Below are 55753 nucleotides of genomic sequence, written 5' to 3' on the forward strand. Positions count from 1 at the left end.
GTCCTGCCCCGGCTGCGCATCTTCACCTCCGAGGCAAGCCACTTCAGCGTCAAGAAGTCGGCCGCCATGCTCGGGCTCGGCTACGAGGCCGTCATCGCCGTCCCGGTCGACCGCAACCGCCGCATGGACACCTCCGTGCTCGCCCTGGAGCTGGAGAGCTGCATCCGCGAGGGCCTGTTCCCGATGGCCGTCGTCGCCACCGCCGGTACCACCGACTTCGGGTCCATCGACCCGCTCCCCGAGATCTCCCGCCTGGCCGCCGAGCACTCCGCCTGGATGCACGTGGACGCCGCCTACGGCTGCGGACTGCTGGTCTCCCCGACCCGCCGGCACCTCCTCGACGGCATCGAGCACGCCGACTCCGTCACCGTCGACTACCACAAGTCGTTCTTCCAGCCGGTCAGTTCCAGCGCCATGCTGGTGCGCGACCGCGACACCCTCAAGCACGCCACGTACCACGCGGACTACCTCAACCCCCGCCGCATGGCGCAGGAGCGGATCCCGAACCAGGTCGACAAGTCCATCCAGACCACCCGCCGCTTCGACGCGCTCAAGCTCTGGATGACCCTGCGCACCATGGGCGCCGACGGCCTCGGCTCGCTCTTCGACGAGGTCATCGACCTGGCCGCCGCCGGCTGGGAGATCATCGAGGCCGATCCGCGCTTCGAGGTCGTCGTCCGCCCGCAGATCTCCACCCTGGTCTTCCGGTACGTGCCCGGGGGCGAGGTCCGCAAGGACCTCGTCGACGAGGCCAACCTGCACGCCCGCAAGGCGCTGTTCGCCTCCGGCGAGGCCGTCGTCGCCGGCACCAGGGTGGACGGCGACCACTACCTGAAGTTCACGCTCCTCAACCCGCAGACCACGACGGCCGACATCGCGGCCGTCCTCGACCTCCTCGCGTCCCACGCCGAGCAGTACCTGGGAGAATCCCTTGTCCACGCCTCGTGAGCCCCGCCGCCCCTTCGACTTCATCGGTATCGGCCTCGGTCCCTTCAACCTGGGACTCGCCTGCCTGACCGCACCGATCGGCGAGCTGGACGGCCTCTTCATCGAGACGAAGCCGCACTTCGAGTGGCACGCCGGGATGTTCCTGGACGGCGCGCACCTGCAGACGCCGTTCATGTCGGACCTGGTCACCCTGGCCGACCCGACCTCGCCCTTCTCCTTCCTGAACTACCTGAAGGACAGGGACCGGCTGTACTCCTTCTACATCCGGGAGAACTTCTACCCGCTGCGGACGGAGTACAACGACTACTGCCGCTGGGCCGCCGACCGCCTCGACAACGTGCAGTACTCCACCTCGGTTACGGAGGTCACGTACGACGAGCGAGCCGGGCTGTACGAGGTCCACACCGACCGCGGCGAGACCCACCTGGCCCGCCGGCTGGTCCTGGGCACCGGCACCCCGCCGTTCGTCCCGCAGGCCTGCGCCGGACTGGGCGGCGACTTCACGCACAACTCCGCGTACGTGCAGAACAGGGCGGAGCTCCGGCAGAAGAAGTCGATCACGCTCATCGGCTCCGGCCAGAGCGCCGCGGAGATCTACTACGACCTGCTGTCCGAGATCGACGTCCACGGCTACCAGCTCAACTGGGTCACCCGCTCCCCGCGGTTCTTCCCGCTGGAGTACACGAAGCTGACGCTGGAGATGACCTCCCCGGAGTACGTGGACTACTTCCACGCCCTCCCCGAGGAGACCCGCTACCGGCTGGAGACCCAGCAGAAGAACCTCTTCAAGGGCATCGACGGCGAGCTCATCAACGCCATCTTCGACCTGCTGTACCAGAAGAAGGTCAGCTCACCGGGCCCGGTCCCCACCACCCTGCTGACCAACACCTCACTGAACTCGGCCGCGTACGACACCACCACGGGCGTCTACACCCTGGGGCTGCGCCAGGAGGAGCAGGAGCGGGACTTCTCGCTCTCCACCGAGGGCCTGGTCCTCGCGACGGGGTACAAGTACACGCTGCCGGAGTTCCTGAACCCGGTGCGCGACCGCCTCGTCTTCGACGGCCACGGCCGCCCCGACGCGGCCCGCAACTACAGCATCGACGTCACCGGCCGCGGGGTGTTCCTCCAGAACGGCACGGTGCACAACCACTCCATCACCTCGCCCGACCTGGGCATGGCCGCGTACCGCAACGCGTACATCGTCGGCGAGCTCCTCGGCCGCGAGTACTACAAGGTCGAGAAGTCCATCGCGTTCCAGCAGTTCGCGGCCCCGGAAGGCATGCACGCATGAGCACCACCACCGAAACCCTCTACACGCGCAGCGACGCCGTCCTCGGCACCTTCGCGATCCGCCCGCTGGACCCCTTCGCCGACGCGGAGCTGCTCCACGGCTGGGTCACGCACCCCAAGGCCTCCTTCTGGATGATGCAGGACGCCTCGCTGCCGGACGTCGAGCGCGAGTACATGAGGATCGCCGCGGCCGAGCACCACGACGCCTTCATCGGCCTCCACGAGGGCCGCCCGGCCTTCCTGATGGAGAAGTACGACCCGAGCAGGCTGGAGCTGGTCGGCCTGTACGAGGCGCAGCCCGGCGATGTCGGCATGCACTTCCTCGTCGCGCCGACCGAACGGCCCCTGCACGGGTTCACCCGCGCCGTGATCACCACGGTGATGGCCGCGCTGTTCGCCGACCCGCAGACCGCGCGGGTGGTGGTGGAGCCGGACGTGGAGAACACGGCGGTGCACGCCCTGAACGAGGCCGTCGGCTTCGTCGCCGACGGCCCGGTGCACAAGCCCGAGAAGACGGCCCTGCTGAGCTTCTGCACCCGTGCGCGGTTCGAGGCCGCCACCGGCCTGACGGGAGGGTCGATATGAGCCTCACCGACGCGATCTCGCACCTCTCCCCCGAGCTGTGGGCCCGGGCGAACCGGGCGCTGGTCCGCAAGGCCCTGGCCGAGTTCTCGCACGAGCGCCTGCTGACCCCGAAGCCGCTGGGCGACGCGGCGTACTCGGTGTCGAGCGACGACGGCTCGGTCGAGTACCGCTTCACGGCCGCCCGCCACGCCCTGGACCACTGGGCGGTGGACGAGGCCTCGGTCACCCGCCTCAAGGACGGCGTCGAGCTGCCCCTGGACGCCCTCGACTTCCACATCGAGATGCGCGAGGCCCTGGGCCTGAGCGCCGAGGTCCTGCCGGTCTACCTGGAGGAGATCTCCTCGACCCTGGCGGGCTCGGGCTTCAAGTACACGAAGCCGCAGGTCCCGGCGGCGGTCCTGGCGAAGTCCTCGTTCCAGGACATCGAGACGGGCATGACCGAGGGGCACCCCTGCTTCGTGGCCAACAACGGCCGGCTGGGCTTCGGCGTGCACGAGTACCTCTCGTACGCCCCGGAGACGGCGAGCCCCGTCCACCTGGTGTGGGTCGCGGCCCGCAAGGACGTCTCCACCTTCACTGCCGGCGCGGGCCTGGACCACGACGCGTTCATGCGCGCCGAGCTGGGCGAGGAGGCGATCGCGGGGTTCGAGGCCAGGCTGTCCGCCCTGGCCCTGGACCCGGCGGACTACCACTTCCTGCCGGTCCACCCCTGGCAGTGGTGGAACAAGACCACGGTCACCTTCGCGGCCGAGATCGCGAACCGCCGCCTGGTCCTGCTGGGCGAAGGCTCGGACGCGTACCTCGCGCAGCAGTCCATCCGTACGTTCTTCAACACCAGCGCCCCGGGGAAGCACTACGTCAAGACGGCGATCTCGGTGCTCAACATGGGCTTCATGCGCGGGCTGTCCGCCGCGTACATGGAGGCCACCCCGGCGATCAACGACTGGCTGCACCAGCTGATCGAGGGCGACGAGGTCCTGCGGTCGGTGGACTTCTCGATCATCCGCGAGCGTGCGGCGATCGGCTACCACCACCGCCAGTACGAGCGCGCCACCGACCGCTACTCGCCCTACCGCAAGATGCTGGCCGCCCTGTGGCGCGAGTCGCCGGTGCAGTCGCTGAAGGAGGGCGAGCGCCTGGCGACCATGGCCTCGCTGCTGCACGTGGACGCCGAGGGCCGGTCCTTCGTCGGCGCGCTCATCGAGGAGTCGGGACTGACCCCGGCGCAGTGGCTGCACCACTACCTGCGGGCGTACCTGGTCCCGCTGCTGCACTGCTTCTACCGGTACGACCTGGCGTACATGCCGCACGGCGAGAACACGATCCTCGTCATCGAGAACGGCGTGGTGAAGCGGGCGATCTTCAAGGACATCGCCGAGGAGATCGTTGTCATGGACCCGGACGCGGTCCTGCCGCCGGCGGTCGAGCGGATCAAGGCCGACATCCCGGAGGACATGAAGCTCCTGTCGGTCTTCACGGACGTGTTCGACTGCTTCTTCCGCTTCCTGGGCTCGATCCTGGCCACCGAGGGCATCTGTGAGGAGGACGTCTTCTGGAAGGCCGTCGCCGACTGCGGTCACGCCTACCAGGACTCCATGCCGGCCCTGGCAGAACGTTTCGCCCGCTATGACCTGTTCGCCGAGGAGTTCCAGCTGTCCTGCCTGAACCGGCTCCAGCTGCGCAACAACAAGCAGATGGTGGACCTCGCCGACCCGGCGGCCGCCCTCCAGCTGGTCGGCACCCTCAAGAACCCCGTCGCGCCGTACGCAGCGCGGCGGTGATCAAGGGGGCGGGTGCGCTGTCGAATACGGTCCCTCGACAGCGCACCCGCCCCTGCTCCTGCTGCCCGGGGCGCGTCCGCGAAGTCCTGACCGGCCCTCTTCGCGGACGCGCCCCGGGCCCTCCCGCTTCCCCTACTGCCAGGGGACGTCCGGGGCCCGGTAGTACGTGATGTCCTGGGCCTCCAGCCTGGGGGCCTGGGCCGCCAGCCGGGTGCGGTACTCCGTCCAGTCGCGGGGAGCCCGGCTCCATCCCAGTTCCGCGAGGCCCAGGACCCGGGGGAAGGCCATGAACTCCAGGTCGGTGCGGGTCGCGACGGTCTCCGTCCACAGCGGGGCCTCGACGCCGAGCACGGCGGATTCCGGGACCCCGGCGGCGGCCAGGTACGTTCCCGGGTCCCAGTCGTAGGCCCTGCGCACCGGGACGAAGCCCGCCCACGCCAGGCCCGGCTTCGTGGACGGGTCGTACTTCATGTCCAGGTACAGCCGGTCCGCGGGCGAGAGGACCAGCGGATGCCCCGCCTTCGCCGCCGCGGCCACCGCCGCCTTCTCGGTCGCCGCGGTCCTGTCGTGGCCCCAGTACTGGAGCACCGCCCCGGGCGCCGGACGGGCCGTCGCCAGCTGGTGCCAGGCCACCACCGTCTTGCCGTGGCGCCCCACGATCTCCTGGGCGCGGTCCATGAACGCCGCGTAGTCCGCCGCCGGAGTCGAGTGCGCCTCGTCGCCGCCGATGTGCAGGTAGCGGCCCGGCGTCAGTTCGGCCAGCTCGCCGAGCACGTCGTCGACGAACTCGTACGTCCGCTCCTCTCCGACGCACAGCGAGCTGAAGCCGACCTTGACGCCGGTGTAGCGCTCACGGGCCTTCCCGTCGCAGTTCAGTTCCGCGTACGAGGCCTGGGCCGCGTTCACGTGCCCCGGCATGTCGATCTCCGGGACCACGTCCACGTACCGCTCGCCCGCGTACGCCACCAGATCCCGGTACTGGTCCTTCGTCCAGTACCCGCCCGGCCCGCCGCCCACCTCGCTGCCGCCCCCGTACTCCGCCAGCCGCGGCCAGGAGTCGATCGCGATCCGCCAGCCCTGGTCGTCGCTCAGGTGCAGGTGCAGCGTGTTGACCTTGTACTGGGCGAGCTGGTCGACGTACCGCTTGACCTGCTCGGCCGTGAAGTGGTGCCGGGCGATGTCGAGCATCGCCCCCCGGTACGCGAAACGGGGCGCGTCGGTGATCTCGCCTCCGGGTACCGTGCCCGGGCCGGCCGGCGGCAGCAGCTGCCGCAGCGTCTGCCCCGCGTGGAACAGCCCCGACGGGGTGGCCGCGGTCAGCGTGACCCCGTCCGGGCCGGATTCCAGCCGGTACCCCTCGGAGCCGGTCCCTGCGGCCCCCTCGTCGAGGCGCAGCCGGATCCCGTCCCCGCCGGCCCCGCCGACCACCGGCAGCGGGAGCCCGCTGGGACCCCTGAGCTGCTGCGCGAGGAGCTCGCCGACCCGGCGGACCTCCTCGCCGCCGGTCGGGCCGGTACGGATGACCGTGCCCGCGCCCAGGGCGTACCCGGGGCCCCCGGCGCGGGCGGAGGCGGGCGCCGGCAGGAGCTGCGCGTAGGGGGCGAGGAGGGCGGGGCGCGCGTCGCCGGGTCTGGCGTCGCCGCCGGGGGACGCGGCGCAGGAGGCGGCCGCGCCGAGGACGAGGAGGGTGCCGAGCGTGCGTCGCAGGACTCTCATAGGGCAGGTATAGGCCAACTGGCCTGCCGGGGGCGGTGCGAGAATCGACGGATGGCGGAAATCATCCAGAAGGACGGCACATGGACCTTCGACGGCGACGCGGTGCGCATCGTGCCCGGCCGCGACAAGGGGGTGGGGCTGCTGCGCCAGACGCTGGGCGAAGTGGTCGTCCCGCTGCGCGCGCTCGCCGGCATCAGCCACGAACCGGGCCGCAGGAGCGGCCGGTTGAGGCTGAAGCTGCGTGAGGGGGCCGACCCGCTGCTCCAGGTGACGGGCGGGCGGCTGCCCGAGGCTTCCGATCCGTACCGGCTGACGGTGGACGCGGACCGCACCGGCGTGGCGGAGTACTTCGTGGACGAGGTGCGCAACGCGCTGCTGCTCGACCAGGTGGACGCCGGCCCGGCGGACGCGTACCTGCTGCCCGGGCCGCCCGTGCCGATCTCGGTGGCCGCCGGTGACGGGACCGTGGCCTTCGACGGGGACCGGGTGGCCCTGGACTGGAACTGGACGACGGAGGAGGCCAAGAGCTCCGGCGGCCCGCGCGAGTTCCGCGTCGCGGACCTGCGGACGGTGGAGTGGTCCCCGTCGAAGGGCCTGGACAACGGATGGATCCGGTTCACGCTGGCGGGCGCCCCGGCCGCTCCCGCGCCCAAGTACGACCCGTACACGGTGGAGCTGTTCGGCTTCAAGAAGGACCCGCTGATGGCGCTCGTCGCGGCGGCCGTGGCGGTACGGATGCCCCATCCCCGGGATGCCGCGTCCCCCGCCGAGGCCGTCCCGTCCCTGTCCCCGGCGCCGGTGCCGGAGCTCGCGGCCTCGGCTCCCGAGCCGACGGCCCCCGAGGACCACGACGCGCTGCTGCGCCGGCTGCGCGAGCTCGGCGAGCTGCACCAGGGCGGCATCCTCACGGCCGAGGAGTTCGCCGCGGCCAAGCAGGCCGTTTTGCGTCGTTTCTAACCGTTTACCCTCCTTCAGTGACCGGATTTACGCCTTCCACTGGTCTGGACCAGATGGATCCTGCCCGATTTCGGGCAGGATCTTTGCGTTCCCGGCCGTAGCCCGTCAATATCTACGAGTGCTCGACCGCCACCCGTCACATGACGATCTCGTCGACCACCTGGTGCGCAGCACCGCGCTGCAGCGCGGGGAGGCCGCCCGGGTGGTGCTCGACGTGCTCGCGTACTTCGACGAGACCACCGAGGAATTCGTGCGCCGCCGCCACCGTGAGCTCCAGTCCGGCGGCGCGGTCAACGCGGAGATCTTCGAGCGGATCGCGGCCGAGCTGCCGCACCGCGCCGTGGCGCCGCCGGAGCTCTCGCTCCGGCAGCTGCGCCGCATCGTCTACGGCTGAGCGACAGACCGGCCGACGGCAGGCGCGGCGACAAGAGCGGCAAGGGCAACCGAACTTCAGGAGGGGCAAGACTTTATGTGCGGAATCGTGGGTTACATCGGCAAGCGTGACGTGGCACCGCTGCTGCTGGAAGGCCTGCAGCGACTGGAGTACCGCGGGTACGACTCCGCGGGCATCGTCGTCAACAGCCCGAAGTCCCCCGCGCTCAAGGTGGTCAAGGCCAAGGGCCGTGTCCGCGAGCTGGAGTCCCGGGTGCCCAAGCGCTTCGCCGGCACCACCGGCATCGCCCACACCCGCTGGGCCACCCACGGCGCGCCGAGCGACATCAACTCGCACCCGCACCTGGACCCCGAGAGCAAGGTCGCGGTCGTCCACAACGGCATCGTCGACAACGCCGCCGAGCTCCGCGCCAAGCTGGAGTCCGAGGGCGTCGTGTTCGTCTCGGAGACCGACACCGAGGTGATCGTCCACCTGATCGCCCGCTCCCAGGCCGACACCCTCGAGGAGAAGGTCCGCGAGGCCGTCAAGGCGATCGAGGGCACGTACGGGATCGCCGTCATGCACGACGACTTCGCCGACCGCATCGTCGTGGCCCGCAACGGCTCGCCCGTCATCCTCGGCATCGGCGAGAAGGAGATGCTCGTCGCCTCCGACGTGGCCGCGCTGATCGCCCACACCCGCCAGGTCGTGACCCTGGGCGACGGCGAGATGGCCACCCTCAAGGCCGACGACTTCCGCACCTACACCACCAGCGGCACGAAGACCACCGCCACCCCGGAGACCGTGGAGTGGGAGGCCGCCTCGTACGACATGGGCGGCCACGACACCTACATGCACAAGGAGATCTCCGAGCAGCCCGACGCGGTCGACCGCGTGCTGCGCGGCCGGATCGACGACCGCTTCAACACCGTGCACCTGGGCGGCCTGAACCTGGACCCGCGCGAGGCGCGCGGCATCCGCCGCGTCAAGATCCTGGGCTGCGGCACCTCGTACCACGCGGGCATGATCGGCGCCGGCCTCATCGAGAGCATGGCCCGCATCCCCGCGGACGCCGAGCCGGCCTCCGAGTTCCGCTACCGCAACCCGGTCGTGGACCCCGACACCCTGTACATCGCCGTCTCCCAGTCCGGCGAGACGTACGACGTGCTGGCCGCCGTGCAGGAGCTCAAGCGCAAGGGCGCCCGCGTCCTCGGCGTCGTCAACGTGGTGGGCTCCGCCATCGCCCGCGAGGCCGACGGCGGCGTGTACGTGCACGCCGGTCCCGAGGTCTGCGTCGTCTCCACCAAGTGCTTCACCAACACGGTCGTGGCCTTCGCGCTGCTCGCCGTGCACCTCGGCCGGATCCGGGACCTGTCGGTCACCGACGGCAAGCGGATCATCGAGGGCCTGCGCAAGCTGCCGGCGCAGATCCAGGAGATCCTCGAGGGCGAAGAGGACATCAAGAAGCTGGCGGCCGAGTACGCGGAGGCCAAGTCGATGATGTTCATCGGCCGCGTCCGCGGCTACCCGGTGGCCCTGGAGGCCTCCCTCAAGCTGAAGGAGATCTCCTACATCCACGCCGAGGCCTACCCGGCCTCCGAGCTCAAGCACGGCCCGCTCGCGCTCATCGAGCCGGCGATGCCGACGGTCGCGATCGTCCCGGACGACGACCTGCTGGAGAAGAACCGCGCCGCGCTGGAGGAGATCAAGGCCCGCAGCGGCCGGATCCTGGCGGTCGCCCACCGTGAGCAGGAGAAGGCCGACCACACGATCGTCGTGCCCAAGAACGAGGACGAGCTCGACCCGATCCTGATGGGCATCCCGCTGCAGCTGCTGGCGTACCACACGGCCCTGGCCCTGGGCCGGGACATCGACAAGCCGCGCAACCTGGCGAAGTCCGTCACCGTCGAGTAGCCGACGGGGCGCGCCCGCTCGGCGCATGGAACGGCCCCCGGGATTCCCCCGGGGGCCGTTCCCGTACGCCGGCACGCCGACCCGGCCGGTCCGCGGCGCTCAGCCCGCGGCGACCGCGCCCCTGCGGGAGGCCTTGCCCAGTGCCATGGGCCAGTGGGCCAGCGCCGCCGTGGCGCCGTACCAGAACATCAGGCCGGAAACGGCGGCCGCCCAGCCTGCGGCCTTGGCGAGCCCGCCGCTGTCCGCGAAGGAGCCGACCGCGAGGAGCAGCAGGGAGAGGGTGAGCAGGGCGTACGCGCCCTGACCGAAGAGTCCGCTCGACGCGCTGACGGTGAGGGTCAGCGCCAGCAGGGCGAAGAGGACCAGGAACAGTCCGGCGGCGTGTGCCGAAACCTTTCCGTCCGCCCCCGAGGCCCAGGTGAACCAGAAGGCGCCGAGGCCCGCGAACGCCGTGCCGTTGAAGCCGTTGCCGCCGCGGAATTCCAGGACTCCGAGGACGAACAGGGCGAGACCGCCGACGTAGGTCGCGAGTGACACGGAGTTGGCAGCGGACACGCCGCTGACGATGGCGGTGTGGCCGATACCGAATGCGAGAAGGGTCAGACCCAGGGCTATGTTCCCGAGGGTCGAGGTCGAGGCCGTGCTTCCCGCAGAGACACCATTGTCCACGGCGGGCTCCCTTCGATCTGCAGTTGTTTGCTGCGTCCCAGCAGCACTTATCTACCCTTTACATGGGGGTTCACAACCGCACAATCGACATACAGGGGGTTACGGAATGACAACAACCGGTCGCTGTGCGCGCTTGGCCAGCCGGCCCGCCACGGACCCGAAGATCCGGCCGACGATCCCGTGGGTGGAGCCGACCACGATGGCGTCCGCCGAGTACTCCCGGCCGACCTCCTCCAGCTCGTGGCAGATGTCCCCGCCCCGCTCGACCAGGATCCACGGCACCTCGGTCAGGTAGTCCGCGCAGGCGAGCTCCAGCCCCAGCACCTCGGTGCGGTGGTCCGGGACGTCCACGAAGACGGGTGGCTCGCAGCCGGCCCACACGGTGGTGGGCAGCCGGTTGGCCACGTGCACGATGATCAGGCCGGATCCGGAGCGGCGGGCCATGCCGATCGCATAGGCCAGGGCTCGCTCACTGGACGTGGAGCCGTCGAAACCCACCACGACCCCGTGCCGGAAGGCCGGATCGCAGGGATGACGCGTCTGTTCCACCGCGCGCAGGTCGCTCGACGTGTGGTCGGCGAGCGGTTTGCGCTTGCGGTCCGCGGGTTCGTGGAATTCGTGACCGGCCATGGATGTCTCGGCGAAGAGGTCCTCGGGGGAAGGGACAAGGCGACGGGGCGACATTGGGCGGAAGTACCGATTGAAAAATGACGACTCAGGGTGACGGAGCTCTGTCCGGGAAGCATCTTCCCAAGCCCATACCCACCAGGGTACGGCGACACTCCTGTCCTGCACAGGGCATGCCGCCCTTGGAGAGCGTCCCAGGGAGCATGCCGGAGCGAGGGCTCCTTGGCAATGGCCGCTGTCCCCTACAGGCAGTGACGGGCCGCCGCGCGCGCCACCCGTGCGCGCAGTGACCGAGCCCCGCCGCGCGCCGTTGGACAGGCGTCCGACCGTCCAGGAAGAGCCCGCAGGGAGCACGCCGTGCCCGGCCATCCGGTTCACCCCGTCCAGCCCGCTCAGCCGACCGTTCACCCGTCCGTGCAGCCCGGCAGACGCCCCCACGACGACCCCGCGGGTGACGTGGTGCGCTGGGCCGCCTTCAGCTGCCTGCTCGTGCCGGTGGTGCTCGTCGTCTACGGAGCCTCCTTCGGCGGGGCCGCCGTCGCGACCCTCGGGCTGGTCGCGGTCACCGCGGCGTGCAGGGCGATGCTGCGCTACTCGGAGAAGGCGGAGCGGGCCGCCGCCCTGGTGCTCGTGGAGGAGCGGGTGCCGCCCGGCCCCGGGCGCCGCCGGCATTCGCGCACCGGGGCCGGCTCCGGACCCGGTCCGGGGAGCCGGGCGCGCCGCGGCTGCTACACGTCCGGTGGATTTTCCTCAGGGGACTGACTGATTCGCACACCCACACCCGCATGTTTTCAGCCAACTTCCCGGAACAGTGCCGGTCTTGCCGGAATGCCCCCTCAACCCCTCCACCACCAGCGACGACAGACCCAGGGGGGCCTGGAGACCCTACGGGTACTGGCCATGGCCGGAGGGCAAGCTTCCCACTTCGGTAGCGGAGTGGAAGGCTTCCTGATCGAATGCTTTTCGCCAAGTTGCCAAGTCGACATAGCGCTGCGTGCTGAACTTGTCACGCCGACACCACGGGACGCAGTAGATTCGATCATGTATTTACGGCGGGGGATCCACGTGCAAGGCCGAGGGGAAACGTGCAGGTGCGACCAGACCAAGGAGTCGCGACACCCAAGGGGGGCTTAGCCATGAGCCAGGATTCCACCGCCGTCATTGCGGACGCCGGCAGGAAACTCGCGGGGCGTCGCCGCAGGGAGATCGTCGCGGTGCTGCTGTTCAGCGGCGGCCCGATCTTCGAGAGCTCCATTCCACTTTCCGTGTTCGGCATCGACCGGCAGGACGCGGGAGTTCCACGCTATCGACTGCTCGTGTGCGCCGGGGAGGAAGGTCCGCTGCGGACCACCGGCGGACTCGAGCTCACCGCGCCGTACGGGTTGGAGGCGATCGCCCGGGCAGGCACGGTCGTCGTTCCCGCCTGGCGCTCGATCACTTCACCGCCGCCGCCGGAGGCGCTCGACGCACTGCGTCTGGCGCACGAGGAGGGCGCCCGGATCGTCGGACTGTGCACGGGGGCCTTCGTGCTCGCCGCCGCCGGTCTGCTGGACGGCCGGCCCGCGACGACGCACTGGATGTACGCGCCGACGCTGGCCAAGCGGTACCCGTCCGTCCATGTCGATCCGCGCGAGCTGTTCGTCGACGACGGCGACGTGCTCACGTCCGCGGGCACCGCGGCCGGAATCGACCTGTGCCTGCACATCGTGCGCACGGACCACGGCAGTGAGGCGGCCGGGGCACTGGCCCGCCGGCTCGTCGTCCCGCCGCGGCGCACGGGCGGCCAGGAGCGCTACCTCGACCGGTCGCTGCCGGAGGAGATCGGCGCCGACCCGCTCGCCGAGGTCGTCGCCTGGGCGCTGGAGCACCTCCACGAGCAGTTCGACGTGGAGACGCTCGCCGCCCGCGCGTACATGAGCCGGCGCACCTTCGACCGGCGGTTCCGCTCGCTCACCGGCAGCGCGCCGCTCCAGTGGCTGATCACCCAGCGGGTGCTCCAGGCCCAGCGGCTGCTGGAGACCTCCGACTACTCGGTCGACGAGGTCGCCGGGCGCTGCGGGTTCCGCTCGCCGGTCGCCCTGCGCGGACACTTCCGGCGGCAGCTGGGGTCCTCCCCGGCCGCCTACCGCTCGGCCTACCGGGCCCGCCGGCCGCAGGCCGACGTGTCCCAGGTGACCGAGATGCCGGGGAGCCCGCTCCCGCACCAGCGCACCCCGCAGCCCCAGCGGGCGGCGGCGGCGCTGGCCGCGGCCGGCCCGACGGTGACGGAGCTGTACGCCCCCAACCGGGTCCTGCGCGAGCACGCGTAGCCCCCGCCAGGGGCATTGCCCGACGAAGGTCCCCCGCATCGGTCCTCACCGAAGCGGGGGACCTTCCGCATAATCCGCATAAGCTGGGCCGCATGAACGATCGCATGGTGTGGATCGACTGCGAGATGACCGGGCTCTCGTTGACGGACGACGCACTTATCGAGGTGGCCGCACTGGTCACCGACTCGGAGCTCAACGTGCTCGGCGAAGGCGTGGACCTCGTGATCCGCCCGCCGGACAGGGCCCTGGAGACCATGCCCGACGTGGTGCGCGAGATGCACACCGCCTCCGGGCTGCTCGACCAGCTGGCCGACGGGATCACCCTCGCGGACGCCGAGGCCCAGGTCCTGGCGTATGTACGGGAACACGTCAAGGAACCCCGCAAGGCTCCGCTGTGCGGGAACTCGGTCGGCACCGACCGCGGTTTCCTGCTGCGTGACATGCCCGCGCTGGAGAGCCACCTGCACTACCGGATCGTGGACGTGTCCTCGGTGAAGGAGCTGGCGCGCCGCTGGTACCCGCGGGCCTACTTCAACAGTCCGCCGAAGAACGGCAACCACCGGGCGCTCGCGGACATCAGGGAGTCCATCGCCGAGCTGCGCTATTACCGGGAGGCGGTCTTCGTGCCCCAGCCGGGGCCCGACTCGGACACCGCCCGGGCGATCGCCGCCAAGCACACCCTGTCCGCCGAATAGGACCCGGCAGGACCCTCCGGAGGCGGGGCGGGGAAAAGGAGTGCGCGAGCACCCTCCCGGACCCTGTACCCTTTTCTTCGGCCGGTCGGTTTTCCGACCGGACATGGTGGGTGTAGCTCAGTTGGTAGAGCACCTGGTTGTGGTCCAGGTGGCCGCGGGTTCAAGTCCCGTCACTCACCCTGCGAGAGGGCCCCGGTACGCGAAAGCGGACCGGGGCCCTTTGCGTTGTCCGGCCCGGGCGCCTCCCCGGCGATCCGCGCCCCTGCCGGGCTAGCCCCGGAAGGCGTCCGCGTGGTCCCGGGCCCAGGTGTCGAAGCTGCGGGCCGGGTGCCCGGTGAGGTGCTCCACGGTGTCGGTGATCTGGACCGGGAGGCCGTCGCCGGCGGCCCAGTAGTCCAGGAGCGCGTCGGCATAGGGGCCGGGTATGTACCCGTCGACCTCGGACTTCCACTCCTGCGGGGTCACCGACTCGAAGGGCACCGGGGCTCCCAGGACCCCGCCGAGTATCGCGAGCTGCGTCGCGAACGTCAGCGACTGCGGGCCGGTCAGGTGGTAGGCGCGCCCGCCGAGGGCCGGGTCGCTGAGGACGGCGGACGCGGCCTCGGCGAGGTCGGCCTCATGGACCGGGTCACCGTGGGAACCCGGGTAGGGCAGACGGATCGGGCGGCCGGACTTCAGCGACCGGGCCCAGCCGAGGGCGTTGCGCGCGAACGCCCCGGGGCGCAGCAGGGTGGTGCGCAGCGGGGAGGCCTTCAGAGTCTCTTCCACGGCGAGATGAGCGGCGGCCAGCGGGCTGTCGGCGGCGCCGGGGCCCAGCACCGAGGAGGAGGACAGGAGCACGACGTGCTCGACTCCTGCGGAGACGGCCTCGTTGACGAAGGCTTCGATCGCGGAGGCCTCGGCGTAGAGGAAGACCGACCGGATTCCGGCCAGGGCGGCGGGGAAGGTCGAGGGATCGCCGAGGTCGCAGTGGACCGTGCCCGGTGTGTCCGGTGCCCGGGAGGCGAGGCGGTGAGGGATGTCGCGGGCGGCGAGGAGAGGGGCGAGGCCACGGGCGACGGCGCCGCGGGCGCCGGTGACGAGGATCGACATGGCGGGTTCCTGCTTCCTGTTCCGGAGCGTGTTTCACGCTAGGATATGAACGTGGCACAGATTCTGCACGACAAACATTCTGCGCCACACAGATAAATTTCAGGCAGGGAGACGCCGATGTCAACCGATTCCCCTCGTTCGAGTGAGACCCGCGAGCAGTGGAGCCGCGCCGAGCTGCTCGCGCGCATCGTCACCGAGAGCCAGCGGCACTACGCCGACTACTCGCTCTTCAACCAGGCGATGGCCGACCACGTCGGCCTGCACCCCACCGACATGCAGTGCGTCGCCCTCCTCGACATGGAGCCCGGCCCCGTCAGCACCGGCGACATCGCCCGCCTCACCGGCCTGACCTCGGGCTCCGCCACCCGCCTCGTCGACCGGCTGGTCAAGGCCGGCATCGTCGAGCGGCACGCCGACCCCCACGACCGGCGCCGCTCCCTCGTCTCCCTCGCCCCCGAGGCCCGACAGCGGATCGGCGCGGCCTGGGACACCCCCGGCCGGGCCTTCGGCGCCGTCCTGGAGAGCTACTCCGACTCCGAACTCGCCGTCATCGCCGACTACCTGCACCGGGCCGCCGAGGTCGGCCGATCCCAGGCCCAACGCCTGAACTCCGGCGGCTGAGCTCCCCCGACCGGACTCCCCCGGTCCGGGCCCGCGGGCACCCGGGGCCTACCGAAGCGCACGTTCCCCGGATACGGTCCCGCCCAACGGGCAACGCAGCGCGCCGGAGACACGGGAGGGTCGGCGTGCGGATGGAGGTTGCCCCGTGTCCGCATCCGGTTCCGGATCCACGTCCGCCGCTCCCGGCGGCTTCCGCGGAGTCTTCGCGCTCGGCGGGACCGCCCTGCCCGTCCACGCGCTCCTCGCGCGACTGCCCGCCGCGCTGTGCCCCATCGGGACGCTCCTGCTCGTCAACGAACGCGACGGCATCGGCGCCGCCGGGGCCGTCGCGGCCGCCCTCTGGCTCGGCCAGGCCCTCGGCGGCCCGGTCATCGGCCGGCTCGCCGACCGGCGCGGCCACCGCCCCGTCCTCCTCGCCGCCTGCGGTGCGAACGCCGTCGTCCTCGCCGCCCTCGTCGCGGCCGTCCTCGGCGGACTGCCGCTGTCCGCCCGGCTCGTGCTCGCCGTCGCCGCCGGACTCACCGTCCCCCAGGTCGGCCCGCTGGCCCGGGCCCGCTGGGTGCACCTGGCGCGGGGGGACGGGGCCCTGCTCGGCGCGGTCCTGTCCTTCGACACCACCCTCGACGAGATCGGGTTCATGCTCGGGCCCGCCCTCGCCGGGATCCTGGCCGTGACCGTGCACCCGGCCTCCGCGCTCGTGCTCGCAGCCGGGCTGATCCTGGTCTTCGGGACCCTGTTCGCCGTCCATCCGAGCGCGCCCGGCCCTCAGGCCGCCCCGCGCGCCGGTACGCGGGCCGACGTACGGCTGTGGTCGCCGGACCTCGCGCTGCTGTGCGCCATGGCCGTGCTGCAGGGCGCCGCGTGGAGCGCGGCCAACACCGGGGTCAACGCCCTGGCCGACTCACTGGGCACGCCGGGGGCCGCCGGGCTGGTGTGGGCGTCGATGGCCGTGACCAGCTCGATCGCCGGTTTCGTGACCGTCGCCCGGCCGGGGGCCGCGGACCTCTCCGTACGGCTGCGCCGGACCATCGCCGTGCAGGCGGCGCTGACCGTGCCGCTGCTCGCCGTGTCGGGGCTGCCCGGCGCGACGTGCGCCGTCGCCGGGATCGGGCTGGCCGTGGCCCCTCATCTGATCGCGCTGTTCGGGCTCGTCGAGCGGGCGGCTCCGCCCCAGCGGATGGGCGAGGCCATGACGATGGCGGGAAGCAGCCTGATCATGGGCCAGGCGCTGGCCGCCGCGGCCGCCGGGCCACTGGCCGGCGCGTACGGCCATCGGGCCGCGTTCGCCGTGGCGTGCGCGGCGGCGGCCGCCTCCGCGCTGCTCGCGTGGGCGGCCGCCGGCCGGGGGTCGCGTTCTCAGCCGGGTGAACCGGACATCCCCGCGAGCCCCTTCGCCAGTCCTGCCGCGTCCATCACCGGAGCCACCTCCACCTCCGCGTTCTGCTCGAACAGGTCCTCCAGCAGCGGCGGGAGGTCCGAACTGTCCTGAAGGTCGAAGACGATCCAGCAGGACCGGACGCCCTCGTGGAGACCGAAGTAGGCGGCTTCGGGCTTGACCGTGTCCATGAGCTTCTTCACGGCGTGCGGGAGGGCACCGGTCTTGACGGCCTCGTTGGTGGCGACCGTGTCCATGTGGGCCCTGAGCATGACCTTCATGCCTGACTCCTTCCGTCAGGGCCCACATTCGGCGCGGCCCCGGGGACCGGCAACATCTCGGCGTCCATCCGGGACGGACGGCGGCGGACGGGCCCTCAGCCGGTCTGCGGCGGCGCGCTCTGGATGTGGAAGTTGAAGTCCGTGTGGCCGAGGGCGCCCATCAGGCGCAGCCAGATGGGCAGGAGCATCTCGGTGCCGCGGGCCGTCTCGATGCCGCCGAGGTCGATCACGCTCGCCTCCGGCCAGCCGAAGGAGTACAGCAGTTCGCGTACGGACTTCTTGGCGTCGGCGTCGTCACCCGAAAGGAAGACGGTGTGCTCGCCAGGCACCCGGGCCGGATCGACCATGATCTGGCAGTTCATCGTGTTCAGCGTCTTGACCACCCGCAGCCGTGGGAACGTCCGCTGGAGCAGCTCGCCGAGGCTGTCGTCGTCGACCGGGTCGAGGGTGGGCGGGAACCCGTGCGAGAAGTCCAGCGGGTTGGCGATGTCGATCAGCACCTTGCCGTCGAGGTGTTCGGCGTCCGCCTCTTTCAGGGCGGTCACGCTGACCTGCCCGCCGGTGGCGTTGACCAGGACGTCGCCGTGGCGTGCGGCATCCGCGAAGGAGGCGAGGCCGACCTGCGGGTGGGCCCGCTGCCATTCGGCGTACTCGGTACGGGCGAGGGTCGCCCCGGTGTCCCGGGTGCCGATCACCACCTCGTGGCCGAGGGAGGCGAGGCGGGCGGCGACCGTGCGGCCGACGATCCCGGTGCCGAGGACTGCGTAGCGCATGACCGGTTCCATTCCGTTCGGGGGAAGGAGCGAAGAACAACCCAGCACCCCGTACGGTATGCCGCCCGGCGCCGCCGCACGGCCAAGGCCCGTGCGTCGGCCGGGAATTCACCACCGTGCCGGCCTGTCAGCCGCGGCGTTTGCGGCGGCCCCGGCGCGTCCGTACGCCGTCCGCCCCGCCCCGCGCCCGGCCGTCCAGGGCGATCCACACCCTGACCTCGGTCCCGCCCAGCATCGACCGGCCGATCCGGACGTCCCCGCCCGTCGACTCCGCGACGCGGCGCACGATGTCCAGGCCGAGGCCCGTCGAGCCGTCCCGCCCGCCGTCGTTGCCGCGCCGCAGCGCCGCGTCCGGGTCGGCGATCCCGGGGCCCGCGTCCGAGACGAGCACGATGACCGCGTCCCCCGCGTCGTGGACGTCCACGGCGAACGGGGTGCCCTCCGGGGTGTGCCGGAACACGTTGCCCAGCAGGGCGTCGAGGGCGGCCGCGAGCTCCGGACGGGCGACCGGGAGCCGTACCGTACGGTCCACCCCCGCGAGCCGCACCTCGCGGCCCTCGTCCTCCGCCAGCGCCGACCAGAACGCCATCCGGTCGCGGATCACCTCGGAGGCGTCGCAGCCCGCCCCGGCCCCGCCCGCGGCAGACGCGGGGGCGCGCTGTTCGCGGGCCGTACGGATGATCGTGTCGACCTCCCGTTCCAGCTGCTCGACCGCGGCCCGGGTCTGTTCCGCGGCCGGCCCGTCGCCGAGCGAGGCCGCGTTGAGCCGCAGCACCGTCAGCGGCGTCCGCAGCCGGTGCGAGAGGTCGGCGGCCAGCTCCCGCTCGTTGGCCAGGAGTTCCACCACCTGGTCCGCCATCGAGTTGAACGCGACGGCCGCCGAGCGGAGTTCCTTCGGCCCGGCCTCCTGCACGCGCGCCCCCAGCCGGCCCTCCCCCAGCTGGTGCGCGGCGTCCGCGAGCCGCTCCGCCGGCCGGACCAGCCGGGCGCCGAGCCGGTCGGCGACCGCCACCGAGCCCACGATCAGCGCCAGGCCCACGCCCGCGAGGACCACCCAGGCCGTCGCGACGCCGTTGCTGACCTCGCTCTCGGGTACGAAGATCTCCACGACGGCGATGTCCCCCGACCCGAGCGCGGTCGGCTGGAGCAGCGCCGAGCCCCCGCCGGCCAGCGGGGCCGTCATCGCCCGGCCCATCCTCCGGGTCTCCTCCACGGCGTGCGCCCCGGCCCGGCCGGTGCCGATGTCCACCGGCGCGTCGCCGCCGACCGCCGGGACGTGGACCGCCATCCGCCGGGCCGCGCCCGTCTGCGTGGACTCCACGGCCTTGCGCAGCTGTACCGGGTCGGTGGTGATGGACAGGGTCGGCCCGATGGTGGCGGCCTGCCGCTCGGCGTTGGAGAAGGCGCGGTCGCTGGCCATCTCCTGGACGACCAGCCCGAGCGGTACGGCAAAGGCCACGACCACCATGGCCGTGACCGCGAGGCACACCTTGACCAGCGCCCACCTCATCGCACGCTCACCGTGCCCGGCGCGCTCACAGCGGTGGCTCCAGCTTGACGCCGACCCCCCGGAGCGTGTGCAGGTAGCGGGGGTTGGCCGCCGTCTCACCCAGCTTGCGGCGAAGCCACGACAGGTGCACGTCGATGGTCTGGTCGTCCCCGTACGACTGCTGCCACACCTCGGCGAGCAGCTCGCGCCGGGCCACGACCACCCCGGGGCGTCCGGCGAGGAAGGCCAGCAGGTCGAACTCCCGCCGGGTCAGGTCCAGCGCGACGCCGTCCAGCTCGGCCTGCCGCCGCAGCGGGTCGATGGCGAGGCCGCCCACGCGCAGGACGCGCGAGGGCGGTTCGGCCCCGGCGGCCGCGCGGGCGCGGCGCAGGACGGCGGCCATCCGGGCGGAGAGGTGCTCCACGGAGAACGGCTTGGTCAGGTAGTCGTCGGCGCCGTCGTTGAGGAGCCGGACGATCTCGGCCTCGTCGTCGCGGGCGGTGGCGATGATCACCGGCACGTCGGTGATGCCGCGCAGCATCTTCAGGGCCTCCGACCCGTCGAGGTCGGGCAGCCCGAGGTCGAGGATGACCACGTCGAACCGGTGGTGGGCGACCTCGCGCAACGCCTCCAGGGCCGTACCGACGCTGCGCACGGTGTGCGAGGCCTCGGTCAGGTGCCGGATCAGGGCCGAACGTACGAACTGGTCGTCCTCGACCACGAGCACACTTGCCATGGGCGGCACCGTAGTCCATTCGGGGGACCCGGCGGGGTGTCGGTCCGCCTCCCGGACGGGTGGTGCAGTATGTGCCCTGATGCACCGAGGACTTGTTCATGCTCTCGCCTGGACGCTGGCGACCGGGGCGGCGGTGACGCTGTCCTGGTGGGGCGTGCACTCGGTCATGTCCGGAACCGCCTACGATCCGCCGCTGGCGGTGCCGTTGACGACGCGGCCGCTGTCCTCCTCGACGCACGGCGCGACGGCGTCGCCGGATCCGGCCTCGGCTTCCGCTTCGCCGTCCCCGTCCGACTCCCCGTCGGGTTCGCCGTCCGCCGCGGCCTCCCCGGCGAAGCCGTCGCCGAAGGCGGCCCCGCCGGGCCCGAGCCCGGACGGGCAGCGGGGCGACGGCGAGGATGCCGGCAGCGTGAAGGCCTACCCGGTCAACGGTGGCCGGGTGGTCTTCGACCTCGGGACGTCGTCGGCCGAGCTGGTGTCGGCGACGCCGGACGCCGGCTGGCAGATGCAGGTGTGGAAGCAGCCGTACTGGATCCGGGTCACCTTCACGAGGGCGGGCCGGGAGATGTCGGTCTTCTGCACCTGGAACGGCCACCCGCCGATGGTGGAGACGTACGAGGGCTAGGCCGTCGTCCGGAGCCGTCGTCCGGAGCCGTCGTCGGGATCAGGGCGGCCCCGCCCGGGGCGCTCACGGCGAGGCCTGCCCGCCTCCGCGGTGGTCGGAGCGCCAGGTCGTCCGAACGAGGGCGGGTCGCGGCGGGGCCCCGCGCTCAGCGGAAGACCGACGGCGGGGGCTCCGGCGAGGCCACCGCCGAGGCGTCCGCGACGGGGGCCGCGCCGCCCGCGAAATCGGCGAGGCCGCGGCCGTGCTCGACCCGGCCGGGGTGCGGGTCGCTCGCCACCCGGCGGGTGAACTCGGCGACGGGCAGCTCCCGGTCGGCGGCCACCAGCACCGCATTGCCGAATCGTTTCCCCCGCCACACCACCGGGTCGGCGGCCAGCGCCAGGTGCGCGAAGCGGGATGCGGCGGTCGCGATCTGGCCCTTCAGGTGCGCGAGCGGCGGGCCGTCCGCGAGGTTGGCCACGTACCACCCGCCGGGCGCGAGGGCCCGCCGTACGTCGTCCAGGAACTCGGCGCTGGTCAGGTGCGCCGGGGTGCGCGCGCCGCTGAACACGTCGGCGATCACCAGGTCGGCCCAGCCGTCCGGGACCTTGGCCAGGCCGGCCCGCGCGTCCACCGCCCGGACCCGGACCCGCGCCTGCGGGTCCAGCGGCAGGTGTTCCCGTACGAAGGCCACCAGGGCGGCGTCGATCTCCACGACCTGCTGGGTCGAGCGGGGGCGGGCGGCGGCCGTGTAGCGCGCGAGGGTGAAGGCGCCCCCGCCCAGGTGCACCACGTTCAGCGGCTGCCGGGCGGGCGCGACGAGGTCGATGAGGTGGCCGATCCTCCGCTGGTAGGCGAAGTCCAGGTACTGCGGATCGCCGAGGTCCACGTGCGACTGCGGGGCTCCGTCGATCAGCAGCGTCCAGCCGTCCGCGCGCTCCCGGTCGGGAACCAGCTCCGCCGTGCCGCCGTCCACCTGCCCGACGACCGCCTCGGAGTTCCCGCGCCCGCGCTGCCTGCTGCTGCCCTTGCCCTTGCCTGCCACCCCACCATTGTCGCCGGTCAGCGACAGTTGTCCGCGGCCTCGATCAGGCGGGCGGCCTCGCCGAGCGCGGCCCGCAGCACCTCCGGGTCGGTGACCGGACCGACGGCGTCCGGGGGGAGCAGCCAGCCGGTGTCCCCGGCGGTGGGCGACACGTCGAAGCGCATGCCGCGCCCGTTGGTCTGGGTGCAGGCGCTGCCCGGCATGTCCCAGGCGTCGGCGGTGCCGGGCGGGACGAGGAAGCCGAGGGTGTCGCCGGACCCGTCGTGCAGCACCGGGCCGACCCCGCCGGCCGGGCTCGCGGCGCGGCGGATGATGTCCACGGCCTCCAGGCCCTGCCGGGCGGGCACGGTCACCAGGTCCGGCGCGTCGGCCGGGGCGCTCGTCACGCTCGTCACGGCGACGGCGGCCGGAGCGACGGCGACGGCTGGGACGGCCGGGACGGCCGCGGTGGCCACGACGACCGCGGTGGCCACGACGGCCGGGACGGGGGACACGCCCGAAGACACGGGCGCGGTGTTCATTCCAGTGCTCTCCATGCCGCCCTCCACCAAGGGAACCCCTCCTGCTTCGCGTACGAGCGGGGCGGGAGGAGCCACCTCACACCCCGCATGGGCTCAACGCGCCAAAACGTCAACGGGTGCGGCGGCAAGACGCTGCAAAGGATGGCAGTTCATGGCGGATCGTGGGTGAGATATCCCTTTTGTAGCCAAACACCGCATCAACGGGCCCCCTCCGGCGGTACGTTCATGCGCGCCGGGCCCGGACCGTGTCCCGCGGAACCGGCGGTGCGTCCCTTGCCAGAGAGGCCACGTCCATGGCGGCGTTCCCGCACTCACCCAATCAGACGTTCCGGCGACTGCGCGGCCGGCACTCCCCGGCCGAGTTCGCGGCCATGGTGCGCCGGGCCGCCAAGGAGATCGGAGAAACGGTTTCCTGCGACGCCCGCTACATCGGCCGGGTCGAGTCCGGCGAGATCCGCTGCCCCAACTACGCCTACGAGCGGGTCTTCCTGCACATGTTCCCCGGCCGGACCCTGGCCGACCTCGGCTTCTCCCCGCGCGAGGCGGTCCGCGGCCGGTCCGCGCAGCGCACCGCCCCCTTCACCCTCAAGGAGAGCGACGTGCTGCGTCGCGCGTTCATGGCGGGCGGTTCCGCGACCGTGGCGGCCGCGACGATCGGCCTCACCCTGCTCGGCGACACCCGTCGGCCGCCCTCCCGGGCCGGCGAGTCCGAGGCGGCGGCGGTCGAGGAGGCCGTACGCCAGATCCGGCTGCTGGACGACCGGCACGGGGCCGACGCCCTCTACCGCAAGGCCGCCGAACCCCTGCGCGCCGCCTACGCGCTGCTGGACGCCGGGGCCACCCGGCAGTCCACCGAGGACCGGCTGCACGCGGGCGCCGGCGAACTGGCCATCTCCGTCGGCTGGCTGGCCCACGACTCCGGCCGCTTCGACGACGCCCGCTCGCACTACGCGGAGGCACTGGCGACGGCCCGGGTCTCGGGTGACGCGGCCCTGGAGGCGCACGCCTTCAGCAACATGGCCTTCCTGGCCCGGGACTGCGGCCGGCCCCGGGAATCGGTACGGGCGGCCCAGGCGGGCCGCCGCGCCGCCCGCTCCCTCGGTTCCCCGCGGCTCCTGTCGCTGCTCGCGCTGCGGGAGGCGGGCGGCTGGGCGGGCCTTGCCGACCGCCGGGCCTGCGAGGAGGCGCTGACCCGGGCGCACACGGAGTTCTCGCGCGGCGAGAGCGCCGCGGACCCGGAGTGGATGTCCTTCTTCGGCGAAGCCGAGCTGGAATCGCTGGAGTCACGGTGCTGGGCGGCCCTCGGCGAGCACGCCCGCGCGGCCCGGCACGCCCGCCGCGCGGCGGACCTGCAGGATCCGCACTTCGCCCGGAACGTGGCCCTCTACACCGCCGAGCTGGCCGACGACCTGGCCCGTGCGGGCGCCCCGGACGAGGCGGCCTGGGCCGGCGGGCGGGTCCTGGACCTGCTCACCGAGGTCCAGTCCACGCGGATCCGGTCCATGCTCTCGGGCACGGCCCGCGCCCTGGTCCCGCACCAGCGCAGCCCCCGCGTGGGGGCCTTCCTCGCCCGCCACGCCTCGACCTGACCCGCCGCGACCCACCCGGCCCACCCGGCCGCGCCGCTCCGACGCGGCCGGGCCCGTACGGGTCTTCGGCCGCGCCGCTCCGACGCGGCCGGGCCGTACGGGACTTCGGGCGCGCCGCTCCGACGCGGCCGGGCCCGCAGGGGACTTCGGGCCGGGCGGTCAGAGGTCCAGGTGGCCCGTGTCGTTCCAGCGCTCCAGCGCGGGGGCCCCGTACGCCCAGCCCAGGACCGAGAGGGACGTGGGCTCCAGGCGGATGCGCGCGCCGAAGGAGGCCTCCAGGCCGAGCCAGCGGGCGGCCAGGGTGCGCAGGACGTGGCCGTGGGCGAAGACCAGGACGTCGTGCTCGGCCGAACGGGCCCAGGAGACGACCTCGTCGGCGCGGGCCGCGACGTCGGCCACCGACTCGCCGCCCGGGACGCCGTCGCGCCAGATCAGCCAGCCCGGGCGGATCGCCTGGATCTCCGCCGGGGTCATGCCCTCGTAGTCGCCGTAGTCCCACTCCATCAGCGCGTCCCACGGCTCCGCCCGGGCACCGAAGCCCGCGAGGTCGCAGCTCTCGCTCGCACGGACCAGGGGGCTGGTGCGCACCTCCACGCCGGGCAGCCCGTTCCACGGGGCGCGGGCCAGCCGCTCGCCGAGCAGCTTCGCGCCCCGCCTGCCCTCCTCCAGCATGGGCACGTCCGTGCGTCCGGTGTGCTTGCCGAGCTGGGACCACGCCGTCTGGCCGTGGCGGGCCAGGAGGATGCGGGGGGCCATAGGAAATACTCCCGGTGCGAAGGGTTCGTACGGTTCATGCGGGTTCGTACATGTTCGGGCGAATGCGTCGTCCGTACATCATCCATCACATGAACACCGGGCAACCCACCCAGTCGCACAAGCGTCCTACACCGTATGACTGATCGGCAGAAGCCCACCCGGTGGTGGGCCGAACTGCTGCTCCTGGGACTCGTCTACGGCGCGTACACCGGTGGCAGACTCCTCGCCCGCGGTGACGTGCACCTCGCCACCGGCCACGGACTCGCGATCCTCCGGACCGAGGAGCTGCTGGGGATCGACTTCGAACACCCCCTCAACCGGCTCTTCTCCCATCAGGGGCTGCTCGGGATACCCGCCGACTTCGTCTACGCCTCCCTGCACTACCTCGCAACCCCGGCGGTGCTGGTCTGGCTGTACCTGTGCCGGCCGGGGCACTACCGCAGCGCCCGTACCTGGCTGGTGGTCTCCACCCTCCTCGGGCTCGTCGGCTTCACCCTGATGCCCACGTGCCCGCCCCGGCTGCTGGACCCCGCGTACGGGTTCACCGACACGATGGCCCAGTACAGCGGCTACGGCTGGTGGGGCGCCGAGGCCAGCGCCCCGCGCGGGCTCGGGGGCCTGACCAACCAGTACGCGGCCATGCCGAGCCTGCACGTCGGCTGGGCGCTGTGGTGCGGGGTCCTGCTGTGGCGTTACGGGCGCCGCCCGCTGCTGCGGGGACTCGGCATCGCCTATCCGGCCCTCACCGCGCTCGTGGTCATGGGCACCGCCAACCACTACTTCCTGGACGCGGCCGCCGGGGTCGCCGTGACGGCCGCCGGGTACGCGATCGCGCGCCGGCTGCCCGGCCGAGCAGCCGGTTTTCGCGGTACGACCACGATTGTCAGTGGCGGATGGGACACTTCCGCCCGTGAGCTCCTACCCGCCCAGCGGCCCGCCTCCGACGACGACACTGCGGCAGCGGCTCGCTGACCTGCGCGGCCCCGCCGTGCCGCCCCGTCCCCTCGACGCCCGTGCGCTGGCGGCGCTCGCCGCCAACCCCGGCTGCGGCAGACGCACCCTGCTCGACGGAGCCGGCGTGGACAAGACGGCCCTGGCCGCGGCCCTGGGCTCGCCCGCCCCGTTCGGCCAGTCGCAGTTCGCCATCGCCCGCGGGAACTCCTTCGAGGCCAGGGTCAAGGGCGACGGCGGAGCCGTCCTGCTGGAACTGGTCCACCGGCACCTGGGCGCCGGGGCGGAACCGCCCGGCCCGGACGCCCGCGTCCCCGACCTGACCGCCGCCGGGCCGGAGGGCCGCGCCGCCCGCACGGCCCTCGCGCTGCGCGAGGCGACCGCCGCCGCGGCCGCCTCCGGCGCCTGGACCCTGCTGGACCACCCGATGCTGGCCCTGGAGGTGGCCGGCTCCCCCGCCTACCTGGAGCCGGACGCCGTCGTGGTGCACCCCGACGGCCGCTGGACCGTCGTGGAGATCAAGTCGTTCCCGATGATCGACGGGGCCGCCGACGCCGCGAAGGTGGGCGCCGCCGCCCGGCAGGCCGCCGTGTACGTCCTGGCCCTGGAGAGGACCGCCGGAAAGCTGGCCTCCGCCGTGGTCGGGCACACCGTGCTGCTCGTCTGCCCGAAGGACTTCTCCAACCTGCCCGCCGCCGCGCCCGTCGACGTCCGCCGCGAGCGGGCCGTGACCCGGCGCAGGCTGGAGCGGCTGACGCGGGTCGAGGAACTGGCCGCGGCCCTGCCCGAGGGGCTCGGCTTCGACCCCTCGCTGCCCGCCGAGGAGCTGACCGCCGCGGTGTCGGCGGTCGCGGCCGCCTACGCCCCCGAGTGCCTGGCCGCCTGCGAGCTCGCCTTCCACTGCCGCGAGCGGGCCCGCGCCGCCGACGAGGTGACCGCACTGGGGCGCTCCGTACGGGGGGAGCTCGGAGCGCTCACCACCGTCGGGGAGGCCCTCGCGGCCGCTTCCGGCGGCGGTGGCCCCGACGACCCCGCCGCGGCCGCGCTGCACCGGGCGGCGCGGCTGCGCGCCGAGGCCCTGGAGGCCGCCGCATGTCCCTCCTGAACACCCTCGCGCGCCTCCAGGCCGTCCGGACGGGCCGGGCCGAGGCGCTGGCGACCGTACGGCACCGGCATCTGAGCGAGCGCCCGTTGGTCCTCGTACCGCTGACGACGGCGGGCGAGGCGGGGGCCCCGCTCGGCGTGCTGGTCGGCACGGACCCGGCGGAGCCGCGGCTGCTGGTGGTGCCGCAGCCGCGCGACCGGGACCTGCGCTGGAGGTTCCTGGCGGACCTCGCGGAGACGGTCCTGCCCTACGTGGACGCGTACGCGGACGACGTCGAGTACGTCGAGCGGACCGAGACCGACCCGGAGACCGGCGCGAAGAGCAAGGTCGCCGCCGAGCTGTGCCTGGACGCGCCGCAGCTGATCGTGCCGAGTCGGGCCGGCATCGAGTACGTACGCCTCCTGGGCCGGTCGATGCGGTTCCGGCGGACGGCGGAGGAGGATCCGGAGAATCCGTACCCGGTGCCCACGCGGGTCCCGCTGCTGGGCCGCTGGTTCACGCACCTCGGCGAGCGCTCCCGGGTCCCCGGGGCCTCGATGCTGCTGGCCGCGACGGAGCTGCTCTCACGGCACTGGGCCACCGGGCAGAGCAGTCTGGAGGACCAGCACCTGGGCGCCCTGCTGTCGTGGATAGCGCCGCCCGAGGGGGAAACGGGGGCGGCGGCCGCGCTGCGCGCCGAACTGGGCCGCGACCGCGACGGGCAGCTGCTGGTCCCGCCCGCCGGACCGGCCACCGACCCGGCCTTCGACAACAAACTGCTCGCCCCGGCGATGGCCCGCTACGACGCGGCGCGCACCGACGGCGACCCGCGGGCCGTGGCGCGCGCCGAGGCGGCCGTGCGCGAGCTCGTCGCGGAGCAGATGCGGCCCACCTGGCGGGCCGTGTGGCAGTCGCTGGAGCTGCTGCGCGCGCTGGAGCCCGGGGAGCGGGCCGAGGAGCGCTGGACCCGGGACCGCTGGTCGTACACCGGCCACCGGGACCGGGTCCGGGCGGGCGAGCCGCCGCAGCCGCGCCGCGACGACGCGGTGACGGCGGCGCAGAAGCTGGCGACGCGGGAGACCGAGCAGGTGCGCCTCGACGCCCAGGAGGCGCTGGACGACCCGCTGGTGATGGCGGGCCGGCGGCTGGCGGGCGAGGCCTTCGCGGGCGAGGTCACCGAGGTCGTGATGGAGTGGACGGAGTCGAAGCGGCCGAGTCCGCGCCCGCTGGTGACGGTGGCGACGGAGGACCGTCCGCAGCTCGCGGAGGGCGGCGGCAAGGTGTTCCGGTCGCTGGAGGGGCGCCCGCAGGCCGCGCAGTTCGTCCGCTTCGATGAGGACGGGCGGCTGGTGCTGCGGCTGCTGGACAAGATGGGCCGCGGCCGGGAGCCGGAGCCGGGCTCGGTGCCGGAGAAGGGCGACCGGGTCTGCTGGACGCTGTTCGAGCACGACGCGCGCGGCGGCCCGAAGCTGCCGGACCCGGAGCGGACGCCGTGGACGCACGGCGGACCCCCGGCATCGTCGACCGCCACCGCGCCGCCCGACACCGCGCCCGACCCCGTGACCGCCGAGGACATCCTGTGAGCACCGCATTCGACCCGGGCGCGGCCGCCGCCGAGGCGACCGCCGCCATCCTGCGCGACACCCTGCACGGGAGCGAGCGGGGCGTGGTCGTCGACTCCCCTCCGGGGGCCGGCAAGTCCACGCTCGTGGTGCGGGCCGCCCGGGAACTGGCCGCGGCCGGGCGCCGGCTGATGGTGGTCGCGCAGACCAACGCGCAGGTCGACGACCTGGTGCTGCGGCTCGCGGACAAGGATCCGGAGCTGAAGGTCGGCCGGCTGCACAGCAGCGACGGCGACGCGTACGACCCGGCGCTGCGGGAGCTCCCGTCGGTCACGCTCTCGGCCAAGCCGGGGGACCTCGCGGAGCTGCCGATCACCATCTCGACGGCGGCGAAGTGGGCGTACGTGAAGGACACGGAGCCCTGGGAGCACGCCATCGTCGACGAGGCGTACCAGATGCGCTCGGACGCGCTGCTGGCCGTGGCGGGGCTGTTCGAGCGCGCGCTGTTCGTGGGCGACCCGGGGCAGTTGGACCCGTTCAGCGTGGTCGGCGCAGAGCAGTGGGCGGGCCTTTCGTACGACCCGTCGGCCAGCGCCGTCAGCACCCTCCTCGCCCACAACCCGCAACTGCCGCAGCACCGGCTGCCGGTGTCCTGGCGGCTCCCGGCGACGGCCGCGCCGCTGGTCTCCCGCGCGTTCTACCCGTACACGCAGTTCCGCAGCGGTACGGGCCCCGGTGAGCGGCGGCTGTCGTACGGGGTCGCGGGCGACGGCTCGGGTCCGGACCGGGTGCTGGACGAGGCCGCCGAGGCGGGCTGGGGCCTGCTGGAGCTGCCCGCGCGGCACACCCCGCGCACCGACCCGGAGGCGGTCCGGGCGGTGGCCCTGGTGGTCCGCCGCGCGCTGGACCGGGGGGCGGTGACGACGGACGAGCAGTCCGCCGCCCCGGCCCCGCTGACCGCGGACCGGATCGCGGTCGGCACCGCGCACCGGGACCAGGCGTCGGCCGTCCGCGCCGCCCTGGCGGACCTGGGCGTCACCGGGGTCACCGTGGACACCGCGAACCGGCTCCAAGGGCGGGAGTACGACCTCACGGTGGTGCTGCACCCGCTGTCGGGCCGCCCGGACGCGACGGCGTTCCACCTGGAGACGGGCCGTCTGTGCGTGCTGGCCTCGCGGCACCGGCACGCCTGCGTGGTCGTGGCCCGGGCGGGCATCGCCCAGCTGCTGGACGACCATCCGTCCACGGAACCGGTCCAGTTGGGCGTGACGGTGAAGTTCCCGGACGGCTGGGAGGCCAACCACTCGGTCCTGGCCCACCTCGCGGAGCACCGGGTGGCCTGGCGGCCGTAGCCGCGGGAGCGGGGGCCGCGGAGGCCCCGGGGCGCGTCGCGGCCCCGCGCGCCGCCCGGGGGTGGCCGCCCGACCCCGGCTAGCGTCGGGCCATGGCCATCCTGGACAAGATCTACTACGTCGACCGCTCCGACGTCCTGCCCGGTCGGCTCGACGACGCGAAGGCCGCGATGCGCGATCTGGCGGCCTTCGTCGACGTGGTCGAACCGCAGCTGCTCGCCTACCACTTCTACGTCGACGAGCCGACGGCCACCATGACCCTGGTGGCGGTCCACCCCGACGCGGCGTCGCTGGAGCTCCACATGGAGCTGGGCGGGCCGAAGTTCCGCGCCTTCGTCCCCCTGATCCGCATGCGCTCCATCGACGTGTACGGGAGCGTCGGCCCTTCCCTGCACGACCGGCTGCGCGCCAAGGCCGCTCTCCTCGGCGGCGCCACCGTCACGATCCACTCCCGGATCGCCGGCTTCACGCGCTGACCGGCCTGCGCGCAGCACCGCGCAGGACCGCCCGGGACCGCCCAGGACCGCCGAAGAGCCCGCCACGACCGGGGAGTGGCGCTCTTGCGCGACGTTGGACAATGGAGGGTGGCCCGGAAGGATCCCGAACGCGCACCAGGAGGACAGGCATGGCAGAGCCCGAGCGGACGACCGAGCGGAAGCCGCGGCCCGCGCCGCTGCTCTTCGAGCCCTCGGAGGCCGCCACGGACCCGGAGCACTTCTTCGACCTGGAGTCGATCGAGGATCCGCGCGAGCTGCTGGCCCGCGCCACCGAGCTGACGCTCGCCTTCCGGGCGGCGCAGGAGCGGGCGGTGGAGTTCCAGGCGCTGGCCGCCGCGCAGCTCGCCGATCCCCGCCGGTTCGACCGGCTGCCGGCGGCGGAGATCGCCGCGCGGGCGGAGTGGACCGAGGACTACGCGTACAAGATGATCGAGTTCGGCGAATCCCTCCGGCGCGAGGCGGGCCCGGAAAGCGCATAGGCCCGGCTCGGCCGCACCCGGCGGCCCCCTCGGATGCGACGGATCTCACACCTGGCATATGCGGGGCGCAACATAGCCCATCACCCCCCACCCTGTCCGGATTTTCCGTAACTCCCGGAAACCGATTCGCTACGCCGGGTAGACCGGTCCGTATGACGACGCTGACGACGGCACCCGCCTGCCCCACCCTCGACGCACGCACCGCCACCCACGTCACCCCCCAGGGCGCCGCCTGGCTCGCCTCCGCGTCCGCGCACCCGCACCGCACCCTGGAGCTCTGGGAGGCCCGGGCCACCGCGCCGGCCGTGCTGCCCTGCGGGACCGCCTTCGACGTCGTCAGCGTCCCGGTCGTCCTCGGGCGCCGCATGCTCGACCTGCTCTGGGCCGAGGGCCCCGGCTCCGGGCCCGTCGCCGTGCACCGGGGACGGATGCTGCTGTTCGCCGCGACCGGGACCGCGCACCGCCTGCCCGCGCTGCTCGCGTGGGTGGGGGACCCTCCGACGCAGTCAGGGGGAGAGTGGGGCAGTTCCGTTCCCGCGCCGCTGTGCCACGGCCACGGTGACGCCGTCACCGTGCCGCCGCTGGCCGCCACCCCCGGCCCGTCCCGCTGGCTCGTCGCCCCCGACACCCGCACCCCCTGGCTGCCGGGACCGGAGGCGCTCCTGTGGGCGTACGTCCGCGCCGCCCGAGCTGCGGATATCGATTTTTCCTTCCGGCCATCTCCCTGCTAATGTCTTCCTCGTCAGCAAGCGCCGCTAGCTCAGTTGGTTAGAGCAGCTGACTCTTAATCAGCGGGTCCGGGGTTCGAGTCCCTGGCGGCGCACAGACGGAAGAAGGCCTCCACGCAAGTGGGGGCCTTCTTCGTCGTGCCGCACCGCCGCACTAGGTCGTGATCTTGACCGTGTACGCGCCCGACGGTGTGCGGTCCGCCACTTCGATCCTGATCCGCTCCCCCGGCACCGTGAACGCCTCGCCCACCTCCAGCGGCGCGTCCGCGAGCGGCGGGTACACCGAGCGGTCCCAGCACGCCTCCGTGCCCGGATGCCCGTCGAGGACCTCGATCGGCCCGCCGCCCGACGCGGCCTCGTTGCGCACCCGGTAGACCAGGACGCCCTCGGTGCAGGTGTCCCCGTCGTTGCCGGCGGAGCCCCGCGCCTCGACCGCGATCGCACTGCCGGTTCCGGTGCGGATCACCGCGAGCCGGGTCCCGCCCGTCGCACCCGGCGCCGGGGCCTGGGCCAGCGGCAGCAGGGTGTGCAGCGAGGAGCCCGACTGCACGCAGTCCACCTGCGAGGCGTCCAGCCAGCCGAGCTTCCACTTGTGCCAGGCGAACAGGTCCGGCGCCATGCCGAACTGGCTGCCCATGACGTCCCAGTCGCCGACGTACGTGTCCCAGTCGCCCTTGCCGTCCGTCGGCCGGTGGTAGAGGTCGGGCAGGTCGAAAACGTGGCCGGTCTCGTGCGCCAGTACGTTGCGGTCCGGGGGGTGCCGCTCGAAGACGGTCACGATCCGCCGCAGGTCCTTCCCGTCCGCCCTGATCGGACGGTCGAAGTTGACGACCTTGGTGGCGTCCGAGTCCACGCCGGGCGCGTCCGGGTCGGCGATGAAGTACACGATGTCGTACTGCGAGAAGTCCACCTCGCGGTCGGCGGCCGCAACCGCGTCCCGCAGGTACGCCGCCCGGTCCTCGGCGGCCCAGTCACGCTGTATCCCGTACGCCGTGGACGGCTTCGGCATCCGGATCCACTGCTTCTGCGGGTGCGGGACCAGCCGGAACCTCCCGTAGGAGGCCCGCTCGAAGAAGTCGCTGGTCGCGGGGAAGTAGTCGCCGGTCAGCTGGTCCGTCGTCAGCGTGGTGCCGTGATCGGGGAAGGAGAGGAAGACCATGACCGCGTTGAGGGTGCGCACGGGCCTGGGATAGGCGCGGTTCCAGGTGTCCAGGCCGAGGGAGTGGTGGGCCGACGTGCGGGTCAGGGCGCACGGGGCGGCCCCCGGATCGGCGACCGCGGGACCCGCGACGAGGGACATGGCGGCGAGCGCCGTCATGGAGGTGAGCGCGGCCGCCGTGCTTCTCATCGGGGAGCGTTCCACTCCCCCGGGTGTCTGCTGTCGCCGCACATCGACCTCCGGTGGTGGATTCGTACCATCTCGTCCCACCCTGAGGGGATTGTCTTACTAATGCCCTGTTCCGGTGCCCCACACGAGTGAGCACTACGGCAAGCCGGTGACCCGCGGGGTTCACCCACATGCCTACAGAACGTCACGACCGATCACAGGAGATCAACAGCAGGCTTCCGCTGCTCAGAGCTGTGCAGAAACGATCGCGCGGTACGTGATCGAGGAGGCGTCAGCACGCCGAAGTCCCGTGCCCCGCACGGCGACGCCGCTGGATAGGGCCGTACGGTGCCTCTATGATCGGCACACTTTCCTGCACGGACACTCACGAGCACTGCGGGAGCCAACGGTGAGCGGAACCTCAGAGGGAACCGGTTCGGCGGCCGGCAGCATCCGATCGGACATTACGGAGCGTCACCAAGCCGTGCCGGACACGCCGCCGAAGCCCACCCGCACCGAGTCCGAACTGCGCGACTACCGGGCCGCCTTCAACGCGGCCCACCTCGCCATGGCCGTCGTCGACCGGTCCGGCCACGTCGTCGCCGCCAACGCTGCCCTGGCCGGGCTGCTGGGCACCGAGCCGCACGCGCTCGTCGAACAGGCCGCGGCCGACCTGGTCGACCTGGGCGCCGAGGCCCGCACCTGGCAGGCCTACCAGGAGGTGCTCCGCGGCCGGCAGGCCCGACTGCGCTGCACCCGCCGGCTCAAACACCCCGACGGGCACTCGCTGTGGACCGAGGTCACCCTCGGGCCCGTGCCCGGCACCCGGGACGTCCTGCTGTCCGTGGCCGACATCAGCGACCGCCGCGACCTCCAGGCCCGGCTGCGCCACCTCCAGATGCACGACCCGGTGACCAGGCTGCCCAACCGGGCGCTGTTCTTCGAGCGGCTCTCCGCCGCCCTGGAGGCCTCCTCGTACGAGCAGGGCGGCACCGGGCGGATCGGCCTGTGCTACCTCGACCTCGACGGGTTCAAGGCGGTCAACGACACCCTCGGCCACCGGGTCGGCGACCGGCTGCTGACCGCCGTCGCGGCCCGGCTGACGCAGTGCGCCGACCAGTCCGGCTACGGGCGCACCGGCGGGCACCTGGTGGCCCGGCTCGGCGGCGACGAGTTCGCCCTGCTGGTCGAGGACTCCACCGGCACCGAAGAGCTCGCCGACCTGGCGCGCAGCGTCCTGGACGCCGTACAGGAGCCGTTCGACCTGGCCGGGCAGCGGCTGTCGGTCTCGGCGTCGATCGGCGTGGTGGAGCGGCCCACGGACGGGACCTCGGCGACCGGGCTGATGCAGGCCGCGGACACGACCCTGTACTGGGCGAAGGCGGACGGCAAGGCGCGCTGGACGCTGTTCGACCCGGAGCGCAACGCGCACCGGATGACCCGCCAGGCGCTCAGCTCGACCCTGCGGCCGGCGGTGGAGCGGGGCGAGTTCGAGCTGGAGTACCAGCCGCTCGTGGACCTCGAGAGCGGCGCGGTGCGCGGAGTGGAGGCCCTGGTCCGCTGGAACCACCCCCAGTTCGGCACGCTGACGCCGAATCGGTTCATCGGGATCGCCGAAGAGGACGGCTCCATCGTCCAGTTGGGGCGGTGGGTGCTGCGGACCGCCTGCCGGCAGGCACGGCGCTGGCAGATCGAGCAGCCGAGCGACTCCCCGGTCTTCGTCTCCGTCAACGTGGCGGTGCGGCAGGTGTGGGACTCCGATCTGGTCGGAGACGTGGCGGAGATCCTGGCCGAGACCGGGCTGGCCCCGCAGCTGCTGCAGCTGGAGCTGACCGAGTCGGCGGTGATGGGTTCCGCGGGACGCCCGCTCCAGGCGCTCCAGGCGCTGAGCGACATGGGGGTGCGGATCGCCATCGACGACTTCGGCACCGGCTATTCGAACCTGGCGTACCTGAGCCGGCTTCCGGTGTCCGTGCTGAAGCTGGACGGCTCCTTCGTCCACGGGTTCCGCTACGACGAGGGCGCCCACCCGAACCCGGCCGACGAGACCATCGTCGAGGCCCTGGTGCAGCTCGCGCACCGGCTGGGCCTGACGGTGACGGCGGAGTGCGTGGAAACGGCCGGTCAGGCGGCCCGGCTGCGCCGCGTCGGCTGCGACACCGGCCAGGGGTGGCTGTACTCGCGCGCGGTGGCCCCGGAGCGGATCGCCGAGATGATCGGCACCTGCCCCGGGGCGTGACCCTGCGGGGCGGCGCGGGGGCCGCTGCGCGGTGCCGTCTCCCCGCCCCGCCCTTTCTCCGTTTCCCCGGGCTCCGCCCGGACCCCTCAGAGGCTGCGCACGAAGGCGGCGAAGGCCGCGGGGGCGACGGTGAAGGCGGGGCCTTCGGGGTCCTTGGAGTCCCGGACGGCGACACCGCAGGGCTGAGTGGCCACCTCGACGCAATCACCGCCGGTCCCGCCGCTGTACGAGGCCTTGCGCCAGGCGGCGCCGCCGAGGGGGGCGCACTCGACGCAGTCGCCGCCGGTCCCGCCGCTGTAGCTGGACTTACGCCACAGCACGCCCGTCAGGTTCTGAATGGTCCCCATAACGTTCCTCTCGTACGCGGGCGATCAACGCGGCCGAGGCCTCCACGGAGAGCGCCGCTGCCTGCAGATGATCGTAGCGATGCGCACAGTCGCTGGCCGTTTCCGGATTTGCCGTCACGTGGGCCGACCCGTAGCTCTCGGCATAGACGAGGTCCGGGTCTCCCTCAAACCGGAGAACGTTGAACGCCCCAACCGTGGCGGGGTGTTGTCCGACGCTGAACGGGAGGATCTGGATCCGCACCTCGCGCCGGTCTTGGAACTCCAGCAGGCGGCTCAGCTGCTCACGCATTATCTCGCGGCTGCCGAAGGGACGGTGCAGTACTGCCTCGTCTAGGACCACCCAGACGAGCGGCGGGCGCTCTCTGTCCAGGATGCGCTGACGCTCCAGCCTCGCGGCCACCGCCTCATCGAGCTTCTCCCCCCACCCTGCCTTGAGGACCGCCCGCGCGTACGCCTCCGTCTGAAGCAGTCCGTAGACCAGCTGCGGCTGGAACGACGAGATGTGCGTTGCCCTGGCTTCCATCTCCGCATAGGCCTGGAACCAGCTCGGCAACTGGCTCCGCAGGACCAGCCCCACCAGACGTGAGAACACCCCGCCGGTCCCCAGCGCCGCGTCCACCCGCTCCGAGAAGTCCCGGGTCGGTACCCGCTTACCGTTCTCGATCATGCCGATCAGGGAACCCGTGCAGAAGATGACTCCGCCCAGCTGCGCCTGCTTGAGGCCGGCTTCCTCTCTCAGCCGGCGGAGCTCGTAGCTGTAGTAGTCCAGCGGCGAGGCGCTGGGATCGATGTCGCGGGCCTGGACCATGAGATGGCACCCCCAAGCGGAAAACAAGCGTGTGGCCGAGCGTAGCGAGGCCGCCACGCAGCGGTGTCCGGAATCCGGGAACCATGTGACACACCTCCGCCCCGCACCGGGGGAACCGGGTGCGGGGCGCAGGCATCGCTCGGCGCGGGGTGGGGGGAGATCAGCAGGCGCCGAGGTCCTTCCAGACACCCCACTCACCCGTGGTGCCCGGGGTCTCGTTCTGCGTCCACCACTGGGCCTTGTACTTGCGGCCGTTGTAGGAGACCTCCTGGCCACCGGTGTAGACCGTGCCCGCGACGTACGCCGGGGTCGAGCCGCAGCCCGTGGTGGGCGGCGTGGTCGGCGGAGTCGTCGGGGGCGTGGTCGGCGGGGTGGTCGGAGGCGTGGTGGGCGGGGTCGTCGGGGGCTGCGTGGTGCCGCCGAGGGCGTCCGAGATCTGGTTCAGCAGCGTCGTGTTGTTGTCCAGGCCGAGCAGGGAGTACATCATCGCCCCGGCCAGGCCGCGCTGCTTGCCGTAGTCGACCCGGGCCTGGATGGACTTCTGGTTCAGGCCGGTGAAGAACTCGCCGTCCTTGTAGAAGTACGAGGCCTTGGCCTGGTCGTCCCAGAAGGTGGCCGACGGGTTGTCGACGATCCCGCCGAGCTCCTTGTAGTTGGCGATGCCGGCCTGCTGGCTGCTGGGCCGGGCGCCGGAGGCGCCGGTCGCGGGCTGGGCGAGGCCGCCCGCCGTGCCGGCGGGGACGCCCTTCCAGCCGCGGTAGTAGAACTCGTAGCCCAGCGTCAGCTTGTTGGCGGGGAAGCCGCCGGCGATGCCGTAGGCGGGCTTGCCGTCGATCCAGGAGTCGATGGCGTTGTCGATGCTGTACTTCTCGGTGCCCGGGGCGATCGGGTCGGTCGGGTCGTTGGTGCCGGAGTACAGCGGGGACTGGTGGTACGTCGGCCCGTCGCCGTCCCAGGCGCCGTGCATGTCGTACGTCATGATGTTCGCGTAGTCGAGGTACGCGCCGATCTTGTCCGTCTCGATGTACTTGATCTTGTCCTGGCCGGCCGGGAGGGCCGAGGTCAGCAGGTACTTCTTGCCGCCGTTGGCCGCGCCGTAGGCGTCGAGCTGCTCGCGGAACTCCTTGAGCAGGAGCGTGAAGTTCTGCTTGTCCTCGGGGGCGTAGTGGTTGCCGAGGTGGCCGCCGGAGGAGCCGGGGTACTCCCAGTCGATGTCGATGCCGTCGAAGATGCCGGCCGCGCTGCCCGGGCCGCCGTAGCCACCCTCGACCGGGAGGTTGCCCTTGATGTACTGGTCGATGCAGGAGGACACCAGCTTCTTGCGGGAGGCGTCGGTCTTGGCCGCGTCGCTGAAGTACTTCGAGTAGGTCCAGCCGCCGATCGAGATGTTGATCTTCAGGTTCGGGTACTTGGCCTTCAGCTGCTTGAACTGGTTGAAGACGCCGACGATCGGCTGGTCCCACTTGTCGGCGACCCCGCTGACGCTGTCCGCCGCGCTGAAGGACTTCTGGTAGTCGGCGTACGAGTCGCCCGCGCCGTCACCGGCGTTGGGGTTGTTGTCGTCGCCCGCCGCCTTGTTCGCCTCGAAACAGGTGAGGTTGGTGGGGTGGATGTTGCCGAACGAGTAGTTGATGATGTCCAGTTTGCCCGCTATGCCGCGGGTGTCGAGGTGCTTGGGGTAGAAGGCGTTCCCGTACACGCTCCACTGGTCGTAATAGGCGATCTTGACGTTGCCGCCACCGGCGGCGGCCGCGTCGGCGGCCTGTGCGGTGCCGAGCCCCGCGAAGCCGGCCAGCGCTCCGGCTGCCAGCGCGGCCGTGGCGGCGGCCGCGATGAGGGGTTTACGGATGTGCATGAACTGCCTCCGGGGGGATGGGAGGGGGAAGCAAGAGGTTCGGGTGTGAGAAGTGATAGCGATCACCCGAGGCCCGAGTCAATGGTTTGGACCAAAGAAGGACTAGACCACTTGGCGGGGAAATCCCCTTGTCAGAGGCTTGAGCGCACATACGGAACCGCTCGCCACCCCGGGTGACGAGCGGTTTAAGGGTGCCTTAGGCCACACTCCCGCAAGGTTGCGGCAACAAACCAGCAGAACTCCGTTCGCCTGCGATCCATCACCTCGCGGGCGTACCGGGCCGGCGCCGCCGCCGGGTCAGACCGACCAGCGCTCGCGCATCGTCTGCACCTCGCCCTTGGAGTCGAGCGTGATCTCGTAGACGTTGCCGTAGCAGGAGTAGGGCTGCTTGACGACGTTGTAGTCCTCGCGCAGGCAGCCGTCGATGTGCTTCGACAGCTCCTCCCGGTTCACCGCCTGGAACCTGCCCGGGCCGGTGGCCAGTTCGCCCTTGACCCCGGCGGGCAGCTTGTAGCCCTTGGGCTCGCCCTCGCCGTGGTAGATCCAGTCGTTGGACGTGCACTTGGGCTGGGCGTCCATGGCCTCGAAGACCCCGATGTCGCGGTGCGGGCCCACCTGGACGATCTTGACGCCGGCGGGCGGCGTCGGCGGCTTGCCGGCAGTCGTTCCCGCCGCCGCCCGACCCGGCGGGGTCGGTCTCGGAGGCGCCTGCGGACGCGGACGGCTTCGCCACCGAGGACGGGCCGGAGGAGGATCCGCCGGCGGCGTCCTCCTGCGGTCCGCACGCGGCCAGGCAACCGGACGCCCCGGCCCTGGACTCACCCCGCTCCGGGCGCCGGGCGGGTCACGCCGCGGTGGCCGCGCCCGGCGCCCGGACCGGCATTCCGTACGCGTCCGCCACGAGTCCGTACGAGCGCACCCGCGCCGCCCCGCTGTGTGCGTTGGAGGTCAGCATCAACTCGTCGGCGCCCGTGCGCTTCACCAGGGCGTCGAGCCCGGTGCGGACCTCGTCGGGCGTGCCGTGGACGACGTTGGCGAGCCAGCCGTCCACGAACTCCCGCTCCAACGGCGAGAACTGGTGACTTGCCGCCTCCTCGGGCGTCGGGATCAGTCCGGGCCGGCCGCTGCGCAGCCGCAGCATCGACAGCGCCCCCGTGAGCACCTGGGCGCGGGCCTGCTCGTCGGTGTCGGCGGCGAGCGCCGAGACCCCGATCACCGCGTACGGGGCGTCCAGCACGGCGGAGGGCCGGAACGTCTGCCGGTAGAGCTCCAGCGCGGGCAGGGTGCCGGCCGCCGAGAAGTGGTGGGCGTACGCGAAGGGCAGACCGAGCTCGGCGGCGAGGCGGGCGCTGAACCCGGAGGAGCCGAGCAGCCACAGCGGGGGCCGCCCGGCGGGGCCCTGCACGGGACCGGGCACCGCGTGCACGCGGGCGTAGGGGTGCCCGTCGGGGAAGTCGTCGTCGAGGAAGCGGGTGAGCTCCACGAGCTGCCGGGGGAACTCCTCCGCGGCCTCGTCGAGGCGCCCCGGCCCGCGCAGCGCCGCGGCCGTGCGGCCGTCGGTGCCGGGGGCCCGGCCGAGTCCGAGGTCGATCCGGCCCGGGGCGAGCGCCTCCAGGGTGCCGAACTGCTCGGCGATCGCGAGCGGGGCGTGGTTGGGCAGCATGACCCCGCCCGAGCCGAGCCGGATACGGGAGGTGTGGGCGGCGAGGTGGGCCAGGATCACCGCCGGGGAGGAGCTGGCCACCCCGGGCATCGAGTGGTGCTCGGCGACCCAGTGGCGGTGGTACCCGCGGGACTCGGCGAGGCGGGCGATGTCGACGCTCGTGCGCAGGGAGTCGCGGGCGGTGCTGCCGCTGCCGACCGTGACGAGGTCCAGCACCGAGAGCGGCACCGGCGCGTGGCCACGGGCCTCACCCCGGATCCGGTCTCCGCGGCCGTCCCGGTCCGCACCCCGACCCGCGTCCCCGGTGTCACTCATAGTCGCTCCCGCCTCGCTTCGCTGTCCGTACGAAGAACTCGAACCATCGGCGGCGCACGGTCATTCCCGGCGCGCCCGGCGGGGCGGCCATGCCGGTGGCATATGCCAGAGGGGTAGACGCTGGCGAGGGGGCGTGATCGAGCCATCAATATCCCCAACAGGCGCTCCACGTGGGCCTCTTGATGGCTATCGTGGTAGGGCAAGCGGTAACAACCTGCTAGGGGGAAAACCGTGGCGCTGAAGCCCGAGCCGACCGCGCCGTTCCATTCGGTGCAGTACGCCCTGCGCGTACTCGAAACGATCGCCCGCCACACCGGCGGTGTGACCGACGTACAGATCGCGCGCGAGACCGGCCTGCCCGCGGCCCATCTCGCCCCCATGCTCCTCATGCTGCGCCGGGAGGGGTACGTGCTCCAGGTGTCGGACGGCGCCTACGCCATAGGCGACTCCCTGGTGCTGCTCGGCTCCGGCATAGACAGGCAGCAGGCGCTCCAGAACAAGCTCCAGGACACCCTGGACCGGCTCCGGGACTCGGTGGGCGCGGCGGTCTACATCAGCCGGTACGTGGACGGCGAGGTGAAGATCACGCAGTTCGCGGACAGCCCGCGCACCCCGAAGGTGCACGAGTGGGTCGACTTCCGCTCGGCGGCGCACGCCAGCGCGGTCGGCAAGTGCCTGCTGACGCAGCTCGACCAGAACGGGCGGCGCGACCACCTCTCGCGGCACAAGATCGCCCGGCTCACGTCGAAGACGATCGTGAACGAGCGGATCCTCTTCTCCAAGCTGGACAGCCAGCCGGCCACGGTTCCGGTGCTGGACCTCCAGGAGTACGCGGTGGGCACCGTCTGCGCCGCGGTACCGATCACCGCCGGGGCGTCGGTGGGCTGCCTGGCCCTGTCGATGCCGGTCGAGCACGCGCACCGGCTCCGGGCCGCCGCGGAGGCACTGAACCGGAAGGCCGCGCCACTGCTGCTGTCGCTCACGCTGTGAGCCACGGTCTTCCTGTGAGCCGCGTCCGCACGGGCCGAGAGGGCGAGGGTCCGAACGGGGCGGAAACACTTCGGGCGGTTCCCGGTGAACCGGAAACCGCCCGAAGTACAGGTGCGCCGCCAGGGACTCGAACCCCGGACCCGCTGATTAAGAGTCAGCTGCTCTAACCAACTGAGCTAGCGGCGCCTGACAGAGAAAATACTACCTGGTCCTCAGGGGTGCTCAAAACCAATGCCCGCGAGCTCGGGGATCAGCGGTCCAGGAGCTCGCCCCGGCCGTGCGCCGCGTACGCCGCCAGCAGGCCGGTGAGGTCCTCCGGGCCCAGGGGCCGGTAGCCGGAGCTGCCCGGCGGGCGCCACCAGACCGGGTCCGGGCAGCGGAAACCGGAGCGGCGCAGGGCGACCCGGTGGACCTTGTTCGTCGCCGTGGTCGGCATCGACCCCACGATCCGGACGTAGCGCGGCGCCATCTTCGTGCCCAGGTCCGGCTGGGCGGCGAGGAACGCGGAGAACTCCTCCGGCGAGAACCGCCGCCCCTCCTCCAGTGCGACCGCCGCCATCACCTGGTCGCCGGCGGCCTCGTCCGGCACCGCGTAGACGGCGACCGCGGCCGCCGCGGACCAGCGCGCAAGGATGTTCTCGATCACCGCCGCGGCGAGGTTCTCGCTGTCGACCCGCAGCCGGTCGTCGGTCCGGCCCGCGAAGTAGAGGAACCCGTCCGCGTCGCGGAAGAAGAGATCGCCCGTCCAGTACCAGCCGTCCCGGGTGCGTGCGGCTTCCGCGGCGGGATTGCGCCAGTAGCCCTCGAACAGGCTCCGGCCGCGGTTGACCAGCTCGCCGATCGCCGCGGAGCCGTTGAGGAGGCGGCCCCGCGCGTCCAGGACGGCCGGCGGGCACTCCGCGCCCGTCTCCGGATCCACCACCGCCAGGTCGTCCCCGGCCCCGGCGCGGCCCAGGGCGCCCGGCGGGGTGTCCGGGGTCCTCTGGACGGAGGCCCCGCCCTCGGTGGCCCCGTACCCCTCCACCAGCCGGACCCCGAACCGCTCGGTGAAGCGGGCCGCGTCCACCGCCCCGGCCTCAGTCCCGAAGCCGAGGCGCAGGGTGTGGTCGCGGTCGTCGGGGCGGGGCTCGGTGGCCAGCAGGTACTGGACCGCCCGGCCGACGTAGGTGAAGTACGTCGCCCCGTACGCGCGGACGTCGTCCAGGAACGCGGAGGCGGAGAACCGGGGGCGCAGGGCCACGGCCGCCTCCCCGGCGAGGGCGGGCAGCCAGTCGGCGATGACGGCGTTGCCGTGGAAGAGCGGCATGCAGACGTAGTGCACGTCGTCCGGGGTCACGGAGAACTGCCGGGCCAGCGAGGCACCGGCGGCGGCGATCCGGCCCTGGCTGCAGAGGGCGGCCTTGGGGGCGCCGGTGGAGCCCGAGGTGAAGTAGAGGAGGAAGCGGGAGCCCGGGCCGGGGGCGGCGAGGACGGCCTCGCCCGGTTTCGCGCCCGCGTACGGGGCGAGCTGGGCCGCGTACGCCTTGGTGCCGGTCACCAGGATCCGTACGCCCGGCAGGTCCAGCCCGCGCAGCAGCGGCAGGTGGGCGCGCTCGGTGACCAGGATCCGGCAGTCGGTGTGCAGGATGTCGCGCGCCAGCTCGGGACCGCGCCGGGTGGGGTTGATCCCGGCGACGGCGGCCCCGGCGAGGGCCGCCGCGCCGAGCCAGAACGGGAACTCGGGGGTGTTGTCGAGCAGCACCCCGATGTGCGGTTCGGCCTCCGCCGGCAGGAGGTCGACGAGCAGCGCGGCGCGCGCCGCGGCCTCCTGGGCGGTCCGGTGGCGGCTGAGGACGGCGGTGTCCGCACTGCCGCCGTACTTCAGCCCGGGCCGGTGGTCGCCCCATTGGCGCGCGATGAGCTCCGCGACGGTTCCGGGTGTCGTCCGCATGCCGCCGGAGGGTAGCTGACGTTCCGTCAGAATTGAATGCCGGCCGGCGGGGCGGCCGCCGGGCCGGGACTCAGAACTGGACGTCGGAGCAGGAGTAGAACGCCATGGGCGTGTCGTTGACGGTCCAGACGGCCAGGATCATGTGCCGGCCGGTCTTGCCGCTCGGCATGGTGCCCTGGTGGACGGTGGTCATGGCGGGCCGGGCGCCGTTGTAGGCGACGGTGAGGAAGGGCTGGGATTCGAGGGAGGCGCGCGTGAGGGGCCTGGTGGGGTCCCAGCCGTTCTTGGTGACGTAGTACTTGAAGTCGGTGGTGGAGTGGTTGGCCGTGAACTGCCACCGGAAGCCGTAGCTCTGCCCGGCGGTGACCTTGGTGGTGGGCCAGGCGCCGCCGCGCGGGTCGTCGAGCTGCGCGAACTCGCTGTGCCCGCCGGAACATATCTGGCCGTCGGCCGGACCGGCGGCCGGGAAGCCCTTGTAGCCCTCGACGCTCTGCGGTTCCCACTGGATCGGGCCGCAGTCGGAGACGGTCTTGTTGGCGCAGAGCTTCTGGCGGCTGATGGGGGTGTCCGTGTAGCCGTGGCTGCTGGCGGTGGGGGCGGTGAGGAGCGCCAGGCCGGCGATGACGCCGAGGCCGACCGTGGCGGCGCCGGCTCGTCTGGGCAGGTGAACGGGCATGCGGATGGGACGCATGATGCTCCTTGGACGTGGGGGGACGGCGAGAGCGTGCGCACGCATGGGGATTCAGGTCTAGACCAAGTACCAGGTTATTGACGGGAGTTGGACATGTCCAGACCAATGAGGGAACGGGTGGTCCGGTCGGATCCGGCCACCCGTTCGCTCGCTCGTCCCGGTCCCGCGCCCCGCGGGACGCGCCCCGCAGGACGCCCTACTCCGGGCGGCCCGTGTAGAAGGCGACGGTGAGGTCCTTCACGAGGGCCTTGCGCTCGTAGTCGTCGAGCTCGACCAGCCCCCGCGAGGTCAGCCGGTGGACGGTGTCGTCGACCGCGTCCACGACCGAGGTCAGCACCGTGTCCCGGTGCTTGGCGTCGATCGCCGCGACCCTGCGCCGCCGCATGGCCTCGGCGACCTCGGGGGCGTACTCGATCCGGGTCGGCTGGGCCGAGTACACCTCGATCCCCACCGCCTCGGTCTCGGTCGCCAGCATCCGGGTCAGCGCGTCGCCGACCGCCTCGGAATCGCGCAGGGTCGGGGCGTCCTCGTGGAAGGCGTCGGCCGGCAGCTGGGACAGGACCCGGGCCATCGCCGACTCGACCTGCTCGGCGAGGTACTCGGTGTGGTCCTCGACGGCGAGGGTGGCCCGCGCCGTGTCCTTGACCTGCCACACGACCTGGACGACGACCCGCAGGGCCAGGCCGCCGGAGTCCACCGCCGGCATGGGCTCGCTGCGCCAGTGCCGCAGCCGGACGTCGACGCGCCGGCGCAGCAGGAGGGGGCTGACCCAGGTGAGCCCGGTGCGCCGTACGGTGCCGCGGTAACGGCCGAACAGGGTGAGCACCCAGGCGTGACCGGCCTTGGCGCGGCCGAGGCCGCCGAGCGCGAGCAGCGCCACGATGCCGAGGAAGGCGAGCGGGGGCCAGTGGGTGGCGCGCAGCCCCTGGTAGGCGCGGGGGCTCGCGCCGAACGCGGCCACGAAGGCGGCGGGGACCGCCCCGGCGCGCCAGAGCACCGCCAGGCAGCCGGCGAGGGCGAGCCCGCCGACGCCGACGCCGACCCAGCCGGGCAGGACGGGGCCGCGGTGCTCCCGCAGCCGTTCGTCACCGCGCGGGACCCGCCGGCCGGGGGTGGGCCGGGAGGCCCGCTGGGCGCGAGCGGCCGCTGGGGTCTGCTCGGCGGCCGGGGTCTGCCCGGCGGCCGGGCGGGCCTTGGCGCGGAACGGGAGGTGCACCGGCACTTCGGTGGCCGCCGACCCGCGGACCGGCGCGACCCGCGGCAGGTCGTGCGTGTCGGCCTCCATGCCGCGTGCCACGGCCTGCGCGACGATGTCGGCGACGGCGGGGCCGGGCACTGCGACGGGCAGGGGCTCGTCGGCGTCGGCTTCGCCGTGCGGGTGCGAGTGCGAGTGCGAGTGCGGGTGCGGGAAGTGCGGGCCTGCGGGCCCGGCGTCGCCGTGCGGGTGCGGCGGGTACGGGGCCTCGGGGCCGGGCTGCGGGCCGGGGTGCGGACCGGGGTGCGGACCGGGGTGCGGACCGGGCGGCCACGCCTCGCCGTACCGGTGCGCGGGACCGTCGTCCACCGGCAGCCCGGACTCCGCCGGGCAGGCCTGGCCCTGCGGGGCCGGGGGCTCGCCCCCGCCGTCCAGGGCCCGCAGCCGCAAGGTGGCCACCCCGGTGGGCGCGGTCTCGTCGTGCGACCCGGCCGGGGCCGGTACGCAGACCACGGGGTCGGGTTCCCGACCGTACGAGCCCGCGCCGGACTCGGCGCGGTCGGCGGCCCCGGCCAGGGCGTGCACCGACTCGGGCTCGACCCGGGCCCGGGCCGCCGGAACCTCGCTCCAGCCGGCGCCCTCATCCGCGGCCGGCCGCCCGTGCGGCAACGCGACCTCCCGGGGCCCGTCCGGAGCGACGCCCCGGGCCCCTCCGACCTCGTCGGGCTCGACACGGCCCACAGGCGGCAGTGGACCGGCGGACTCCGCAACGGCCCGGGCCGCGCACGGTCCGGGAATCCCGGCCGCGGGCTCCGCACCGGGCAGCGGCTCCACCGGTGCGGCACGGAACGGCAGCTCCGGCACGGCCGTCAACGCCGGCTCCGACTCGGCCCCCGCCGCGTGCGCGGGCCCCGACACCGCCTCCGCACCGGCCTGGCCCGCGTACGGCTGGGCGCCCGCAGGCCCGGAAAAGTCGGCCCCGGCGCCAGCGCCCGCATCCACCGACACGGCCGTCAACGCCGACTCCGAATCGGCCCCCGCCGCGTACGCGGGTCCCGGCACCGCCTCCCGACCGGCCTGGCCCACGTACGGCTGGGCGCCCGCAGGCCAGGAAAAGTCGGCCCCGGCGCCAGCGCCCGCATCCACCGACACGGCCGTCAACGCCGGCTGCGACTCGGCCCCCGCCGCATGCGCGGGCCCCGGCACCGCCTCCCGACCGGCCTGGCCCACGTACGACTGCGCGCCCGCAGGCCAGGAAAAGTCGGCCCCGGCGCCAGCGCCCGCATCCACCGACACGGCCGTCAACGCCGGCTGCGACTCGGCCCCCGCCGCGTGCGCGGGTCCCGGCACCGCCGCCGGAGCGGCCTGGCCCGCGTACGCCTGCGCGCCCGCAGGCTCAGGCACCCCGGCCCCGGCCCCCGCGCCAGGGCTCGCGTCCGCCGACACGGCAGTCAAGGCCGGCTCCGGCTCGGTCTGCGCCGCGGGCCCGGGCTCCGGAACCGCCTCTCGCCCGGCCTGAGCCGTGTACGGCAGCGGGTTCGCGGGCCCGTGCAACTCGGCCCCCGCGCCAAGGCCCGCATCCGCCGACGCGACCCCCGCCGCATGCCCGGGCCCCGGCTCCGCCGCCGGACCGGCCTGAGCCGCGTACGGCTGCGGGTTCGCGGGCCCGGGAAAGTCGGCCGCGGGCGGCGGGCCGGCCTGCGGTGGTGCGGGTGGAGGGGGAGCCTCCGGCTCGACGCGGGGCGGGTGCGCCGGCGGAGCGGTCCACGCCGCTGCCGGGGACGGGGCGGGGGACACCGCCGGGGGCCCGGAGGGCGGCCCGGCCTGGGCCGCGTCCCGGCGCAGCGGCGGGGTGGGGTAGAGCTCGGCCGTGCCCCGCAGGGCCGGGGCCTTCGGGGGCTGCGGGGCCGCCGCAGCGGGTGGCACGCGGAAGGTGCCCGTCGTCGAGGTGGTGCTCGTGGGGTACATCGTTGCCTCCGTCATGCGAACAGCCGGCGCCAGGTTTCCGGGCCCGGGTAGCCGTCGGCCTCGGCGCCGCGCCAGCCCTGGGCGCGCTGGAAGGCCTCGACGCTGCGGCGGTCGGCCTCGCCCCAGAGGGGCCCCGGGCCGTTCGTGTAGTTCTTGCCGAAGCCCTTCTTCACCAGCTGGCGGCCGAGGGCGGTGATGAACGGGTGGGACGACCCGGGGCGGAACGCCGACATCCCCGGATGGGCCGGCACCCCGGCGGGCCCCGGCGCCGCGTCCACCGTCGGCGGGATGTCGTTGCCCTTGTGCTCGACGAGCAGTTGCCAGGTCTGCGCGCCCGGGATCCCGTCGGCGTCCGTGCCCGTCCAGCCCTGGGCGCTCTGGAAGGCCTGCGTGGCCAGCCGGTCGGCGTCGCTCCACGCCGTGCTCGCGCCCTTGGGGTAGAAGCGCCGGCCGCCCCGGTCGATCAGCATCCGGGCCAGCTGGGCGACGTGCTCGTTGTTCGCGCCGGGGCCGAACTGCGTGGCGCCGGGGAAGACGGTCGGGACCGCCGGCTTCGGGTCGGTCGTCGACGGGTCCTGCTCGGTGATGCCGCTCGTCACGCCGTTGAACCGGTACGGGAGGTACTTCGTCGCGTTGGTCCAGTAGCCGTACGGGGTGGCGCCCTTGCGCGTGTACGGGCGGGTCTGCTCGTACGCGACGTAGTGCGTGCGCGTCTCGTCGACCCACCCGCCGAAGAGCACCACGTGTGAGCCGTTGGTGGGGTCGGCCGGGTTGTGGAAGAGCAGCATGTCCCCGGGGAGCAGCTCCTCCTTGGTGATCTTGGTGGCGAATTTGTCGAGGCTTCCGGTCCACTCGTTCGAACCGAGGTTCCAGGCCATCGAGACGAAGCCGGAGCAGTCCTGCCGGTAGCCGTCGGACCAGTACGCGGACATGCTGTACGGGACCTTCGCGTCCAGCCACAGCTTCGCCCGGTTGATGATCGAGGTCCGGTCGATCCGCTTGACCGCCGACGGCGCCCCGGGCGCGCCCGGCGGCTTCGCCGGGGCCGGGCGGCCGTGCAGGGGGGACTGGCCGCCCTGCGGGGAGCCGGGGCCGTCGGCGGCGGGGCCGGGGCCGTCGACGGCGGGGCCGGGGCCGTCGACGGCGGGGGCGGGGCCGTCGGCGGCGGGGGCGCCGGTGGCGGGGGCGCCGGTGGCGGGGGCGCCGGTGGCGGGGGCGCCGGTGGCGGTGGCGGGGCCGGGGGTGTCGGTGGCGGGGCCGGGGGTGTCGGTGGCGGGGCCGGGGGTGTCGAGGGAGACCGGCTCCGGGCCGGGAACGGGGCCGGCCGCCGCCAGCGCCGCCGAGCCTCCGCCGCCCAGGACCACGCCCGCCGCGGTGGCCAGCACCAGGGCCCGGCGGGCGCCGCGCGCGGCCGGGTGGCCGCCGTCCCGGAGCGGTATGGCCCGCGCGCGGGCGAGGGCGCGACGGCGCTGCACGCAGCCCAGGCAGATGCAGTCACCTGCGGGCTCGTACTCCTCGAAAGCGGGCATCGGCATCGGCATCGGTGCAGTCGTCTGCACATGCATCGGAGGCTGGATCGTCATGCGGTTCCGTCCACTCCCCTGCTCGTCGCTGGTCAGGCGGGCCCGGCATCTGTCGGGGCATCAGATGCGGTTCGGCCCAGACATATCGTGCACGATGAACCCCTCAAACATGGGTTAATCGGACAAGGCGGGCGCGGCTGGTCACGAGCACCACTGGAGGTGGGGTAGAGTTTTCTCTGTCAGCAGGCGCCGCTAGCTCAGTTGGTTAGAGCAGCTGACTCTTAATCAGCGGGTCCGGGGTTCGAGTCCCTGGCGGCGCACCGACAAGGGGAAGCCCCTCGCAGCGAAAGCTGCGAGGGGCTTCTTCGTCATGTCCCCCGGTCGGCCCTCACACCGGCGCGCCGGGCCCTCCCGCACCGGCACCAGCACCCGCTCCGGCACCAGCTCCGGCTCCCGCGCCCGCCGCCGCCGGGCCCTGGCCCGTCAGGTAGGCCGAGACGACCACGTTCGCCGTGTACTCCTTGGCCGCCTTGTCGTACGTGCCCCCGCAGGTCACCAGCCGCAGCTCGGCCCGTCCCCCGATCCGCGGGCCGTAGGCCCGGTGCGCGTCGAAACCCGCCCGCTCGTAGACCCGTACGTCCTCGATCGTGAACTCGGCGACCGATCCGTCCATCCGCACCACCCGCACCTTGCCGCCGGGCTGCGCCGTGCTCAGGCCGTAGAACACCGCCGGCTTCGACGCCGTGTCCACGTGCCCGACCAGCAGTGCGGCACCCGCCTCGCCCGGCTTGACCCCGCCGCCCCACCAGCCCACCGTCCCGGGCCGCTCGAACGGCGGCGGCTCGATCGCACCCTGCGCGTCGAGGCTTCGGGAGATCACCGGCGCCTGGATGCCCAGCGCCGGCACGTCCACCCTCACCGGTACGGACGCGGCCAGCGGGGTGTGCGCGGCGGGCAGCCCGGGGACCGGGAGCCCCGACCCGCCGGCCAGTGCGGAGGAAGGGCGCGGCGGGACCCCGGTGATCTCGCGGCCCCACAGCCACAGGCCGAGCACCAGCACGGTCCAGGCGGCGAAGGTCAGCAGCCGCCCGCCGCCGGAGGACTTCGGCTCCCCCGAGCCCGTCACCTCCCGGCCCTCACTCGCCGCTGCGGCGCCGGCGCAGGCTCAGCGCCCGGAACGCGACGGCCAGGGTGGCCGCGGCGGCGAGCACGGCGCCGATCACGGTGTGCGGGAGGCCGGGCCCCTCGCCCCCGTGGCTCTTCTTGGCGGCCGCGGCCTGGCCCTGCGCCTGGGCGGCGAGCTCGGCGGACATGCCGCCCCCGCCCGCGTGGACGGGCCGGACGGGCGACTCGTGGGGGTTCGGCTTGTCGCGGTCACGGTCGTGGTCACGGTCACGGTCACGGTCACGGTCACGGTCGCGGTCGCGGTCCTGTTCCCGGTCGTCGCGGCGGCGGACGACCTCGATGGAGCCGCGTACGCGGTCCTCGCCGCCGTCGCACCTCACCTTGATGTCGTGCCGGCCGGGCTGTGCGTGCGAGCTGACCATCGCGTCGCCCCACAGCGTCTTGTCCCCGTCGCGGCCCGACGACAGGTGGACCTCCGACACGAAGACGGCGGACTTCGCGGACGCCCATTTCTCGTCGCAGCCGCGGACGCGCAGCTTGACCTGCGCCCCCGGCTCTGCCTGGTGCGGTTCGACCGAGACGCCACCGCGGTCCTCCTCGCCGGACGCCAGGGCGGCGGGCGAGGACACGGCGGTGAGCGCCGTCAGGGCGACGGCCACCCCGGTGGCACGGAGAGCGATCAGAGCACTGCGCATGGTGAACCTCCTCAACAAGGAGGTTCACGCGCGGCGCGCCGCTCCGCATCCGGAGCGCCGTGCGCTTGACCCGTTCGGATCAGACGAGATCGACCAGGTCGGCGATGGAGTCGACGGTCTTGGTCGGGCGGTACGGGAACTTCTCGGTGTCCTCGACGGAGGTCAGTCCGGTCAGCACGAGGAAGGTCTGCATCCCGGCCTCCAGCCCGGCCAGGACGTCGGTGTCCATCCGGTCGCCGATCATCGCGCTGCTCTCGGAGTGCGCGCCGATGGCGTTCAGGCCGGTCCGCATCATCAGCGGGTTGGGCTTGCCGGCGAAGTACGGCTGCTTGCCGGTCGCCTTGGTGATCAGCGCGGCGACGGCACCGGTCGCCGGGAGCGGGCCTTCGGTGGAGGGGCCGGTCTCGTCGGGGTTGGTGCAGATGAAGCGGGCGCCCGCGTTGATCAGGCGGACGGCCTTCGTCATCGCCTCGAAGCTGTACGTCCGGGTCTCGCCGAGGACCACGTAGTCGGGCTCGTGGTCGGTGAGGATGTACCCGATGTCGTGCAGGGCGGTGGTCAGGCCGGCCTCGCCGATGACGTAGGCGGTGCCGCCCGGGCGCTGGTCGTCGAGGAACTTGGCGGTGGCGAGCGCCGAGGTCCAGATGTTCTCGACGGGGACGTCGAGGCCCATCCGGAACAGCCGGGCCTGGAGGTCGCGCGGGGTGTAGATGGAGTTGTTGGTCAGGACCAGGAAGGGCTTGCCCGATTCACGCAGCCGCTTGATGAAGGCATCCGCGCCCGGGATCGGGGTGCCCTCGTGGATCAGGACCCCGTCCATGTCGGTGAGCCAGGATTCGATCGGCTTGCGCTCTGCCACTGGACTGTTCTCCGCTCTCTGACCGCTGGTCTCCCTCACCCTATCGGGGCCGGGCCGCGGACGCGTTCGGCGTCCACGGCCCGGACTGCGGGGGCCTGCATGCCCGCGCCCCCGGCGGTGCGGGAGGTGCCGCGCTCCCGGAGGGGGAAATCAGCTTCCGGTGGCCGACTTCCACGCGTCGACGTAGCCCGCGAGGTTCTTGTCGATGTCCGCCCAGTCCGGCTCGAAGACCTCGACTCCGGTCATCAGCTTGGTGAGTTCGACGGCGTTGGCGTCGGTCGGCTTGACGTCGGTGCGCGCCGGGAAGCCGCCGCCGACCTCGCTGACCAGCTTCTGCGCGTCCTCGCTGAGCAGGTAGTCGAGGAGCTTCCTGCCGTTCTCGGTGTGCGGGGCCCTGTCCAGCAGGCCGGCCGCGTACGGCAGGGCGAACGTGGTGGGCCTGCCGCCGTCCTTCGCGGGGAACCAGATGCCCAGGTTCGGCATGGACTTGGCCTGCGCGAAGTTCATCTGGACGTCGCCGTTGGCGACGAGCAGCTCGCCCTTGTCGGTCTTCGGCGCGAGCTTGCTGGTGGAGGAGGACGGGCCGACGTTGTTGGCCTGGAGCTTCTTCAGGTACTCCATCGCCGGCTCCTTGCCGCCGAAGTCGTGCATCGTCTTGACGAGGACGGCGGTGCCGTCGCCCGCGACGCCCGGGGTGGAGTACTGGAGCTTGCCCTTGTACTCGGTGTCCAGCAGCTCCTCCCACGTCTTGGGCGCGTCCGTGAGCTCCTTCTTGTTGTAGACGAAGCCGAAGTAGTTGTTGACGACCGAGGTCCACTTGCCGTTGGCGGCCTTGTTCGCGCCGTTGACCTTGTCGGAGCCCTGCGGCTTGTACTCCTGGAGCAGGCCCTTGCCGTCGGCCTGCTGGATGAAGGGCGGCAGGGTGACCAGGACGTCGGCCTGGGTGTTGGTCTTCTCCCGGACGGCGCGCTGCACCATCTCGCCGGAGCCGCCCTCGACGTACTTGACTTGGATGCCGGTCTTCTTGGTGAAGTCGGCGAAGACCCTGTCGTACCAGCCGTCGCCCTTGTCGCTCTTGAGGCCGTCGGCGCTGTAGACGGTGACGACCTTCTCGCCGCCGTCCTTGGACCCGGTGGCGGAGGAGCCCGTGCAGGCGGTGAGGCCGGCGGCGAGGGCGAGGCTTCCGGAAACGGCGGCTGTGGTGCGCAGGGCGGTACGACGTACGGGGGTGCTGGTGCTGGACATGGAACTTCCTTAGGGGAGAAAGGGAGTCAGCGGTAGGAGGCTCTGGTGCGGATGCGGGAGACGGCCAGGAGGACCAGGAGGGTGGCGGCCATCAGGACCACGGCGACGGCGGAGCCGCCGAACAGTGACCCGCGGTCGGTGGCGGTGAAGATCCGGACCGGGAGGGGCGTCCAGTCCGGCGGGTAGAGCATCATCGTGGCGCTCAACTCCCCCATGGACAGGGCGAAGCAGAGTCCGGCCGCGGCGGTGAGGGACGGCAGCAGGAGGGGGAGTCTGACCCGCCACAGTACGTACGCGGGGCCGGCGCCCAGGGAGGCCGCCGCCTGTTCGTACGCGGGGTCGAGACGGACGATGGCGGCGGAGACCGACTGGTGGGCGAACGCCGTGACAAGAAGCGTGTGCGCCAGGATCACGATCGAGCTGGTGCCGTTGAGCAGCAACGGGGGCTTGCTGAAGGCGACCAGCACGGCGAGGCCGACGACGACGGACGGGACGGCGACGGGCAGCATGAACAGGGCGTCCAGGGCCCGCTTTCCGCGCCGTTTCAGCCCGGCGGCGGCCAGCGCGGCCCAGGTGCCCACGGTGAGCGCGAGCAGGCTCGCGACGAGGGCGGTCACCAGCGAGGTGGTCAGCGCCCGGAGGGATTCGCCCTGCACGGCGGAAGCGTAGTTCGCGGTCGTCGGGCCGGAGGGGAAGGCCCCCGACCAGTGGGTGGCGAAGGAAGCGGCGACCACGACGAGCAGGGGCAGGGCGAACAGGGGCAGGAAGAGGAGGCCGAACAGGATCCAGGCGGCCCAGCGGCCGGTCCGGCTATGCACCAGCACGCTTGCTCACCACCCGGTAGAGGCCGAACAGGCCGAGGGACATGGAGATGTTGACGACGGCGACCACGCAGGCGGCCGGGTAGTCGGATTCGAGGATCGCCTTGCCGTAGACGAGCATCGGCAGCGTCGTGACGTCCTTGGCCCCGGTGAACAGGACGATCCCGAACTCGTTGAGGCACATGACCAGGACCAGGCTGCCGCCGGCGGCGAGCGCCGGGAGGGCCTCGGGGAGGATCACCCGCCGGATGATCCGGGCGGGCTTCGCACCGAGCGAGGAGGCCACCTCCAGCTGTGCGGTCTCCAGCTGGGAGAAGGCGGCCAGCAGCGGCCGCATCACGAAGGGCGTGAAGTACGTGATCTCCGCGAGCAGTACGCCCCACGGGGTGGTGAGGAAGTGGAAGGGCCCGTCAACGGCGCCGGTCACGCCGGTCCAGAGCCCGTTGGCCATGCCGACCGTGCCGTAGATGAACAGCAGGGCCAGGGTGATGAGGAAGGAGGGGAAGGAGAGGAAGACGTCGATGAACTTCGCGACGGCCCGGGCTCCGGGGAACGGGACGAAGGCGATGATCAGCGCGAGGGCGAAGCCGAGGACGAGGCAGCCGGCGGTGGCCCCGGCGGCCAGCCAGACCGTGGTCCCGAGCGCCCCGCGGAAGGCGTGCGAGCGGAACACGGACGCGTAGGCGCCGAAGGCGCCGCCGCCGTTCACGCCGTTCTCCGGGGTGAGGGACTGCTGGACGACCAGGGCCAGGGGGTAGAGGAAGACCAGCGCGAGTACGGCCACGGGCGGCACGGCCCAGAGCCAGCCGGGCACGCCACGGGCCCCTGCGCCCGCAGCCGCGGCGCGAGCGCGCCGCGGGGTGTCCGGCGTGGCGGCGGTGTGCCCCGGCGATCGGGGGGCCGCCACCTGCGGGGCGTCCGTCATCCGACGCCCTCCCCCGGGCTGTCGCCGGAGGGAACCCCGGCGGCCAGCAGCACCGCGTCCCGCGGTGCGAAGTGCAGCGTCACCCGCTCGCCCAGCGCCGGGGTCTCGCGCAGCTCCGGCAGGTCGGCCTTGATCCGGTGGCCGGCGACATCGACGTACAGCCGGTGCATGGAGCCCCGCCACTGCACCTCGGCGATCGTGCCGGTCAGCGCGTTGGGCCCGGCGCCGAGGCCGAGCAGGTGCGGCCGCACGCACAGGGTCGCGCTCGCGCCGGGGACGGCGCGCCCCCGGTCCAGCTCCAGGGGCTGCCCCGCGAAGAGCGCCCCGGAGTCGGCGACGGTCACCGGCAGCAGGTTGGCGTTCCCGACGAACGATGCGGTGAACTCGGTCCGCGGCGCCCGGTACAGCTGCTGCGGAGTGCCGCAGTCCTGGAGCCGGGCCCGGTCCATGACCGCGATCCGGTCGGCGAGCGTCAGCGCCTCCACCTGGTCGTGGGTGACGTACAGGATCGACACGTCGGGCAGTTCGCGGTGCAGCCGGGCCAGTTCGGCGAGCATCCCGGAGCGCAGCTGCGCGTCGAGCGCGGACAGCGGCTCGTCGAGCAGGAGCACCCCGGGCCGGATCGCCAGCGCGCGGGCGATCGCCACGCGCTGCTGCTGCCCGCCCGAGAGTTCGCGCGGGTAGCGCCGGGCGTACGAGGCCATCCCCGTCATCTCCAGGGCCTCGGCGACGCGCCCCGGTATCCCGTCCTTGGGCGCCTTCTGCGCCTTGAGGCCGAACGCCACGTTGTCCTGCACGCGCATGTGCGGGAAGAGCGCGTACTGCTGGACGACCATGCCGATGCCGCGCTTGTGCGGCGGGAGCGCGGTGACGTCCCGGCCACCGATCAGCACCCGGCCCGCGGCGGGCCGTACGAAACCGGCGACCGCGCGCAGCGCCGTGGTCTTCCCGGACCCGGAGGGGCCGAGCAGCGCCATGACCTCGCCGGGCTCGACGGTCAGGTCGAGCCGGTCCAGCACGGTGGTGGCGCCGTACGCGACGCTGACGCCCTCGAAGCGGATGCCGCTCACGCCGACTCCAGCAGGATCCGGGGCAGTTCGGTGACCGAGCCGAGCACGTGGGTGGCGCCGTGCCCGGTGAGCGCGGCACGGTCGTGGGCGCCGGTGAGGACGCCGGCGACCAGGCCGGCGCCGGAGCGGCGGCCGCTGAGCATGTCGTAGGCGGTGTCGCCCGCGACGACGATCCGCCGTACGTCGTCGACGGCCCCGGTGCGCAGGAACGCGGCCAGCACCATGTCCGGGTACGGCCGGCCGCGGCCGCCCGCGTCGGCGGGGCAGAGGGTGAGGTCGGCCAGGCCCTGCCAGCCGAGGGCGTCGAGGACGGCGTCCTGGGTGACGCGGGCGAAGCCGGTGGTCAGGACGACGGTGCGGCCGTCGGCGCGGAGCTTCTCGATGGTCTCGCGGGCGCCGGGGACGGGGGCGATCAGCCCGCCGTCGACGAGCTCGCCGTACGCCTCCTCGAAGGCGGAGTTTGCGCGTCGGGCCAACTCCTCCGTGCCGAAGAGGTGACGGAAGACGGAGATCTTCGACTCGCCCATGGTCTCGCGGACGTACCGGAGCTTGGCCTGGTGGTCCGCGGTGCCCGGCTCGACGCCGAGGCGCTCGGCGGCGCGCTCGAAGGCGCGCTCGACGAGGCCGCCGTCGGCGACGGTGGTGCCGGCCATGTCGAGGACGACCAGGTCGCGGGACGCGGGGGTGCTGGGGGTGTTGGGGGTGCTCGGGGTGTTGGGGGTGCTCATGTTCTCTACCAGCCCAGTTCGTTCGCGGTGGT

General features: G+C 72.9%; 51 protein-coding genes, 4 tRNA genes and 2 pseudogenes (2 of these 57 running past the window's edge). 26 read left to right on the forward strand and 31 right to left on the reverse strand.

Annotated elements, in window-relative coordinates; translation table 11 throughout:
• The 4 genes in view from ACIPK4_RS03160 to ACIPK4_RS03175 are tightly spaced (each overlapping or abutting the next) and all read left to right on the forward strand, a layout consistent with a single transcriptional unit that may run on beyond the window.
• On the forward strand, positions 1 to 948 hold the 3' portion of the coding sequence (locus ACIPK4_RS03160) for a pyridoxal phosphate-dependent decarboxylase family protein (protein ID WP_402308914.1). It extends 534 nt beyond the left edge of the window; 948 of the gene's 1482 nt are visible here — the last part of the coding sequence; the start codon falls outside the window, past its left edge; the stop codon is at positions 946 to 948.
• Positions 932 to 2242, forward strand: a complete 1311-nt coding sequence (locus tag ACIPK4_RS03165; RefSeq protein ID WP_402308916.1) for a lysine N(6)-hydroxylase/L-ornithine N(5)-oxygenase family protein — start codon at positions 932 to 934, stop codon at positions 2240 to 2242. Before ACIPK4_RS03160 ends, ACIPK4_RS03165 begins: the two co-directional genes overlap by 17 nt.
• Complete coding sequence (locus ACIPK4_RS03170) at positions 2239 to 2826, forward strand: GNAT family N-acetyltransferase (RefSeq protein WP_402308918.1); 588 nt, start codon at positions 2239 to 2241, stop codon at positions 2824 to 2826. Before ACIPK4_RS03165 ends, ACIPK4_RS03170 begins: the two co-directional genes overlap by 4 nt.
• Positions 2823 to 4607, forward strand: a complete 1785-nt coding sequence (locus ACIPK4_RS03175; RefSeq protein ID WP_402308920.1) for an IucA/IucC family protein — start codon at positions 2823 to 2825, stop codon at positions 4605 to 4607. The genes ACIPK4_RS03170 and ACIPK4_RS03175 overlap by 4 nt, the downstream gene beginning before the upstream one ends.
• Before the next feature lie 132 nt (positions 4608 to 4739).
• Here ACIPK4_RS03175 and ACIPK4_RS03180 read toward each other — a convergent pair whose 3' ends face one another.
• Positions 4740 to 6323, reverse strand: coding sequence for a beta-N-acetylhexosaminidase (locus tag ACIPK4_RS03180; protein ID WP_402308922.1), 1584 nt, complete (start codon positions 6321 to 6323; stop codon positions 4740 to 4742).
• A gap of 51 nt (positions 6324 to 6374) precedes the next feature.
• Here ACIPK4_RS03180 and ACIPK4_RS03185 point away from each other — a divergent pair, with 51 nt between their 5' ends.
• From ACIPK4_RS03185 to glmS, 3 genes are all read left to right on the forward strand, one after another.
• On the forward strand, positions 6375 to 7280 hold the full coding sequence (locus ACIPK4_RS03185; protein WP_402308924.1) for a DUF4429 domain-containing protein: 906 nt from the start codon (positions 6375 to 6377) through the stop codon (positions 7278 to 7280).
• 118 nt (positions 7281 to 7398) lie between these two features.
• The gene (locus ACIPK4_RS03190) at positions 7399 to 7674 is read left to right on the forward strand and encodes a hypothetical protein (protein ID WP_054220779.1); all 276 of its coding nucleotides are present in this window, start codon (positions 7399 to 7401) and stop codon (positions 7672 to 7674) included.
• Between the two features lie 75 nt (positions 7675 to 7749).
• Entirely contained in the window at positions 7750 to 9567 is a 1818-nt protein-coding gene (glmS, locus tag ACIPK4_RS03195) for a glutamine--fructose-6-phosphate transaminase (isomerizing) (RefSeq protein ID WP_054220778.1), read from the forward strand.
• Between the two features lie 99 nt (positions 9568 to 9666).
• Here the strand turns inward: glmS and ACIPK4_RS03200 are convergent, their stop codons facing one another.
• Both ACIPK4_RS03200 and ACIPK4_RS03205 read right to left on the reverse strand, forming a co-directional pair.
• Positions 9667 to 10236 carry a GPR1/FUN34/YaaH family transporter gene (locus ACIPK4_RS03200; protein ID WP_402308927.1) on the reverse strand — a complete coding sequence of 190 codons (570 nt, stop codon included), beginning with the start codon at positions 10234 to 10236 and terminating at the stop codon, positions 9667 to 9669.
• A 99-nt stretch (positions 10237 to 10335) separates the two neighbouring features.
• A complete protein-coding gene (locus tag ACIPK4_RS03205; protein WP_054220776.1) occupies positions 10336 to 10866 on the reverse strand; it encodes a universal stress protein in 531 nt (176 codons plus the stop codon).
• Between the two features lie 411 nt (positions 10867 to 11277).
• Here ACIPK4_RS03205 and ACIPK4_RS03210 point away from each other — a divergent pair, with 411 nt between their 5' ends.
• From ACIPK4_RS03210 to ACIPK4_RS03225, 4 genes are all read left to right on the forward strand, one after another.
• Positions 11278 to 11625: a hypothetical protein gene (locus ACIPK4_RS03210; protein ID WP_402308928.1), complete on the forward strand. Its 348-nt coding sequence runs from the start codon at positions 11278 to 11280 to the stop codon at positions 11623 to 11625.
• A gap of 374 nt (positions 11626 to 11999) precedes the next feature.
• Entirely contained in the window at positions 12000 to 13172 is a 1173-nt protein-coding gene (locus tag ACIPK4_RS03215) for a helix-turn-helix domain-containing protein (protein WP_054220775.1), read from the forward strand.
• 92 nt (positions 13173 to 13264) lie between these two features.
• Positions 13265 to 13867, forward strand: a complete 603-nt coding sequence (gene orn / locus ACIPK4_RS03220) for an oligoribonuclease (RefSeq protein WP_054220774.1) — start codon at positions 13265 to 13267, stop codon at positions 13865 to 13867.
• Between the two features lie 106 nt (positions 13868 to 13973).
• Positions 13974 to 14046: transfer RNA gene (locus tag ACIPK4_RS03225), tRNA-His, on the forward strand.
• A 91-nt stretch (positions 14047 to 14137) separates the two neighbouring features.
• Here ACIPK4_RS03225 and ACIPK4_RS03230 read toward each other — a convergent pair.
• Positions 14138 to 14959 carry an NAD(P)H-binding protein gene (locus ACIPK4_RS03230; protein ID WP_402308929.1) on the reverse strand — a complete coding sequence of 274 codons (822 nt, stop codon included), beginning with the start codon at positions 14957 to 14959 and terminating at the stop codon, positions 14138 to 14140.
• Between the two features lie 117 nt (positions 14960 to 15076).
• On the opposite strand from ACIPK4_RS03230, the gene ACIPK4_RS03235 reads away from it, so the two are divergent.
• Together ACIPK4_RS03235 and ACIPK4_RS03240 are read left to right on the forward strand one after the other, a co-directional pair.
• Positions 15077 to 15580, forward strand: coding sequence for a MarR family winged helix-turn-helix transcriptional regulator (locus ACIPK4_RS03235; protein WP_402308930.1), 504 nt, complete (start codon positions 15077 to 15079; stop codon positions 15578 to 15580).
• Between the two features lie 145 nt (positions 15581 to 15725).
• Positions 15726 to 16769: pseudogene (locus ACIPK4_RS03240) on the forward strand (MFS transporter); the annotation flags it as partial.
• 167 nt (positions 16770 to 16936) lie between these two features.
• On the opposite strand, the gene ACIPK4_RS03245 reads toward ACIPK4_RS03240, so the two are convergent.
• The 4 genes from ACIPK4_RS03245 to ACIPK4_RS03260 all read right to left on the reverse strand — a co-directional run bounded on the left by ACIPK4_RS03245 (position 16937) and on the right by ACIPK4_RS03260 (position 20234).
• Positions 16937 to 17236, reverse strand: coding sequence for a hypothetical protein (locus tag ACIPK4_RS03245; protein ID WP_402308932.1), 300 nt, complete (start codon positions 17234 to 17236; stop codon positions 16937 to 16939).
• A 95-nt stretch (positions 17237 to 17331) separates the two neighbouring features.
• A complete protein-coding gene (locus ACIPK4_RS03250; protein ID WP_402308933.1) occupies positions 17332 to 18009 on the reverse strand; it encodes an NADPH-dependent F420 reductase in 678 nt (225 codons plus the stop codon).
• Positions 18010 to 18136: 127 nt separating this feature from the next.
• Complete coding sequence (locus ACIPK4_RS03255; protein ID WP_402308934.1) at positions 18137 to 19519, reverse strand: sensor histidine kinase; 1383 nt, start codon at positions 19517 to 19519, stop codon at positions 18137 to 18139.
• A 25-nt stretch (positions 19520 to 19544) separates the two neighbouring features.
• Positions 19545 to 20234 (reverse strand): response regulator transcription factor, encoded by a 690-nt coding sequence (locus ACIPK4_RS03260; RefSeq protein WP_082410138.1) that lies wholly within the window; start codon positions 20232 to 20234, stop codon positions 19545 to 19547.
• Positions 20235 to 20313: 79 nt separating this feature from the next.
• Between ACIPK4_RS03260 and ACIPK4_RS03265 the strand changes: the two genes are divergently transcribed.
• Positions 20314 to 20859, forward strand: a complete 546-nt coding sequence (locus tag ACIPK4_RS03265) for a hypothetical protein (protein WP_402308936.1) — start codon at positions 20314 to 20316, stop codon at positions 20857 to 20859.
• A gap of 145 nt (positions 20860 to 21004) precedes the next feature.
• On the opposite strand, the gene ACIPK4_RS03270 is transcribed toward ACIPK4_RS03265, so the two are convergent.
• On the reverse strand, positions 21005 to 21883 hold the full coding sequence (locus tag ACIPK4_RS03270) for a spermidine synthase (RefSeq protein ID WP_402308938.1): 879 nt from the start codon (positions 21881 to 21883) through the stop codon (positions 21005 to 21007).
• 17 nt (positions 21884 to 21900) lie between these two features.
• On the reverse strand, positions 21901 to 22419 hold the full coding sequence (locus ACIPK4_RS03275; RefSeq protein WP_402308940.1) for a hypothetical protein: 519 nt from the start codon (positions 22417 to 22419) through the stop codon (positions 21901 to 21903).
• 278 nt (positions 22420 to 22697) lie between these two features.
• Here ACIPK4_RS03275 and ACIPK4_RS03280 point away from each other — a divergent pair, with 278 nt between their 5' ends.
• A complete protein-coding gene (locus ACIPK4_RS03280; RefSeq protein WP_402308942.1) occupies positions 22698 to 23993 on the forward strand; it encodes a tetratricopeptide repeat protein in 1296 nt (431 codons plus the stop codon).
• Between the two features lie 159 nt (positions 23994 to 24152).
• On the opposite strand, the gene ACIPK4_RS03285 is transcribed toward ACIPK4_RS03280, so the two are convergent.
• Positions 24153 to 24749 (reverse strand): histidine phosphatase family protein, encoded by a 597-nt coding sequence (locus ACIPK4_RS03285; protein WP_054220764.1) that lies wholly within the window; start codon positions 24747 to 24749, stop codon positions 24153 to 24155.
• Positions 24750 to 24884: 135 nt separating this feature from the next.
• Between ACIPK4_RS03285 and ACIPK4_RS03290 the strand changes: the two genes are divergently transcribed.
• From ACIPK4_RS03290 to ACIPK4_RS03325, 8 genes and pseudogenes are all read left to right on the forward strand, one after another.
• Complete coding sequence (locus ACIPK4_RS03290) at positions 24885 to 25721, forward strand: phosphatase PAP2 family protein (RefSeq protein WP_402308944.1); 837 nt, start codon at positions 24885 to 24887, stop codon at positions 25719 to 25721.
• Entirely contained in the window at positions 25660 to 26805 is a 1146-nt protein-coding gene (locus ACIPK4_RS03295; RefSeq protein WP_107095808.1) for a hypothetical protein, read from the forward strand. Before ACIPK4_RS03290 ends, ACIPK4_RS03295 begins: the two co-directional genes overlap by 62 nt.
• The gene (locus ACIPK4_RS03300; RefSeq protein WP_402308947.1) at positions 26793 to 28367 is read left to right on the forward strand and encodes a hypothetical protein; all 1575 of its coding nucleotides are present in this window, start codon (positions 26793 to 26795) and stop codon (positions 28365 to 28367) included. The genes ACIPK4_RS03295 and ACIPK4_RS03300 overlap by 13 nt, the downstream gene beginning before the upstream one ends.
• Complete coding sequence (locus ACIPK4_RS03305; RefSeq protein WP_402308948.1) at positions 28364 to 29698, forward strand: AAA domain-containing protein; 1335 nt, start codon at positions 28364 to 28366, stop codon at positions 29696 to 29698. Before ACIPK4_RS03300 ends, ACIPK4_RS03305 begins: the two co-directional genes overlap by 4 nt.
• A gap of 92 nt (positions 29699 to 29790) precedes the next feature.
• Entirely contained in the window at positions 29791 to 30174 is a 384-nt protein-coding gene (locus tag ACIPK4_RS03310) for a hypothetical protein (protein WP_402308950.1), read from the forward strand.
• Positions 30175 to 30323: 149 nt separating this feature from the next.
• The gene (locus ACIPK4_RS03315; RefSeq protein WP_054220759.1) at positions 30324 to 30674 is read left to right on the forward strand and encodes a hypothetical protein; all 351 of its coding nucleotides are present in this window, start codon (positions 30324 to 30326) and stop codon (positions 30672 to 30674) included.
• Positions 30675 to 30826: 152 nt separating this feature from the next.
• A pseudogene (locus tag ACIPK4_RS03320) lies at positions 30827 to 31433 on the forward strand (bifunctional DNA primase/polymerase).
• Positions 31424 to 31497 (forward strand) — tRNA-Lys (locus tag ACIPK4_RS03325). Before ACIPK4_RS03320 ends, ACIPK4_RS03325 begins: the two are co-directional and overlap by 10 nt.
• A 59-nt stretch (positions 31498 to 31556) precedes the next feature.
• On the opposite strand, the gene ACIPK4_RS03330 is transcribed toward ACIPK4_RS03325, so the two are convergent.
• Positions 31557 to 32750 carry a M6 family metalloprotease domain-containing protein gene (locus ACIPK4_RS03330; protein WP_082410136.1) on the reverse strand — a complete coding sequence of 398 codons (1194 nt, stop codon included), beginning with the start codon at positions 32748 to 32750 and terminating at the stop codon, positions 31557 to 31559.
• A 388-nt stretch (positions 32751 to 33138) separates the two neighbouring features.
• Here ACIPK4_RS03330 and ACIPK4_RS03335 point away from each other — a divergent pair, with 388 nt between their 5' ends.
• Positions 33139 to 34968: a putative bifunctional diguanylate cyclase/phosphodiesterase gene (locus ACIPK4_RS03335; RefSeq protein WP_402308952.1), complete on the forward strand. Its 1830-nt coding sequence runs from the start codon at positions 33139 to 33141 to the stop codon at positions 34966 to 34968.
• A gap of 86 nt (positions 34969 to 35054) precedes the next feature.
• Here the strand turns inward: ACIPK4_RS03335 and ACIPK4_RS03340 are convergent, their stop codons facing one another.
• The 5 genes from ACIPK4_RS03340 to ACIPK4_RS03360 all read right to left on the reverse strand — a co-directional run bounded on the left by ACIPK4_RS03340 (position 35055) and on the right by ACIPK4_RS03360 (position 39956).
• On the reverse strand, positions 35055 to 35315 hold the full coding sequence (locus ACIPK4_RS03340) for a DUF397 domain-containing protein (RefSeq protein ID WP_402308954.1): 261 nt from the start codon (positions 35313 to 35315) through the stop codon (positions 35055 to 35057).
• Positions 35275 to 36123, reverse strand: coding sequence for a helix-turn-helix transcriptional regulator (locus ACIPK4_RS03345; RefSeq protein ID WP_402308955.1), 849 nt, complete (start codon positions 36121 to 36123; stop codon positions 35275 to 35277). Before ACIPK4_RS03345 ends, ACIPK4_RS03340 begins: the two co-directional genes overlap by 41 nt.
• Positions 36124 to 36283: 160 nt before the next feature.
• On the reverse strand, positions 36284 to 37978 hold the full coding sequence (locus tag ACIPK4_RS03350) for a glycosyl hydrolase family 18 protein (RefSeq protein ID WP_402308957.1): 1695 nt from the start codon (positions 37976 to 37978) through the stop codon (positions 36284 to 36286).
• A gap of 297 nt (positions 37979 to 38275) precedes the next feature.
• On the reverse strand, positions 38276 to 38593 hold the full coding sequence (locus ACIPK4_RS03355; RefSeq protein WP_402308959.1) for a hypothetical protein: 318 nt from the start codon (positions 38591 to 38593) through the stop codon (positions 38276 to 38278).
• A 229-nt stretch (positions 38594 to 38822) separates the two neighbouring features.
• Entirely contained in the window at positions 38823 to 39956 is a 1134-nt protein-coding gene (locus tag ACIPK4_RS03360; protein ID WP_402308960.1) for an LLM class flavin-dependent oxidoreductase, read from the reverse strand.
• 231 nt (positions 39957 to 40187) lie between these two features.
• Here ACIPK4_RS03360 and ACIPK4_RS03365 point away from each other — a divergent pair, with 231 nt between their 5' ends.
• Positions 40188 to 40946: an IclR family transcriptional regulator gene (locus tag ACIPK4_RS03365; RefSeq protein WP_402308962.1), complete on the forward strand. Its 759-nt coding sequence runs from the start codon at positions 40188 to 40190 to the stop codon at positions 40944 to 40946.
• Between the two features lie 112 nt (positions 40947 to 41058).
• Here ACIPK4_RS03365 and ACIPK4_RS03370 read toward each other — a convergent pair.
• The 5 genes from ACIPK4_RS03370 to ACIPK4_RS03390 form a co-directional block, all read right to left on the reverse strand.
• Positions 41059 to 41132 (reverse strand) — tRNA-Lys (locus ACIPK4_RS03370).
• 64 nt (positions 41133 to 41196) lie between these two features.
• Positions 41197 to 42876 (reverse strand): AMP-binding protein, encoded by a 1680-nt coding sequence (locus tag ACIPK4_RS03375; protein WP_402308964.1) that lies wholly within the window; start codon positions 42874 to 42876, stop codon positions 41197 to 41199.
• 70 nt (positions 42877 to 42946) lie between these two features.
• Positions 42947 to 43567: a lytic polysaccharide monooxygenase gene (locus ACIPK4_RS03380; protein WP_402308966.1), complete on the reverse strand. Its 621-nt coding sequence runs from the start codon at positions 43565 to 43567 to the stop codon at positions 42947 to 42949.
• A gap of 196 nt (positions 43568 to 43763) precedes the next feature.
• Entirely contained in the window at positions 43764 to 46730 is a 2967-nt protein-coding gene (locus tag ACIPK4_RS03385; RefSeq protein WP_402308968.1) for an SPFH domain-containing protein, read from the reverse strand.
• Positions 46731 to 46741: 11 nt separating this feature from the next.
• The gene (locus tag ACIPK4_RS03390; RefSeq protein ID WP_402309076.1) at positions 46742 to 48265 is read right to left on the reverse strand and encodes a peptidoglycan-binding protein; all 1524 of its coding nucleotides are present in this window, start codon (positions 48263 to 48265) and stop codon (positions 46742 to 46744) included.
• Positions 48266 to 48499: 234 nt separating this feature from the next.
• On the opposite strand from ACIPK4_RS03390, the gene ACIPK4_RS03395 reads away from it, so the two are divergent.
• Positions 48500 to 48573, forward strand: a tRNA-Lys gene (locus tag ACIPK4_RS03395).
• Between the two features lie 68 nt (positions 48574 to 48641).
• On the opposite strand, the gene ACIPK4_RS03400 is transcribed toward ACIPK4_RS03395, so the two are convergent.
• The 9 genes from ACIPK4_RS03400 to ACIPK4_RS03440 form a co-directional block, all read right to left on the reverse strand.
• Positions 48642 to 49379 carry a class F sortase gene (locus ACIPK4_RS03400; protein ID WP_402308970.1) on the reverse strand — a complete coding sequence of 246 codons (738 nt, stop codon included), beginning with the start codon at positions 49377 to 49379 and terminating at the stop codon, positions 48642 to 48644.
• Positions 49380 to 49389: 10 nt separating this feature from the next.
• Positions 49390 to 50073, reverse strand: coding sequence for a hypothetical protein (locus ACIPK4_RS03405; protein WP_402308972.1), 684 nt, complete (start codon positions 50071 to 50073; stop codon positions 49390 to 49392).
• Between the two features lie 79 nt (positions 50074 to 50152).
• On the reverse strand, positions 50153 to 50932 hold the full coding sequence (locus ACIPK4_RS03410; protein WP_402308973.1) for an HAD-IIA family hydrolase: 780 nt from the start codon (positions 50930 to 50932) through the stop codon (positions 50153 to 50155).
• Between the two features lie 150 nt (positions 50933 to 51082).
• Entirely contained in the window at positions 51083 to 52177 is a 1095-nt protein-coding gene (locus tag ACIPK4_RS03415; protein ID WP_402308974.1) for a 2-aminoethylphosphonate ABC transporter substrate-binding protein, read from the reverse strand.
• 26 nt (positions 52178 to 52203) lie between these two features.
• A complete protein-coding gene (locus ACIPK4_RS03420; protein ID WP_402308976.1) occupies positions 52204 to 53001 on the reverse strand; it encodes an ABC transporter permease in 798 nt (265 codons plus the stop codon).
• Entirely contained in the window at positions 52988 to 53923 is a 936-nt protein-coding gene (locus tag ACIPK4_RS03425) for a 2-aminoethylphosphonate ABC transporter permease subunit (protein WP_402308977.1), read from the reverse strand. Before ACIPK4_RS03425 ends, ACIPK4_RS03420 begins: the two co-directional genes overlap by 14 nt.
• A complete protein-coding gene (locus tag ACIPK4_RS03430; protein ID WP_402308979.1) occupies positions 53920 to 54993 on the reverse strand; it encodes an ABC transporter ATP-binding protein in 1074 nt (357 codons plus the stop codon). The genes ACIPK4_RS03425 and ACIPK4_RS03430 overlap by 4 nt, the downstream gene beginning before the upstream one ends.
• Positions 54990 to 55721, reverse strand: coding sequence for a phosphonatase-like hydrolase (locus ACIPK4_RS03435; RefSeq protein WP_402308980.1), 732 nt, complete (start codon positions 55719 to 55721; stop codon positions 54990 to 54992). Before ACIPK4_RS03435 ends, ACIPK4_RS03430 begins: the two co-directional genes overlap by 4 nt.
• Positions 55722 to 55726: 5 nt before the next feature.
• A protein-coding gene (locus ACIPK4_RS03440) for a TIGR03364 family FAD-dependent oxidoreductase (protein ID WP_402308982.1) crosses the window boundary here: on the reverse strand, positions 55727 to 55753 show its end. The gene runs 1095 nt beyond the window's last position; the window shows 27 of its 1122 coding nt (coding positions 1096-1122); the start codon falls outside the window, past its right edge; its stop codon occupies positions 55727 to 55729.

This window comes from Streptomyces sp. NPDC086989 (assembly GCF_044745505.1).
Lineage (GTDB): Bacteria > Actinomycetota > Actinomycetes > Streptomycetales > Streptomycetaceae > Streptomyces.

Excerpts from the sequence above, each read along its gene's own strand:
- ACIPK4_RS03170 (WP_402308918.1), top strand. The coding sequence starts at position 2,239 with ATGAGCACCACCACCGAAACCCTCTACACGCGCAGCGACGCCGTCCTC.
- ACIPK4_RS03175 (WP_402308920.1), top strand. The coding sequence starts at position 2,823 with ATGAGCCTCACCGACGCGATCTCGCACCTCTCCCCCGAGCTGTGGGCC.
- ACIPK4_RS03180 (WP_402308922.1), bottom strand. The coding sequence starts at position 6,323 with ATGAGAGTCCTGCGACGCACGCTCGGCACCCTCCTCGTCCTCGGCGCG.
- ACIPK4_RS03185 (WP_402308924.1), top strand. The coding sequence starts at position 6,375 with ATGGCGGAAATCATCCAGAAGGACGGCACATGGACCTTCGACGGCGAC.
- glmS (WP_054220778.1), top strand. The coding sequence starts at position 7,750 with ATGTGCGGAATCGTGGGTTACATCGGCAAGCGTGACGTGGCACCGCTG.
- ACIPK4_RS03205 (WP_054220776.1), bottom strand. The coding sequence starts at position 10,866 with ATGGCCGGTCACGAATTCCACGAACCCGCGGACCGCAAGCGCAAACCG.
- ACIPK4_RS03215 (WP_054220775.1), top strand. The coding sequence starts at position 12,000 with ATGAGCCAGGATTCCACCGCCGTCATTGCGGACGCCGGCAGGAAACTC.
- orn (WP_054220774.1), top strand. The coding sequence starts at position 13,265 with ATGAACGATCGCATGGTGTGGATCGACTGCGAGATGACCGGGCTCTCG.
- ACIPK4_RS03230 (WP_402308929.1), bottom strand. The coding sequence starts at position 14,959 with ATGTCGATCCTCGTCACCGGCGCCCGCGGCGCCGTCGCCCGTGGCCTC.
- ACIPK4_RS03235 (WP_402308930.1), top strand. The coding sequence starts at position 15,077 with ATGTCAACCGATTCCCCTCGTTCGAGTGAGACCCGCGAGCAGTGGAGC.
- ACIPK4_RS03245 (WP_402308932.1), bottom strand. The coding sequence starts at position 17,236 with ATGAAGGTCATGCTCAGGGCCCACATGGACACGGTCGCCACCAACGAG.
- ACIPK4_RS03250 (WP_402308933.1), bottom strand. The coding sequence starts at position 18,009 with ATGCGCTACGCAGTCCTCGGCACCGGGATCGTCGGCCGCACGGTCGCC.
- ACIPK4_RS03255 (WP_402308934.1), bottom strand. The coding sequence starts at position 19,519 with ATGAGGTGGGCGCTGGTCAAGGTGTGCCTCGCGGTCACGGCCATGGTG.
- ACIPK4_RS03260 (WP_082410138.1), bottom strand. The coding sequence starts at position 20,234 with ATGGCAAGTGTGCTCGTGGTCGAGGACGACCAGTTCGTACGTTCGGCC.
- ACIPK4_RS03265 (WP_402308936.1), top strand. The coding sequence starts at position 20,314 with ATGCACCGAGGACTTGTTCATGCTCTCGCCTGGACGCTGGCGACCGGG.
- ACIPK4_RS03275 (WP_402308940.1), bottom strand. The coding sequence starts at position 22,419 with ATGGAGAGCACTGGAATGAACACCGCGCCCGTGTCTTCGGGCGTGTCC.
- ACIPK4_RS03280 (WP_402308942.1), top strand. The coding sequence starts at position 22,698 with ATGGCGGCGTTCCCGCACTCACCCAATCAGACGTTCCGGCGACTGCGC.
- ACIPK4_RS03285 (WP_054220764.1), bottom strand. The coding sequence starts at position 24,749 with ATGGCCCCCCGCATCCTCCTGGCCCGCCACGGCCAGACGGCGTGGTCC.
- ACIPK4_RS03290 (WP_402308944.1), top strand. The coding sequence starts at position 24,885 with ATGACTGATCGGCAGAAGCCCACCCGGTGGTGGGCCGAACTGCTGCTC.
- ACIPK4_RS03300 (WP_402308947.1), top strand. The coding sequence starts at position 26,793 with ATGTCCCTCCTGAACACCCTCGCGCGCCTCCAGGCCGTCCGGACGGGC.
- ACIPK4_RS03310 (WP_402308950.1), top strand. The coding sequence starts at position 29,791 with ATGGCCATCCTGGACAAGATCTACTACGTCGACCGCTCCGACGTCCTG.
- ACIPK4_RS03315 (WP_054220759.1), top strand. The coding sequence starts at position 30,324 with ATGGCAGAGCCCGAGCGGACGACCGAGCGGAAGCCGCGGCCCGCGCCG.
- ACIPK4_RS03330 (WP_082410136.1), bottom strand. The coding sequence starts at position 32,750 with ATGAGAAGCACGGCGGCCGCGCTCACCTCCATGACGGCGCTCGCCGCC.
- ACIPK4_RS03340 (WP_402308954.1), bottom strand. The coding sequence starts at position 35,315 with ATGGGGACCATTCAGAACCTGACGGGCGTGCTGTGGCGTAAGTCCAGC.
- ACIPK4_RS03345 (WP_402308955.1), bottom strand. The coding sequence starts at position 36,123 with ATGGTCCAGGCCCGCGACATCGATCCCAGCGCCTCGCCGCTGGACTAC.
- ACIPK4_RS03350 (WP_402308957.1), bottom strand. The coding sequence starts at position 37,978 with ATGCACATCCGTAAACCCCTCATCGCGGCCGCCGCCACGGCCGCGCTG.
- ACIPK4_RS03360 (WP_402308960.1), bottom strand. The coding sequence starts at position 39,956 with ATGAGTGACACCGGGGACGCGGGTCGGGGTGCGGACCGGGACGGCCGC.
- ACIPK4_RS03375 (WP_402308964.1), bottom strand. The coding sequence starts at position 42,876 with ATGCGGACGACACCCGGAACCGTCGCGGAGCTCATCGCGCGCCAATGG.
- ACIPK4_RS03380 (WP_402308966.1), bottom strand. The coding sequence starts at position 43,567 with ATGCGTCCCATCCGCATGCCCGTTCACCTGCCCAGACGAGCCGGCGCC.
- ACIPK4_RS03385 (WP_402308968.1), bottom strand. The coding sequence starts at position 46,730 with ATGTACCCCACGAGCACCACCTCGACGACGGGCACCTTCCGCGTGCCA.
- ACIPK4_RS03390 (WP_402309076.1), bottom strand. The coding sequence starts at position 48,265 with ATGCCGATGCCCGCTTTCGAGGAGTACGAGCCCGCAGGTGACTGCATC.
- ACIPK4_RS03405 (WP_402308972.1), bottom strand. The coding sequence starts at position 50,073 with ATGCGCAGTGCTCTGATCGCTCTCCGTGCCACCGGGGTGGCCGTCGCC.
- ACIPK4_RS03415 (WP_402308974.1), bottom strand. The coding sequence starts at position 52,177 with ATGTCCAGCACCAGCACCCCCGTACGTCGTACCGCCCTGCGCACCACA.
- ACIPK4_RS03425 (WP_402308977.1), bottom strand. The coding sequence starts at position 53,923 with ATGACGGACGCCCCGCAGGTGGCGGCCCCCCGATCGCCGGGGCACACC.
- ACIPK4_RS03435 (WP_402308980.1), bottom strand. The coding sequence starts at position 55,721 with ATGAGCACCCCCAACACCCCGAGCACCCCCAACACCCCCAGCACCCCC.